This window comes from Streptomyces sp. NPDC107454 (genome assembly GCF_055582885.1).
In genome coordinates, this window is record NZ_JBVJPA010000014.1 from 222,391 (window position 1) to 279,470 (window position 57,080).

At 70.1% G+C, this 57,080-nt stretch carries 48 protein-coding genes and 4 pseudogenes (1 of these 52 running past the window's edge); 35 read left to right on the forward strand and 17 right to left on the reverse strand.

Features of this window, described 5'->3' with window-relative positions:
• Positions 1–251: 251 nt before the first annotated feature.
• Positions 252–1,436, forward strand: a complete 1,185-nt coding sequence (locus ACZ69M_RS33940; RefSeq protein ID WP_470055920.1) for a thiolase family protein — start codon at positions 252–254, stop codon at positions 1,434–1,436.
• Positions 1,437–1,483: 47 nt separating this feature from the next.
• On the opposite strand, the pseudogene ACZ69M_RS33945 reads toward ACZ69M_RS33940, so the two are convergent.
• From ACZ69M_RS33945 to ACZ69M_RS33975, 7 genes and pseudogenes are all read right to left on the reverse strand, one after another.
• Positions 1,484–2,020 (reverse strand): annotated as a pseudogene (locus ACZ69M_RS33945) (3-hydroxyacyl-CoA dehydrogenase family protein).
• A gap of 268 nt (positions 2,021–2,288) precedes the next feature.
• On the reverse strand, positions 2,289–4,577 hold the full coding sequence (locus ACZ69M_RS33950; protein ID WP_470055922.1) for a glycoside hydrolase family 3 N-terminal domain-containing protein: 2,289 nt from the start codon (positions 4,575–4,577) through the stop codon (positions 2,289–2,291).
• Positions 4,578–4,614: 37 nt separating this feature from the next.
• Positions 4,615–6,378, reverse strand: a complete 1,764-nt coding sequence (locus tag ACZ69M_RS33955; protein ID WP_470055924.1) for a sulfatase — start codon at positions 6,376–6,378, stop codon at positions 4,615–4,617.
• 45 nt (positions 6,379–6,423) lie between these two features.
• Positions 6,424–7,383, reverse strand: a complete 960-nt coding sequence (locus tag ACZ69M_RS33960) for a formylglycine-generating enzyme family protein (protein WP_470055926.1) — start codon at positions 7,381–7,383, stop codon at positions 6,424–6,426.
• A gap of 39 nt (positions 7,384–7,422) precedes the next feature.
• Positions 7,423–8,937: a glycoside hydrolase family 43 protein gene (locus ACZ69M_RS33965; protein WP_470055928.1), complete on the reverse strand. Its 1,515-nt coding sequence runs from the start codon at positions 8,935–8,937 to the stop codon at positions 7,423–7,425.
• Positions 8,938–9,116: 179 nt separating this feature from the next.
• The gene (locus ACZ69M_RS33970) at positions 9,117–10,088 is read right to left on the reverse strand and encodes an EamA family transporter (protein ID WP_470055930.1); all 972 of its coding nucleotides are present in this window, start codon (positions 10,086–10,088) and stop codon (positions 9,117–9,119) included.
• 44 nt (positions 10,089–10,132) lie between these two features.
• On the reverse strand, positions 10,133–11,110 hold the full coding sequence (locus ACZ69M_RS33975; protein ID WP_470055932.1) for a quinone oxidoreductase family protein: 978 nt from the start codon (positions 11,108–11,110) through the stop codon (positions 10,133–10,135).
• A gap of 134 nt (positions 11,111–11,244) precedes the next feature.
• Here ACZ69M_RS33975 and ACZ69M_RS33980 point away from each other — a divergent pair, with 134 nt between their 5' ends.
• Positions 11,245–11,589, forward strand: a complete 345-nt coding sequence (locus tag ACZ69M_RS33980) for an ArsR/SmtB family transcription factor (protein ID WP_470055934.1) — start codon at positions 11,245–11,247, stop codon at positions 11,587–11,589.
• 420 nt (positions 11,590–12,009) lie between these two features.
• Positions 12,010–12,373: pseudogene (locus ACZ69M_RS33985) on the forward strand (IS5/IS1182 family transposase); the annotation flags it as partial.
• Here ACZ69M_RS33985 and ACZ69M_RS33990 read toward each other — a convergent pair.
• Positions 12,341–12,577, reverse strand: coding sequence for a hypothetical protein (locus ACZ69M_RS33990; protein WP_470055936.1), 237 nt, complete (start codon positions 12,575–12,577; stop codon positions 12,341–12,343). The pseudogene ACZ69M_RS33985 and the gene ACZ69M_RS33990 sit on opposite strands and share 33 nt — an antisense overlap.
• Before the next feature lie 74 nt (positions 12,578–12,651).
• On the opposite strand from ACZ69M_RS33990, the gene ACZ69M_RS33995 reads away from it, so the two are divergent.
• From ACZ69M_RS33995 to ACZ69M_RS34010, 4 genes are all read left to right on the forward strand, one after another.
• The gene (locus ACZ69M_RS33995) at positions 12,652–13,263 is read left to right on the forward strand and encodes a TetR/AcrR family transcriptional regulator (protein ID WP_470055938.1); all 612 of its coding nucleotides are present in this window, start codon (positions 12,652–12,654) and stop codon (positions 13,261–13,263) included.
• A 20-nt stretch (positions 13,264–13,283) separates the two neighbouring features.
• Positions 13,284–14,297 carry an alpha/beta hydrolase gene (locus tag ACZ69M_RS34000; RefSeq protein ID WP_470055940.1) on the forward strand — a complete coding sequence of 338 codons (1,014 nt, stop codon included), beginning with the start codon at positions 13,284–13,286 and terminating at the stop codon, positions 14,295–14,297.
• A gap of 188 nt (positions 14,298–14,485) precedes the next feature.
• A complete protein-coding gene (locus ACZ69M_RS34005) occupies positions 14,486–14,812 on the forward strand; it encodes a hypothetical protein (RefSeq protein WP_470055942.1) in 327 nt (108 codons plus the stop codon).
• Positions 14,813–14,988: 176 nt separating this feature from the next.
• Positions 14,989–15,411: a hypothetical protein gene (locus tag ACZ69M_RS34010; RefSeq protein WP_470055944.1), complete on the forward strand. Its 423-nt coding sequence runs from the start codon at positions 14,989–14,991 to the stop codon at positions 15,409–15,411.
• Here ACZ69M_RS34010 and ACZ69M_RS34015 read toward each other — a convergent pair.
• Entirely contained in the window at positions 15,392–15,589 is a 198-nt protein-coding gene (locus ACZ69M_RS34015; protein WP_470055946.1) for a hypothetical protein, read from the reverse strand. The two genes, ACZ69M_RS34010 and ACZ69M_RS34015, sit on opposite strands and share 20 nt — an antisense overlap.
• Positions 15,590–15,846: 257 nt before the next feature.
• On the opposite strand from ACZ69M_RS34015, the gene ACZ69M_RS34020 reads away from it, so the two are divergent.
• The 5 genes from ACZ69M_RS34020 to ACZ69M_RS34040 all read left to right on the forward strand — a co-directional run bounded on the left by ACZ69M_RS34020 (position 15,847) and on the right by ACZ69M_RS34040 (position 24,649).
• Positions 15,847–18,291: a glycoside hydrolase family 2 TIM barrel-domain containing protein gene (locus tag ACZ69M_RS34020; protein WP_470055948.1), complete on the forward strand. Its 2,445-nt coding sequence runs from the start codon at positions 15,847–15,849 to the stop codon at positions 18,289–18,291.
• Positions 18,292–18,326: 35 nt separating this feature from the next.
• On the forward strand, positions 18,327–20,435 hold the full coding sequence (locus ACZ69M_RS34025) for a hypothetical protein (RefSeq protein WP_470055949.1): 2,109 nt from the start codon (positions 18,327–18,329) through the stop codon (positions 20,433–20,435).
• Between the two features lie 41 nt (positions 20,436–20,476).
• Positions 20,477–22,828 carry a glycoside hydrolase family 3 N-terminal domain-containing protein gene (locus tag ACZ69M_RS34030; protein WP_470055951.1) on the forward strand — a complete coding sequence of 784 codons (2,352 nt, stop codon included), beginning with the start codon at positions 20,477–20,479 and terminating at the stop codon, positions 22,826–22,828.
• A gap of 221 nt (positions 22,829–23,049) precedes the next feature.
• Positions 23,050–23,667 carry a TetR/AcrR family transcriptional regulator gene (locus ACZ69M_RS34035; RefSeq protein ID WP_470055953.1) on the forward strand — a complete coding sequence of 206 codons (618 nt, stop codon included), beginning with the start codon at positions 23,050–23,052 and terminating at the stop codon, positions 23,665–23,667.
• 55 nt (positions 23,668–23,722) lie between these two features.
• The gene (locus tag ACZ69M_RS34040) at positions 23,723–24,649 is read left to right on the forward strand and encodes an alpha/beta hydrolase fold domain-containing protein (protein WP_470055955.1); all 927 of its coding nucleotides are present in this window, start codon (positions 23,723–23,725) and stop codon (positions 24,647–24,649) included.
• Between the two features lie 514 nt (positions 24,650–25,163).
• On the opposite strand, the gene ACZ69M_RS34045 is transcribed toward ACZ69M_RS34040, so the two are convergent.
• Entirely contained in the window at positions 25,164–26,645 is a 1,482-nt protein-coding gene (locus ACZ69M_RS34045) for an MFS transporter (RefSeq protein ID WP_470055957.1), read from the reverse strand.
• A 124-nt stretch (positions 26,646–26,769) separates the two neighbouring features.
• On the opposite strand from ACZ69M_RS34045, the gene ACZ69M_RS34050 reads away from it, so the two are divergent.
• Both ACZ69M_RS34050 and ACZ69M_RS34055 read left to right on the forward strand, forming a co-directional pair.
• Positions 26,770–28,986: a glycoside hydrolase family 3 C-terminal domain-containing protein gene (locus ACZ69M_RS34050; RefSeq protein ID WP_470055959.1), complete on the forward strand. Its 2,217-nt coding sequence runs from the start codon at positions 26,770–26,772 to the stop codon at positions 28,984–28,986.
• The gene (locus tag ACZ69M_RS34055) at positions 28,983–30,182 is read left to right on the forward strand and encodes a glycoside hydrolase family 1 protein (protein WP_470055961.1); all 1,200 of its coding nucleotides are present in this window, start codon (positions 28,983–28,985) and stop codon (positions 30,180–30,182) included. Before ACZ69M_RS34050 ends, ACZ69M_RS34055 begins: the two co-directional genes overlap by 4 nt.
• 66 nt (positions 30,183–30,248) lie before the next feature.
• On the opposite strand, the gene ACZ69M_RS34060 is transcribed toward ACZ69M_RS34055, so the two are convergent.
• Together ACZ69M_RS34060 and ACZ69M_RS34065 are read right to left on the reverse strand one after the other, a co-directional pair.
• Complete coding sequence (locus ACZ69M_RS34060) at positions 30,249–30,446, reverse strand: ferredoxin (RefSeq protein ID WP_470055963.1); 198 nt, start codon at positions 30,444–30,446, stop codon at positions 30,249–30,251.
• A 46-nt stretch (positions 30,447–30,492) separates the two neighbouring features.
• On the reverse strand, positions 30,493–31,743 hold the full coding sequence (locus tag ACZ69M_RS34065; RefSeq protein WP_470055965.1) for a cytochrome P450: 1,251 nt from the start codon (positions 31,741–31,743) through the stop codon (positions 30,493–30,495).
• 219 nt (positions 31,744–31,962) lie between these two features.
• On the opposite strand from ACZ69M_RS34065, the gene ACZ69M_RS34070 reads away from it, so the two are divergent.
• Positions 31,963–32,616, forward strand: coding sequence for a TetR/AcrR family transcriptional regulator (locus ACZ69M_RS34070; RefSeq protein ID WP_470055967.1), 654 nt, complete (start codon positions 31,963–31,965; stop codon positions 32,614–32,616).
• Positions 32,617–32,731: 115 nt separating this feature from the next.
• Here the strand turns inward: ACZ69M_RS34070 and ACZ69M_RS34075 are convergent.
• A pseudogene (locus ACZ69M_RS34075) lies at positions 32,732–33,265 on the reverse strand (TetR/AcrR family transcriptional regulator); the annotation flags it as partial.
• A gap of 118 nt (positions 33,266–33,383) precedes the next feature.
• Here ACZ69M_RS34075 and ACZ69M_RS34080 point away from each other — a divergent pair.
• The 3 genes and pseudogenes from ACZ69M_RS34080 (at position 33,384) to ACZ69M_RS34090 (ending at position 35,736) form a co-directional block, all read left to right on the forward strand.
• On the forward strand, positions 33,384–34,586 hold the full coding sequence (locus ACZ69M_RS34080; protein WP_470055969.1) for an NAD(P)/FAD-dependent oxidoreductase: 1,203 nt from the start codon (positions 33,384–33,386) through the stop codon (positions 34,584–34,586).
• 113 nt (positions 34,587–34,699) lie between these two features.
• Positions 34,700–34,948: pseudogene (locus ACZ69M_RS34085) on the forward strand (CocE/NonD family hydrolase); the annotation flags it as partial.
• Positions 34,949–35,268: 320 nt separating this feature from the next.
• Positions 35,269–35,736 (forward strand): CocE/NonD family hydrolase, encoded by a 468-nt coding sequence (locus ACZ69M_RS34090; RefSeq protein WP_470055971.1) that lies wholly within the window; start codon positions 35,269–35,271, stop codon positions 35,734–35,736.
• Positions 35,737–35,743: 7 nt separating this feature from the next.
• Here ACZ69M_RS34090 and ACZ69M_RS34095 read toward each other — a convergent pair whose 3' ends face one another.
• Positions 35,744–36,706 (reverse strand): SDR family NAD(P)-dependent oxidoreductase, encoded by a 963-nt coding sequence (locus tag ACZ69M_RS34095; protein ID WP_470055973.1) that lies wholly within the window; start codon positions 36,704–36,706, stop codon positions 35,744–35,746.
• 107 nt (positions 36,707–36,813) lie between these two features.
• Between ACZ69M_RS34095 and ACZ69M_RS34100 the strand changes: the two genes are divergently transcribed.
• From ACZ69M_RS34100 to ACZ69M_RS34180, 17 genes are all read left to right on the forward strand, one after another.
• Positions 36,814–37,689 carry a helix-turn-helix transcriptional regulator gene (locus tag ACZ69M_RS34100; RefSeq protein ID WP_470055975.1) on the forward strand — a complete coding sequence of 292 codons (876 nt, stop codon included), beginning with the start codon at positions 36,814–36,816 and terminating at the stop codon, positions 37,687–37,689.
• Entirely contained in the window at positions 37,683–39,191 is a 1,509-nt protein-coding gene (locus ACZ69M_RS34105) for an alpha/beta hydrolase domain-containing protein (protein WP_470055977.1), read from the forward strand. Before ACZ69M_RS34100 ends, ACZ69M_RS34105 begins: the two co-directional genes overlap by 7 nt.
• Before the next feature lie 144 nt (positions 39,192–39,335).
• Positions 39,336–40,781 carry a carboxylesterase/lipase family protein gene (locus ACZ69M_RS34110; protein ID WP_470055979.1) on the forward strand — a complete coding sequence of 482 codons (1,446 nt, stop codon included), beginning with the start codon at positions 39,336–39,338 and terminating at the stop codon, positions 40,779–40,781.
• A 64-nt stretch (positions 40,782–40,845) separates the two neighbouring features.
• Entirely contained in the window at positions 40,846–41,898 is a 1,053-nt protein-coding gene (locus ACZ69M_RS34115; RefSeq protein WP_470055981.1) for a CE1 family esterase, read from the forward strand.
• Between the two features lie 89 nt (positions 41,899–41,987).
• Positions 41,988–42,638 (forward strand): TetR/AcrR family transcriptional regulator, encoded by a 651-nt coding sequence (locus tag ACZ69M_RS34120; protein WP_470055983.1) that lies wholly within the window; start codon positions 41,988–41,990, stop codon positions 42,636–42,638.
• Between the two features lie 192 nt (positions 42,639–42,830).
• Positions 42,831–43,025: a ferredoxin gene (locus ACZ69M_RS34125; protein ID WP_470055985.1), complete on the forward strand. Its 195-nt coding sequence runs from the start codon at positions 42,831–42,833 to the stop codon at positions 43,023–43,025.
• A 27-nt stretch (positions 43,026–43,052) separates the two neighbouring features.
• Positions 43,053–44,297, forward strand: coding sequence for a cytochrome P450 (locus tag ACZ69M_RS34130; RefSeq protein ID WP_470055987.1), 1,245 nt, complete (start codon positions 43,053–43,055; stop codon positions 44,295–44,297).
• A 106-nt stretch (positions 44,298–44,403) separates the two neighbouring features.
• Positions 44,404–45,222, forward strand: a complete 819-nt coding sequence (locus ACZ69M_RS34135; RefSeq protein ID WP_470055989.1) for an SDR family NAD(P)-dependent oxidoreductase — start codon at positions 44,404–44,406, stop codon at positions 45,220–45,222.
• A gap of 28 nt (positions 45,223–45,250) precedes the next feature.
• Positions 45,251–46,297 (forward strand): LLM class F420-dependent oxidoreductase, encoded by a 1,047-nt coding sequence (locus ACZ69M_RS34140; protein ID WP_470055991.1) that lies wholly within the window; start codon positions 45,251–45,253, stop codon positions 46,295–46,297.
• 201 nt (positions 46,298–46,498) lie between these two features.
• Positions 46,499–47,662: an amidohydrolase family protein gene (locus ACZ69M_RS34145; RefSeq protein WP_470055993.1), complete on the forward strand. Its 1,164-nt coding sequence runs from the start codon at positions 46,499–46,501 to the stop codon at positions 47,660–47,662.
• 58 nt (positions 47,663–47,720) lie between these two features.
• A complete protein-coding gene (locus tag ACZ69M_RS34150) occupies positions 47,721–48,935 on the forward strand; it encodes a M24 family metallopeptidase (RefSeq protein WP_470055995.1) in 1,215 nt (404 codons plus the stop codon).
• Entirely contained in the window at positions 48,925–50,049 is a 1,125-nt protein-coding gene (locus ACZ69M_RS34155; protein ID WP_470055997.1) for a M24 family metallopeptidase, read from the forward strand. The genes ACZ69M_RS34150 and ACZ69M_RS34155 overlap by 11 nt, the downstream gene beginning before the upstream one ends.
• A gap of 91 nt (positions 50,050–50,140) precedes the next feature.
• Positions 50,141–51,106: an enoyl-CoA hydratase/isomerase family protein gene (locus ACZ69M_RS34160; protein ID WP_470055999.1), complete on the forward strand. Its 966-nt coding sequence runs from the start codon at positions 50,141–50,143 to the stop codon at positions 51,104–51,106.
• A 33-nt stretch (positions 51,107–51,139) separates the two neighbouring features.
• A complete protein-coding gene (locus ACZ69M_RS34165; RefSeq protein ID WP_470056001.1) occupies positions 51,140–53,557 on the forward strand; it encodes a CaiB/BaiF CoA transferase family protein in 2,418 nt (805 codons plus the stop codon).
• A 22-nt stretch (positions 53,558–53,579) separates the two neighbouring features.
• Entirely contained in the window at positions 53,580–53,891 is a 312-nt protein-coding gene (locus ACZ69M_RS34170; protein ID WP_470056002.1) for a hypothetical protein, read from the forward strand.
• Positions 53,892–53,919: 28 nt separating this feature from the next.
• Positions 53,920–55,428: a class I adenylate-forming enzyme family protein gene (locus ACZ69M_RS34175; protein WP_470056004.1), complete on the forward strand. Its 1,509-nt coding sequence runs from the start codon at positions 53,920–53,922 to the stop codon at positions 55,426–55,428.
• A 30-nt stretch (positions 55,429–55,458) separates the two neighbouring features.
• Complete coding sequence (locus ACZ69M_RS34180; RefSeq protein WP_470056006.1) at positions 55,459–55,959, forward strand: flavin reductase family protein; 501 nt, start codon at positions 55,459–55,461, stop codon at positions 55,957–55,959.
• 27 nt (positions 55,960–55,986) lie between these two features.
• On the opposite strand, the gene ACZ69M_RS34185 is transcribed toward ACZ69M_RS34180, so the two are convergent.
• The 3 genes in view from ACZ69M_RS34185 to ACZ69M_RS34195 are tightly spaced (at most 32 nt apart) and all read right to left on the reverse strand, a layout consistent with a single transcriptional unit that may run on beyond the window.
• Positions 55,987–56,214: an ATP-binding protein gene (locus ACZ69M_RS34185; protein ID WP_470056008.1), complete on the reverse strand. Its 228-nt coding sequence runs from the start codon at positions 56,212–56,214 to the stop codon at positions 55,987–55,989.
• The gene (locus ACZ69M_RS34190; RefSeq protein ID WP_470056010.1) at positions 56,178–56,930 is read right to left on the reverse strand and encodes a sensor histidine kinase; all 753 of its coding nucleotides are present in this window, start codon (positions 56,928–56,930) and stop codon (positions 56,178–56,180) included. The genes ACZ69M_RS34185 and ACZ69M_RS34190 overlap by 37 nt, the downstream gene beginning before the upstream one ends.
• 32 nt (positions 56,931–56,962) lie before the next feature.
• On the reverse strand, positions 56,963–57,080 hold the final stretch of the coding sequence (locus ACZ69M_RS34195) for a hypothetical protein (RefSeq protein WP_470056012.1). Its footprint extends 173 nt past the window's final position; the window shows 118 of its 291 coding nt (coding positions 174–291); its start codon lies beyond the right edge, outside the window; its stop codon occupies positions 56,963–56,965.

Consider the following 57,080-nt stretch of genomic DNA (forward strand, 5'->3'; position numbering starts at 1 on the left):
ACAAACGCTGCGACTGTTGCCTAGCCTCCGCCAAGCCACCTCGCCCCCGGGTGTGTGTCCCCTTTTCCTCGTTGTTTTCCCCCCCCTCTCCGTTGCCCCGCGTCCCCCCCCCCCCGACACACATCTTCTCTGTGACGTATCCCCCGTGGCGAGCGGATAGTAGGTCGTCCTACTATCCACGTGGGTCCCGCGCGGAGGTGCTCGGTTCCCTCGATGGTCGTTGTCGTACTGCGAGTCGGAGGTATGCGCGCATGGCCGAGGCCGAGAAGATCGTCATGCTGGACGGAGCCCGCACCCCGGTCGGCAGTTTCGGCGGGGTGTTCAGGGACGTACCCGGCTTCGAACTCGGCGCGGCGGCCTCACGGGAGGCGCTGAAGCGCGCCGATGTCGCCGCCGAGGACATCGGCGAGGTCGTGATGGGGTGCATCGGCCAGGTCGGCCCCGACGCCTACAACGCCCGCCGGGTGGCGGTGACCGCCGGTCTGCCCCAGAGTGTGCCCGCGTACACGGTCAACCGGCTGTGCGGCAGCGGACTGCAGGCGATCTGGTCCGCGGCGATGCAGATGCGCTGGGGCGGCCTGGACTTCGCCCTGGCCGGCGGGAACGAGTCGATGTCCCGGATGCCGTTCTACGACTTCGGGGCCCGCGCGGGCTACAAACTCGGCGACCGCACGCTCACCGACGGCACCGTGATGATGCTGACCGACCCGTTCCACGGCGTCCACATGGGCATCACCGCGGAGAACGTGGCCGCCAAGTACGACGTCACGCGCGAGCAGCAGGACGAGTTCGCGGTGGAGTCCCAGCGCCGCGCCGCCACCGACGCGGCGCGGGCGGCGTTCGCCGAGGAGATCGTGCCGGTGGAGACGGGCGGCCGCAAGCCGGTCACGGTGCACGAGGACGAGCACCCCAAGCCCGGCACCACCGCGGAGACACTGGCCAAGCTGCGCCCGGCGTTCACCAAGGACGGCACCGTCACTGCCGGCAACGCCTCGGGCATCAACGACGGAGGCGCGGCGGTGGTGCTGGCGCGGGAGTCCGCGGCCAGGGAACGCGGCCTGACCGGCCTGGTGTCTATCGAGTCCGTGGCGACCGCGGCGATGGAGCCCGAACTCATGGGCTACGCACCGGTGTTGGCGCTGCAGAAGCTGTTCGCCCAGACTGGTACGGCCCCTTCGGACATCGACACCGTCGAACTCAACGAGGCCTTCGCCTCCCAGGCGGTGGCCGTGATCCGTGACGCCGGACTGGACCCGGAGAGGACCAATCCGTACGGCGGTGCCATCGCCCTGGGCCACCCGGTGGGTGCGACCGGGGCGATCCTGTCCCTGCGGGTGGCCAAGGACCTGGTCCGCAGGGACCTCGAACTCGGCATCGTCACCATGTGCATCGGTGGGGGACAGGCACTCGCAGCGCTGTTCCGCCGGATCCGCTGAGTCCGGATACGCGAATACGCCGAGTCCGGCCCTTGTTGAGGCCGGCCTCACGGCTGCCCGGTCACCCGCGGGCCGCTCAGGCGTTCGTACTGGTAGAAGCCCCGTCCGCTCTTGCGGCCGAGGTGCCCGGCGGCGACCATGCGGCGCAGCAGCGCGGGGGGCGCGTACAGGGGCTCCTTGAACTCCGAGTACATGGACTCGGCGACCGCCTGGGCGGTGTCAGAGGCCGATCAGGTCGAGCAGGCGCAGCGGCCCGTGGGGTGGGCGCAGCCGAGTTCCATGCCCTGGTCGATGTCCTCGGGGCGTGCCCCGCCGGATTCCACCATGCGGACCGCGCTGAGCAGGTAGGAAACCAGCAGGGCGTTCACGACGAACCCCGAGCGGTCCGGTGCCTGGACGGCCTGCTTGCCCAGTTGGGGGGCGAACGCGCGGGTGCGCTGCACCGTCTCCTCGCTGGTGGTCAGGGCCGGGATGAGCTCGACGAGCTGCTGTACCGGTACGGGATCGTCGAAGGGTTCGGAGCCTGCTTCAGCGGCCAGGGTGGGAAGACCCTGACCGCTCGTCACGATCACGGGCGCGTACACCGTGAACGGCTACCCTTTTCACTTTCGAAAAGCCGGACAGCAGCTTCGTGGTCGTAGTCGACGACGACCTCTTCCATGACGACGAGATCAACGTGATCATCGGTGACTGCTGCGGGCCGGTCTGCCGGCCGAGTCGTTCAGGAATTTCGTCGTCCCGTCGGCCGACTGACCGGACGCGTTCCACTCCTCAACAAGCGGACCCGGCCGCCATGATGTGCGGCCGGGGCCCGATGCACGCCGATAGGTGATCTCGACGGGCGATCTGAGGTCAGCCGGTCACGTCCAGATCGGTGCTGAGCTCGGCTGCGGAACTGCCCCCGACCCAGATGTCCAGCGTGGTGGCGTCCTGGACGAAGTCGCCCGTGGCGGCGGACCAGTAGCGCAGCTGGTCCGGACCGACCTCGAACGTCACGGTGGTCGTCTCGCCCGCGTCGAGCGTCACCCGCTCGAAGCCCTTGAGTTCGCGCACCGGGCGGGACGAGGTGCCGTACCGCTGGTGCGTGTAGAGCTGGACGACCTCGTCGGCCGTGCGCGCCGAGGCGTTCGTGACCTCCACGGAGACCTTCGCGGTCCCACCCACCGGGATCGACGCGCTGTCGACGCGCAGGTTCGCGTACGCGAACTCGCCATAGGACAGGCCGTGCCCGAACGGGTAGAGCGGCGTGCTCTCCTCCTCGTAGTACCGCGTGCCCTGCTGGTCGGGCTCGAACGTCCGGTAGTGCCCGTACACCAGGGGCAGCTGGCCGACGTGGCGGGGCCAGGTGAACGGCAGGCGTCCCGCGGGGGAGACGTCCCCGAGAAGCAGGGCGGCGACGGCCTCGCCGCCGCGGGTCCCCGGGTACCAGGCCTGCACGATCGCCGGGACGTTCGCGTCCGCCCAGCGCAGGTCCACCGGACGGCCGGACATCACGACAAGGACGACCGGGGTGCCGGTGGCGGTGATCCGCTGGAGCTGTTCGAGCTGGCGGCCGGGGAGGTCGAGGGTGGAGGTGGACGCCTTCTCGCCGATCTGGTTCTGGCGCTGGCCGACCACCACGACGGCCACGTCCGCACCGGCGGCGAGGGTGACGGCCCGCTCGATCTCGGCGTCGTCGTCCCAGTCCTCGGGCGTCTTCTGCACCGTCTCGTCCATCTGGTCGAACGGCGTCGGGAAGATCCGCTCGACGATGCCGGCGCCGGGGGCGTGCTCGACGCGGACGCCGTCGCCGAGGCGCTCGCGCAGTCCTTCCAGGACGGTCACGGTCTCCGCGGTGTCGTGGGCGAAGACCCACGGGCCCAGCGTGTCGCGCTTGCTGTCGGCGAGCTGGCCGACGACGGCGACCGATGACAGCTTCCCCGCCTCCAGGGGCAGCGTCCCCTCGTCGTTCTTGAGGAGGACGAACGACTGCTCCGCCGCCGAACGCGCCTGGTCCCGGTGCGCGGTCGAGGCGAGGATCGCGGGGGTGGCGTCCTCGTCGGCGAACGCCTTCTCGAAAAGGCCCATACGGAACTTGGCCGTGAGCACGCGGCGCACCGCCTGGTCCAGGTCCTCGGTGCTGACCTTGCCCTCGGCGAGTGCCTGCGCCAGGTTGTCGTACGCCGGGTCGAACGCGGCCATCTCCATGTCCAGACCGGCGTGCAGCGCCCGCGCGGCGGCGTCCTTCTGGTCTCGCGCGAAGTGCTGGGTCTCCAGCGACCGCACGGCGTTGGCGTCCGACACCACCCAGCCGTCGAAGCCCAGTTCGCCGCGGAGTACGTCCGTCAGCAGACGGCGGTTGCCGGAGGCAGGGACGCCGTTGAGGTCCATGTAGGCGCTCATGATGTTGCCGGCCCCGGCGTCGATGGCCGCCTTGAACGGCGGGAGGTAGACGTTCCACAGCTCGGAGTCGGAGATGTCCGCGTCGTCGTAGTCGCGGCCGCCGCGGGCCGCGCCGTATCCGGCGAAGTGCTTCGGCCCGGCCATCACACGGTCCGGGCCGAGGTCCCCCTGGAATCCCCGGACCTGTGCGGCGGCGACGGCCGCGGTGAGCACCGGGTCCTCGCCGGAGCCCTCGATCATGCGGCCCCAGCGCGCGTCACGCGCGATGTCGATCATCGGCGCGAAGGTCCAGTGGATGCCGGACGCGCGGGCCTCCCGCGCGGCGACGGTCTGGGCGGCCTCGACGGTGCCGGGCGACCAGGTCGCGCTGAGCGCGATCGGCACCGGGAAGATCGTACGCAGGCCGTGGATCACGTCGTAGCCGAACAGCAGCGGGATCCCGAGGCGGCTGTCCTTCACCGCGCCGCGCTGCAGCCGGTTGGCCAGCTTCGGGTCCTTCACGAAGAGCAGCCCGCCCACACCGCCGCGGGCCACCGCGGCTTCCACCGTGCGGGGCTGGTCGATGTAGACGCGATGCTCGGGCGGCAGGGACTCGATGTCGAAGTCCTCCGGCACGGGCTCGCCGGTGCCGAAGTAGAAGTACATCGTGAGCTGTCCGGCCTTCTCCTCGGGAGTCATACGGGACAGCAGGTCCTCGACACGCTCCTCGACGGGCAGGCCGGCGTCGCGGTAGGGCAGATCGGTCATGGCTTCCTTCATTTTCGGATGGTTTCGTGAGCAGTCGCGACGCCGTCGCTCACAGCGCGGCGAGCTCCTCCGCGAGCGTTCGGAGCGTCTCCTTCGGGAACGAGCCGCCCGACATGGCCGCGATGGAGATCAGCGAGGTCGTACCGATCATCTGGAGGATCTCGGTGTCGACGAGGCTGGGCACGTGGGTGCGCAGCACCTCGACGGCCACCGGGTCCGAGACGAGGGCGGCGAGCGGGGTGCGCAGGCCGAAGCGGCCGGAGGGGTAGTCCTCGGGGCGGGGCAGGGGCTCCGCCGCCTGCTCGGCCTGTCCGCGCTGCGCCTCGGCCAGGAGGTGTTCCTTCCCGGCCGGTCCCTCGGCGGGCAGACCGAGGCGTTCGTACTGGCTGGGCGGGGCGTCGCTCGCACGCAGCAGGCCCAGGAGCAGGTTCGCCATACGCAGCTCCACCTCGTCGTCGACGATCGGGGTGAGCTGTTCCGGGTCGGTGTGCAGGTCGTACAGGAGCGTGCCGAACCGGTAGGGGTTGAACATCGTCCGCCCGGCCACCCGGATCGTCCGCACTCCCTTGGTGAAGGGGAACGGCTCGGCGAGCTCGATGTCGGACAGTTCGTCGGGCGTGAAGCGTCCCTTCATGTGCGTGGGCATCAGAGTGTGCTCGAAGAGCGGCGCGTTGGCCTCCGACACCGGCGCGCGCATGTAGACGTAACGTCCGTCGGTGACGTTGACGTGCCCGCCGTGGATGCCGAACAGCCCCGCCTCGCGCACCGGCTCGTCGGCGGCCACCGGCAGTGGGACGCCCTGCATGTCCGCGGGCCGCTCCACGCCGAAGAACTCCAGCAGGGTGGGCGCGAGGTCGATGGTCTGCACGAGCGATGCGCGGCGCTCGTCGGCCACACCCGCTCTGGGGTCCCAGACGAACAGGGGGAGGTGGACGAGTTCGTTGTACCAGGGCTGCACGGACTTGCCCCACCAGTTCTTCTCGCCCAGCAGCAGCCCGTGGTCGGTGTTGACGATCAGCAGGGTGTCCTGCCACAGGTCCAGCTCGTCCATCAGGTCCAGGACGCGGCCGAGCGACCTGTCGCACATGGACAGCAGCGCCGCGTACTCCAGCCGGGCGTGGTCGACCTGCTCGTCCGTCTCGGTGACCTGGCGGTAGTCGGGCCAGTCGAAGTGCGGGCCGTCGTAGTCGTGCGGGTACAGGTCCTTGTACCGCTGGTGGCTGAAGAACGGCTCGTGCGGGTCGAAGGTCTCGATCTGCAGGAACCAGCGGTCCTCGGTGTGGTTGGTCCGCAGGAACTCCAGACCGGCGTCGAAGGTGAGGGTCTGCGGATGGCGGTCCTCGGTCTGCATGTACTGCCGGTTGACCCAGTCCTGGCGGTAGCCGTCCGACCGGACCTCCTTGAGGTCCTCGGGCATCGGCGGAGCGGCGACGTGCCCCTTCCACTGGTCGCCCTCCTGGCCGCGGGAGAACTCCCAGGTGTTGTACCGGCCGTGGTAGGTGGCTCCGCCGTCCTCCCAGTAGTGCGGATGGTCGCTGGAGAGGTGGGTGTAGACCCCGCTGCGCTTGAGCAGCTCGGGCATCGAGTCGTCGAACGGCTCCAGCGGGCCCCAACTGCGGTGCAGGAAGTTGTGGCGCCCGGTGTGGATCTCGCGCCGTGCGGGCATGCACGGCATCGACCCGGCGTAGCAGTTGTCGAAGGTGGCGGTGCGCTCGGCCAGCCGCGCGAAGTTGGGGGCGTGGGTCCAGTCGCAGCCGTAGGGCGGCAGCATGTGCCGGTTGAGGCTGTCGAACATGACCATGATGGCTTTCATGCCGTGGTACTCCTTATGCGGCCGGCCGCGGTGATGACTGGCTGGTCATACGGGGATGTCGGCGTCCCGGGCACACCGGAACCCGGTGTGCCCGCTGGCTCCGTCGGGTGTGTTCGCGGTGCGCGCGGCGACGCGGTAGCGGTTGCAGTACGACTTGTGGCACAGGTGGGAGCCGCCGCGGATGACCTTGTCCGTGCCGGTGGCCGGGCCCTTGGGGTCGCGGGTTCCGGGCGCCGGGTGGGCGGTGGACCACCAGTCGGCACACCACTCCCAGACGTTCCCGGACGTGTTGTGCAGGCCGAAGCCGTTGGGCTCGAAGGCTTCGACCGGCGCGGTGCCGCGGTATCCGTCGGCGGCGCTGTTCTTGGTGGGGAAGGTGCCTCGCCAGATGTTGCAGCGGAACCGCCCGTCCGGATCCAGCTCGTCGCCCCACGGATAGCGTTTCTGCTCCAGACCACCGCGCGCCGCGTACTCCCACTCCGCCTCGGTGGGCAGGCGTTTGCCCGCCCACGCCGCGTAGGTGACGGCGTCGTTCCAGGAGATGTGCACCGCCGGATGGTCTCCGCGGCCGTCGAGCGTGCTGCCGGGACCCTCGGGCTGGTTCCAGCGCGCCCCGGTCACCCCGCACCACCAGGGTGTACGGCGGGGCCGGGGGGCTCCGCGGTGCAGCGCGGCGGGGAGGAAACCGGCGAACACGTAGGACCAGCCGATGTGTTCGGCTTCGGTGATATACCCGGTGGCGTCGACGAACTCCGCGAACCTGTCGTTGCTGACGGCGTGCACGTCGATGTGGAAGGCGCTCAGACGCACCGGCCGGATCGGCCCCTCGCCGTCATCCGCGAAGCCTTCGGAGTCGTCCGTGCCCATCAGGAACTCACCGCCGGGCAGGAGCACCATGCCGTCCAGAGAGCCCTGGCCGGCAGGTGTCGGAATCTCCGTGGCGAAGCCGGGCCGGCCGGTCGGCGGAGCGCAGCAGGCGGGGCGTGCGGACGAGTGATGGCTCATGGTGCTGGGTTCCTGGTCGGGGCGGACGAGTGGGGACCTTCAGGGTGCGGCGGGGGGAGCGGCGGCGGGAACGGGCCGCGGCTCGTAGGTGAAGCGGGTCAGCAGGGCCTCGCCGCCGAGGGCCTCCACGCCGACCACACGGCCGGTGAAGCCTCCGGCGACCTCGGTCGAGATGTAGCGCCCGTCGATCGTGGCGAGGGTGTGGAACCCGTCGTCGTCGGCGAGGTAGCCGAGGTGAAGGTCGTCCGGTCCCTTGGCGAAGCTGTACAACTCGGTGTTGGCGGTCGCGCGGATGGCCAGGGGACGGTCCGCCGCGACGCCGTGCGCAGTGCCGAGCACCTGGTCGAGCGGGCCGATCACCACGCGTGCCGAGAGGGTGCCGTCGCAGCGCTCGACCGCGGCCCAGTGGGCGTCGTCGATGCGTACGACCAGAGCCGCGTCGCCTTCGGGCAGTGTGGCGGTCACCTCCCAGGCGGCGTCGCGGGGCCGCGCCGCCAGAAGTCGTTCCGCGTCCCTTGCGGCGGCCTGCCGGCCGGCGAGCAGGCGCAGTCCCACGCCGGGGGCCGGGACCGCGAAGGAGCGGGGGTCGGTCCCCGGCGCGATCCATCGGGGGTGCAGTCGCGGTGTGCCGAAGTGGTCGGTGAAGGCGGTGGGCGCCTCGGGAACGGTGTACCGGTCCTCGACGATCACGGGCCAGTCGTCCACCCAGTCCACGCCGACCAGGAAGGACTCGCGCCCGTTGACGTGGGACTCGGGGAAGGACCCGCGCGGCCGCACCCCGAGGTGCACCATCGCCCAGGAGCCGTCCGGCAGCTCGACCAGGTCACCGTGGCCGGCGTTCTGGACGGGGTGCTCGATGCTGCGATGGGAGAGGATCGGGTTCCCCGGATGCGGCTCCCACGGGCCGGCAGGGGAGTGCGACCGTGCGACGCACACGCCGTGTCCCGGTCCGGTGCCGCCTTCGGCGACCAGGAGGTACCAGAAGTCACCGCGCCGGACCAGATGCGGTGCCTCGGTGTGGGCCATGGCCGTGCCGCTCCAGACGAGACCGGGCTCGGAGAGCAGCTTGCCGGTCTCGGGGTCCACGACGGCCTGGTGGATGCCGCCGGGGAACGACCAGGTGAGGTAGCAGGTGCCGTCCTCGTCCCAGGCGAGGTCCGGGTCGATGCCGATGGCTCCGGTGGTGCGGACGGGGTCGCTCCAGGGACCGGCGGGGTCGCTCGCGCGGACGATGAGGTGCCCGTCCATCAGCGTTTCCCGGTTGGTGGTCACCATCCAGAACTCGCCGTCGTGGTAGCGGATGGTGGGCGCGTAGATGCCGGCGCTGGCCCCCTCCCGCCCCCGCCGTACGTCGAACTGGCTCGGCCGGTCGAGGACGTTGCCGATCTGCTCCCAGCGCACCAGGTCGCGGCTGTGGAAGACGGGGACGCCCGGGAAGTACTCGAAGCTCGACGTCACCAGATAGTAGTCCGCACCGACCCGGCAGATGGAGGGGTCCGGGTGGAAGCCCGGAACGATCGGGTTGACGTTGTTGGCCATGTACGGACCTTCCATGGGTGCTCGCCTTGCACGCTCGGGCCCGCGCGATCGGGGCCCTGGAGCCACCCTAGTCGCTAATTTTTTTAAACGGTAGATTTTCGTGGCGGAAACATTCCGGTCACGCAGGCCGAGGTCACGACGTGTACGCGGGAGAGTCCGCGCTCTCGACGCGGGCGCGCCCGTTGCTGCGCGCTTTACTCGGAACGTACCGCCGCGAGGCTCCCGTCCGCCCTGGTCGTGGCGACGCCTCCGGCCTGCCCGCGTCGCGCGTTCGCCCCCGCTTTTCTGGACTGCCTGGCCCCCAGCAGGGTGGCCGCGACGGAGGCGCTGGCGACCGTCGCGATGCCGAGCCACTGCGGCCAGGCGAGGTGCTGGCTGAGGACGAGCAGCCCGAACAGGGCGCCGGCGGCCGGCTCCAGGCTGGTGAGCACGCTGAACACGCGCGGGGGGATCCGCCGCAGGGCCTCCAGGTTGAGCGAGTACGGCAGCACGCTCGACGTCACCGCCACCACAGCGGCCACCCACAGTACGTGCGGGTCCAGCAGCGCGCTCCCGGCGTGCGCGATGCCGTACGGGGCACTCAGCAGCGCTGCCCACAGCATCGCGAGGGCCAGGCCCTGACCGCCGCTGAGGCGCCGCGCCATCCGGGAGGAGACGAGGATGTACCCCGCCCAGCAGCAGGCCGCCGCACCGGCCAGGGCGAGACCGACCGCGGACAGCGGAACCCCGCCACCGCTCAGCAGCACCACGCCGCCGGCCGCCACACACGCGGGCAGCAGGTCCACCGCGCGCCGAGATCCGGTGAGGGCGATGAAGAACGGGCCGAGGAACTCGATCGTCGCCACAGCGCCCAGGGGGATGTGCTTCACCGCCTCGTAGAACGCGAGATGGTGACCCGCCAGCAGCGCCCCCGCCGCGACGACCGTCCCCCAGGCGCCCTTCACCGAGGCCAGCGCCTGCCGTCGCGGTCGCCACAGCAGGCACAGCAGTACGCCGGCGATGAGCAGCCGGAGGAACACGACACCCGCGGCCCCCACCTGTGGGTAGACCCGGGGCGCGAAGGCCGCGCCGAACTGGATTCCGCAGACGCCCCCCAGGACCAGTCCGGGCGCGGGGATCTTCCCGAAGGCCGCGCCCGGCCCTGGGGCCGTGCTGTTCTCATGCATGTGTGGCTGAATTCCCGATGTGTCGTGTGAGGGTCCGGTGGTGCTCAGTCGGCCACGCGCAGCAGCAGCTTGCCGGTCGAGGTGCGTCCGCCCATCAGCCGGTGGGCCTCGGCCACGTCCTCGAGGGCGAACTCGGCGGTGACGGGAAGGTTCACCGTGCCGTCGGTGACGGTGCGGAAGGCGCGCTCGGCCAGGGAGCGCAACGCCTCGGGCGCCGACTGTGCCAGGGCCAGGATGGAGAAGCCCCCCACGGAGAGGCCGCGTGCGTACAGTTCGGGCTGGCCCGCCTGCCAGGGCTCGGCTCCGCTCGCGTTGCCGAACGACACGAGGCGTCCGTAGACGGCGAGGGTATCGAGACCACGGCGCAGGGTGTCCCCGCCTACCGGGTCGAGGACCAGGTCGACGCCCCGGCCCGCGGTCACGCGGCGTACCTCCGTGTCGAACGTGTCGGCGGTGAACACCTCGTCGTAGCCGTGCTTGAGCGCGTGTCCGGCCTTGGCGGACGAGGAGACCACGCCGTACACGGCCGCGGCACCGGCCCCCCGGGCGAGTTGGCCGGCCACCGAGCCGATGCCCCCCGCCGCGCCGTGCACGAGGACGGTCTGTCCCGTACGCAACCCGCCCACCTCGTGCAGCAGGGCGTACGCGGTCGGTACCACGGTGGGGAGGGTGGCAGCGGTGCGCAGGTCCAGGTCCTGGGGGAGGGGGAAGACGGTGGTGGTGTCGGCGACGACCACCTCGGCGTAGGCCCCGCCGCCCACGAGTGCGGCGACCTCCTGGCCGGGGCGCAGGTCCGCTACGCCGTCACCGACGGCCCGGATCCGCCCCGAGACCTCCAGACCGGGGCGGTAGGGCAGCGAGGGCACCCGGTAGCCTTCGGCCCGTGCCTTGAGGTCCGCGAAGTTCACCCCCACGTACGCCGCGTCGATGGTCACCTGGCCCGGCCCCGGCTCGGGGACCTCGGCCCGCACGACCCGCAGCACCTCGGGGTCGCCGTACTCCTGGAACTCGATTGCGCGCATGAGCGGAACGCACCTTTCGCCAGAGTGTTCAATGGGAAGCGAACAGGGCGACAGTAAGATATTCGTCGAACACCATGCAAGCGCGCGCTTTAATTCACGACATCACAGTAGATGCGCTCGGCGAAAGGAAGGGCATGTCGAACCAGGCTGCAAGCGGCAGTCACCGAACGGCGCCGGTCCACACGGATCCGCAGGACGTGACCGTCCTCACCGCGCTGTCCGCGGTAGCCGATCCCGTGCGCATCCAGTTGATCCGCGAACTGGCCGGCTCCGCCGACTGGACCCGCAGCTGCGGCAGCTTCGACGTGCCCGTCGGCAAGGCCGCGCTCAGCCACCACTTCTCGGTCCTGCGCGGCGCAGGTCTCGTCGAGCAGCGTGACGAGGGGATCAGACGGGTCAACCGGCTGCGTCGCGAGGAGTTCGAGGCGCGCTTTCCGGGGCTCCTCGACCTCCTGCTCGGCGGCGACAGCCCCGAATGAGCGCCCTGCCGGGTCTGCGCCGCCCATGAGTCGAAGCCGGCCCGCCCGCCCGGGTTGATCGCCGCGAGTCGGCCGTTCGCGAGGGGCACGGAGCCGCTGGTGAACAGCCACCGAGAGGTGAGAGGCATGGCTGCCCCTGCGACCTCGGCGGGTCTGCCCAGCGGGCGGCTCGTGCTGCGGAGGGGCTTCGATGCCTCCCGGCCGCACCCGGTCATGAGGCCGACGATTCCGGTCCGCTGCTGAATGGTCCGCCGGGCCGGAGACGGCCGGGGCGAGCCCTCGGTCGGCGCCCCCGAACTCCCTGCAGGCGGCAAGGGGTCGCGCGCATAGGCGCGGTGGTGGCAGCCCGACAGCGAGACAGGCGCACATCCTGGCGATCACGGGGTTGCGACGGTCTGCGCTCACTGGGGAGACCTGTGCCTGGGCTGCCGCCGCCCACGCGTCAGCGACCGGATCGTCTTCGACAAGGTGCTGCGGCTCCTGCGCTTCGGCTGCTCCCACCAGGCGATCGCCGATACGACCTGCTCCGCCACCACGATCCGTACGCCCGCCACGAGTGGAGCCGTCCGGACGTCTTCGCCGGGTTCAAGCGATCGCGCTGGAGTCCTACGACCGGATCGTCCGCCTCGTTCTCGACCAGATCGCCGTCGACGGCTCGATCACCAAGGCCCCCGGCGGTGGCGCGGCGGCCCTGCGTGCCACGGTCGACCGCGGCACGCAGGGCCTGAAACGCTCAGGCGACCGCGGCCCGTCACCCGATGACATCACCGTCCATCTCGTCGCGGTGTCCCCACGGCCGGAGGAGCGGGAGCGGGAGGTCGCCGCGCAGGCCGGGACGACGCGGGAGCAGATCACGCAGCGGACCGCTCAGCTCGACGAACTCGGCCGGCTTGCCGAAGGAGTCCGGATCACCCGCAACACACTGCCGGGGCTGCCCGGCCCGCGGCAGCTCGTAGCCGCCGGACCATCCGGCTTTCCGGCGGATCATGGCGAAGTTTGCCGCGATCAGCCATCTGTTAACACACACTTGTATGTTTTCGCACTACTGTCTATGTTGGCTACGTGGAGACCGAATCACAGCAGGAAGTCCGAGTCCCGGATCGCAGGGTGGCGCGCTCGCGCGCGGTCCTGATGGCGGCGGCGGTGCGCCTGGTGTCCCAGCGAGGTACGACGGAGGTCTCGGTCACCGAACTCGCCGAGGCGGCGAACGTGGGCCGGCAGCTGGTCTACGTGCAGTTCGGTGATCGCGACTCGCTCCTTGTGGAGGCCGCGGTCGAACTGGCCGGGCGCGAGTTCACATCACGGGCCGAGAACCGTCATGCCGATGTGCGCTTGGAGACGCTGCGGGTGGCACGGCATTTCGCGGAGCACCGTTCGTTCTACCGCGCGATGCTGACCGGCTCGTGTGCGTTCGCCATGACCAGGGCGTTGAGCAGTGTGTTCGTCCCGGTCAACAAAGAGGTCGCGCAGGAGTGGTTCGGTGACCTGGACCCCGCCCTGTCGGAGGACCTGGCCACGTTTTTCACGGCCGGGGTGACCGGGATCGTCAACCAGTGGTTGATCGACGGTGACGACCCCCTCGATCCCGAGGAACTGGCGGGCCGTCTGCTCGCGCTCCTGCCGGCAGTCACGGGCGGCAGGCGTCTGCGGGCAGACGGACGTATCGATAGATGACCTCGACATCGGAGGACGAAATGCAGCAGGACACCGACATCGCGAATAACCACGGCACGGACGAGGCCGACGGCATCCTGGTTCCGGAACGCTTTATTCCGACGCCGACGACCGTCAGTCCCGAGGCGCAGAAGTTTCTGCGCATGAAGATGCCGGTAGGCGCCCACGTGCTTCCGGCAGTGGACGACCTGGAGGGCTGGAAGGCCTTCCGGGCAGGGGCGGATGCCCGGATCGAGAAGATGACCGAGGTCTACTTCGCGCGCTACCCCGGCAAGTCGGTCACCCACAAGCTGTCGGAGTCCGAGATCTACGAAGTGACGCCCGACGACCTCGCGCCGGAGAACATCGAGCGCGCCATCTACTACATCCACGGCGGCGGATTCACCGGTGGCGGCGGCAAGGCGGCCATCGCTCTGGCGTTGCAGATCGCCGGGCTGGCCAAGTGCAAGGTCTATTCCATCGACTATAGGCTGGCACCGGAGCACCCGTATCCGGCACCGCTGGACGACACCCTCGAGGGATACCGCTTCGTCCTGGACCGTCACGAACCGCAGAAGGTGGCGCTGTTCGGACCGTCCGCGGGCGCGAACCTCAGCGCCGCGGTGATCCTGAAGGCGCGCGACCTGGGCATGCCGGTGCCGGCGGCGTGCGCGATGCACTCCTGCCCGTCCGACCTGAGCACCTTCGGCGACTCCGGCTACACCAATGACACGATCGACATCGTCATCCCGCACGCGATGCCCGAGCTGCACGACAGTTACCGCGGCGGCCACGATCTCAAGGAGCCCTACATTTCGCCGTGCTACGGCGACTACTCCCGGGGCTTCCCGCCGAGCATCCTCACCACCGGCACCCGCGACCTTCTTCTTTCGGGCACGGTCAGGCTGCATCGCGCGATGGTGCGCGCAGGAGTGAAGGCAGACCTGCATGTGTGGGAGGCAATGACCCACGCTCCTTTCCTCAACGCCCCCGAGGAAGAAGAGCTCTACATGCAGCACGTCGACTTCATGCTCGAGCACATGGCGAAGGACTGACCCCTCCCGCGATCGGCCGCGTACGGCAGAGAAGGCGACTTGGCCCAGCGGCCGCATGTCCAGAGGACGACTGTGGCCCGGCGCACGGCTCATGGGACTGTTCAGGCGGGCGCACCCCTCTTCTGCATCACCCCACGGAAGGAAACGCCTTCACGAAACCCCCGCACGCGCCGGTCGCTCTCTGGGTCATGTTCCTGGTCGGTACGGTGGAGGGCCTCGGTTCCCCCGCGGTTCTCGAGGGCACGGCAAGGGGCATCACCACTTACCTCGGTATCGCCGCCTCGTTGGTGTCGGGCGCACTCATCGTCCGGAGGGAACCGGCCAGATCGATCCTCGCCCTGTGGCGGGTACGGTTGTTCGCGTTCCTGTTCAACGCCGCCCTCACCGTGTGTTGTGTCATCTTGATCGGCGGCCTGCAGGGATTCATGGCTGCGGCCGGCTTGGGCGCCGTCTCGCTGGGCGCGGGATTCAGTCTCGTCCAGAAGCGTTCGAAGCCACAGGTTGACTCGGCCTGAAAACGGCGCGTTCGGCCTCATCGCTATCACGCCGTATGTGCCTGGTCTGTCGTAGCAGCGGAAGGGGTCGCTCGGCGAGGTGGTGCCCGTGGGGCCGCAGCGGTGGCCTGCACGGGGACGAGTGCCTGGGTCAGGGCGGTGACCGCATCGAGCGCGCAGACCGTGCGACGGCTCGGATGATTGCCACTCAAGGCAAGCAACGCCACCCGTCGGCCTGCGTGATCGGCGCCCTGCGCGTCAGGACCTCCACCTGTGCGGCCTCCAGGGCGCAGGGCGAAGACCGCAGGCGCAGCATCATCACCGACACCCTCGGCCTGCTGTGGCCGGAGCTGGTCACCGCGGCCGGCGTCCAGGACTCCACCGCCGGTCGCGCCCTGCGCGAGGAGGCCGCCACCGAGCACCCCGTCCTGCGCAAGGTCCGGGTCGACGGCGGCTACCGCAAGCACTTCGTCGAGCACGCCGCAATGCTGGGCCATGGACCGGACGCATGGCTGGTTCATGCTGCACCGTCGCCTGGTCCGCGACTACGAAACCGACCCGGCGAGACCACATCTCCTGGCACACCCCGACAGCACCGGATCACATCCGCATTCCGGTAGGCAGCGCCCCCGGGGCGACCAGGGTGCAGGCGCCCGTGCCCATGCTCACGCCGTCAGCGGAGGCGGCGTCGGGAAGGTGTGGTCGTGGCCACAGGTGCGGGGAGGTCTCCTCGACGTAAGGGGTGGTGGCCTGCTCGACGTCGAAGGCTACGTCGTCGGCCGTCGTTGAATCATTCAATTGACTTGACATGCGGGCGGCTGCGGAACGCGCGGCTGGTGAGGCGGTCCCGGCTCGAACCGTCCCGGGCCGGCGATGGCGGAGAAGTGCAGCTGGTGCGAGTCCGGGCGGACTCTGGTCGCCAATTTTTTTGAATGGTAGATTTTCGGATGCCGAAACACTGCGGTCACTCCGGGCGGGGTCACCGCGGCGTTTCGGCTCCTGCCGCGCTGCGCGCACGGCCCCGCGTCGGTGAGCCGCCAACACCTGGAGTCCATATGTTCCGCACGTCCTTCAACGACGGCTGGGAGGTCAGGCCCAAGGTCAACCCCTTCGCCGAACTCTCCGGTCACGTGGTCCCCTTCCAGCCGGTCACCTTGCCCCACGACGCGCTGATCGAGCAGCAGCGGACCTCTCCGGACGGCGAGGTCGCGATGGAGAACGCCGCGAGCGCCTACTTCCCGGGCGGGGTCTTCGAGTACCGCAAGACCTTCGCCGTGCCGGAGGAGTACCGGGGCAAGCGGATCTTCCTCGAGTTCGAGGGCGTCTACCGCGACGCCACCGTCTTCATCAACGGCGACTACGCGGGCCAACGCCCGTACGGCTACTCACACTTCCGGATCGACGCCGACCGTTTCCTGCGCTTCGGCGAGGACAACCAGATCCGGGTCGAGGCCCGGGCTCACCGCGACTCCCGCTGGTACACCGGCGCGGGCATCTACCGGGACACCTGGCTGCTCGTCGGCGATGTGGTCCGCATCGAGCCCGACGGCCTCCGGGTCACGACCCCCGACATCGACGCCTCGCGCGCGGTCGTCGAGGTCGCGACGGTCGTCGCCAACGACTCGATCGAGGTACGCACGGTCCCCGTGGTCACGGAGGTGCGCGACGCGTCAGGCGCCGTCGTCGCGAGCGACACGTCGAAGGTGACGGTGCTCCCCGGCGAGCCGGCGACAGTCCGGCAGCGGCTGTACGTTCCCTTCCCGGCACTGTGGCGCCCGGAGTCCCCCACCCTCTACGACTGCCGGGTGGTCCTCGGCGACGTCGACGAGGAGACGGTCTCCTTCGGTGTCCGTTCGCTCCAGCTCGACCCCGAGCACGGGCTGCGGATCAACGGCGAGACCGTGAAGCTGCGCGGTGCCTGCATCCATCACGACAACGGGGTCCTCGGCGCGGCCACCTACGCACGTGCCGAGGAGCGCCGCGTGCGGATCCTCAAGGACGCCGGGTTCAACGCGATCCGCATCTCCCACCAGCCGATGAGCAAGGCCATGCTGGACGCCTGTGACCGGGTCGGGATGTTCGTCGTGGACGAGTCGTTCGACATGTGGACGGCGGGCAAGACCGAGTTCGACTACAGCCTGAACTTCCCCGAGTGGTGGGAGCGCGACATCGAGGCGATGGTCGCCAAGGACGTGAACCATCCCAGCGTCATCATGTACTCGATCGGCAACGAGATTCCCGAGACCGGCTCCCCCTTCGGCGCCGCCTGGGGACGCAGGCTCGCCGAGAAGGTTCGCTCCCTGGACCCCACGCGCTACGTCACCAATGCCGTCAACGGCATGCTCGCCGTGATGTCCGAGCTGGGCGCCCTGCAGCAGCAGTGGATGGAGAAGGCCGCGGAGGAAGGCGCCGGCATCAACACCCTGATGGCCGACGCGGGCGACGCGATGAACACGGTCAGCTCCTCGGAGCTGGTCTCCGAGCGCACGGCGGAGTCCTTCGCCGTGCTCGACGTTGCCGGCATGAACTACGCCGAGGCCCGTTACGCCTTGGACCGCGAGCTGTTCCCCAACCGGATCATCCTCGGCACCGAGACCTTCCCCACCCACATCGCGGGCAACTGGAAGCTGGTCGAGCAGTACGGGCACGTCCTCGGCGACTTCACCTGGACGGGCTGGGACTACCTCGGCGAGGTCGGCATCGGACGGCCCCAGTACCTCCGCGAGGGCGACGGGCCACTGCAGGCCCACAATGCCCCGTACCCGTACCTGGTAGCCGGCTGCGGCGACATCGACATCACCGGCCACCGCAGGCCCGCCTCGTACTACCGTGAGATCGTCTTCGGCCTGCGCAAGGAGCCGTACATCGCGGTCCGCCGCCCCGAGCACCACGGCGAGACGTGGGCCGGTTCGCCCTGGGCCTGGAGCGACACCGTCGCCAGCTGGACCTGGCCCGGGTTCGAGGGCAATCCCGTCACCGTCGAGATCTACAGCGACGCGGACGAGGTCGAGCTCATCGGCAACGGCAACTCCTTCGGACGCCGGCCCGCGGGTGCCGAGCACCGGTTCCGCACCGAGTTCGAGATCGTCTACGTCCCCGGCGAACTGGTCGCCGTCGCCTATCGGGACGGCGCGGAGGCGGAGCGCACCGTCCTGCAGTGGGCCAACGGCCCGGTGCGGCTGACCGCCGAGGCCGAACGCGAGATCGTGCGGGCCACCGGCGGCGACCTGGCCTATGTGGCCCTGACGCTGACCGACGGGCAGGGTACCTGCCACACCGCCGGCGACCGTCCGGTGAGCATCGAGGTCTCGGGACCCGCGGAGCTGGTCGGCTTCGGCAGCGGCGACCCGTCGACCGAGGAGCGCTTCGGCGCCACCGAGCGCCGCACGTACGAAGGACGAGCGCTGGCCGTGCTGCGCCCCACCGGCGTGGGCAAGATCCGACTCACCGCGACCGCGCCGGACTGTGACCCGGTGGACCTCGTGGTCACGGCTGAGTAGCCGCCGCAGAGCCGCCACTACCAGGAACGGTACCCATGATCGACCGTGAATCCCTCGTCCGCCGGCACAGCGTCGAGATCACCCGGCCCGACCCCGCCCACGTCCTGACGGTCGGCAACGGAGACTTCGGCTACACCGCCGACATCACCGGCATGCAGACCTTCACCTCCTACCACGACCAGGCCGCGGCCTTCGCCGAGCAGCGGCTCGCCGTGTACAACGCGACCATGTCCAACTGGGGCTGGCACTCCATGCCCAACCCCGACGGCTTCGTCCTCGACGACGCGATGACGACGTACGAGACGGCCCGTGGACCGGTGCAGTACCCGGACAAGTTCGACATGACCGCGATGATGGGCGGCGAGCCCGCCGAGGAGTTCCGCGCCGGGGCCTGGCTGAACGCCAACCCGCAGCGACTCGACCTCGGACGCGTCGGACTGCAGTTGCGCACAGCCCCCGAGGCGGAGCCGGAGACGTACCCCGAGGCGCTCGCCAACCCCCGTCAGCGGCTCGACCTCTGGACGGGCACGCTCACCAGCAGCTTCGAGTACGCGGGCCACGAGGTGCGCGTCACCACGGTCGCCGACCCGCATCACGCGCGGGTCGCGTTCCGCATCGAGTCGGAACTGGTGGCGGGCGGCCTCGCCGGCGTCGTCCTGAAGTTCCCCTATGCCAGCGACGGCTTCTTCCAGACCTCCGACTGGACCGCGCCCGAGCGGCACACCTCGACCCTGGAGGCGCTGGGGGAGCGGGCGGCCCGCATCCGCCGTGTGCTCGACGACACGCACTACGCCGTACGGCTGGACTGGACCGAGGGAACGCTGTCGGCGGCCGGGGAGCCGCACGAGTTCGTGCTGACCGGCTCGGCGAACACACTGGAGCTGGTGGCCGGCTTCTCACCGGACCCGGACGACGACCTCGGCGCCGTTTCCTTCGCGGCGGTGGCGGAGGCGGCCGCCACCTGGTGGCGCGAGTTCTGGACCTCGGGCGCGGCCATCGACTTCACGGGCAGCACCGACCCGCGGGCCACGGAACTGGAGCGCCGGGTGGTGCTCTCGCAGTACCTCACCGCCGTGCACAGCTCCGGCAAGCTCCCGCCGCAGGAGTCGGGACTGGTCGCCAACTCCTGGGGCGGCAAGTTCCACCTGGAGATGCACTGGTGGCACGCGGCCCACTTCGCCACCTGGGGCCGCCCCGAACTGCTCGAACGCAGCATGGACTGGTACCTGTCCATCCTCGACTCCGCCCGCGCCACGGCCCGGCGGCAGAGCTACGAGGGCGCCCGCTGGCCCAAGCACGTGGGCCCCGACGGCCGGGAGAGCCCCTCGGACATCGGGGCACTGCTCATCTGGCAGCAGCCCCACCCGCTGTACCTGCTCGAACTGCTGCACCGCGGCCTGCCGCAGGACAAGCGCCCCGACCTGGTCGCCCGCTTCGCCGAACTCGTCCACGAGACGGCGCGATTCATGGCCTCGTTCGTGGAGGAGCGCGACGGGACGTTCCATCTGCCGGCGCCCGTCATGCCCGCGCAGGAGTTCTACGACGCGAGGACGACCGAGGACCCCACCTTCGAACTCGCCTACTGGTGGTGGGGACTGGAGATCGCGCAGTCGTGGCGCGAACGCCTCGGACAGGAACGTGACAAGCGGTGGCAGCGGATCCAGGACAACCTGACCGCACCGCACCAGAGGGACGGCCGCTACGCCGCCGTGGCGACCGAGCCCTACCTGCGCCGTGACGACCACCCCTCTCTGCTGTGCGCCCTCGGCGTCGTGCCGGCCGGCCCGGTCGTCGCCGCCGACGTCATGGAGGCGACCCTCCTCGACGTCCTCGCCGACTGGAAGTGGGACTCTGCCTGGGGCTGGGACTTCCCGGTGCTGGCGATGACCGCCACCCGCGTCGGCCGTCCCGACCTCGCGGTGGACGCGCTGCTCATGGACACCCCGAAGAACTTCTACTCGGCGGTCGGGCACAACCCGCAGTTGGGTGCTCTGCTGCCGCTCTACAACCCCGCCAACGGGGGCCTGCTGGCCGCCGTGTCCCTGATGGCGGCCGGCTGGGAATCAGCGGACACCGACTGTCCCGGGTTCCCGCGCGACGGCGGCTGGCAGGTCCGGCACGAGGGCTTCACCGTCTGGCCCTGACCCCCCGCTTCCACCCCCCACCCGCGAACGAAAGTCCCGCCATGGCCAGTGACACCTGGGGACCCGACGACATCTGGCGTCTGGTATCCCGACTCACGCTGGAGCAGAAGGTCGCTCAGCTCACCGGATTCGCCATGCCCGAACTGTTCGGGCCGCCGGACAACGACAACTCCGGCTTCCCGGGCATCGACACAAGCCGTGTGAGGAGGCTGCGTCCCCATGGGGTGGGGCATCTTTCGATGGTCTCGTTCCTCGGCGGTGGCGCGGATCTCCTGCGGGACCGGCTGGCCAGCATCCAGAACGCGGTGCGTGAGGTCTCCCCGTTCGGCATCGGTGCCCTCATCCACAACGAAGGCATCAACGGCTTCCTGCACGACTCCGGCTCCCAGTTCCCCACGGCCTGGGCACAGGCGGCGACCTGGGAGCCCGAGCTGGTCCGGCGCGCGGCGACGGTGACGGCCGCGCACATGCTGGACACCGGGATGCAGCTGATGTTCGGCCCGGTGACGGACATCAACCGTGACTCCCGCTGGGGCCGCGTCCACGAGACGTACGGCGAGGATCCGGAGCTGTCCGCCCAGATGTCCGTCGCCTTCGTGCGGGCCATGCAGGAACGGCCCGGCGTCCTCGCCGCCGGCAAGCACTTCCTCGGCTACGGCAGCTCGGAGGGCGCGCTGAACCAGGCGGCGACCCAGCTCGGACGCCGCGCGCTGGTCGACGAGTACGCCGAGCCTTTCCGCCGGGCGATCGGCGAGGCGGGACTGTCGGGAGTGATGAACTCCTACAACGAGATCGACGGAGTCCCGGTGGCCGCGAACCGCTGGCTGCTCACCGAGTTCCTCAGGGAGACGCTCGGATTCGACGGCATGGTGGTCAGCGACTACGACGCGGTCAACATGCTGCGCACCCATCACCGCACCGCCCGCACGACGGGCGAGGCGGCGACGCAGGCCCTGTCCGCCGGCCTTGACGTCGAGCTGCCCGGCGACGTCAACTTCGCGTCCCTGGTCGAGGAGGTCGCCGAGGGACGGCTCGACGAGAAGGTCGTGGACCTGGCCGTGGCCCGGGTGCTGACGTTCAAGGCCCGCGTCGGGCTGGTCCCCGGCATCGGGCCGGCCCCTGAGCCGGCGCCGGCGCCGGACCGTGAGGAGGCCGCCGAGGTACGCCGCGCCATCGCCGCCCGCGCCACGGTGCTGCTCCAGAACGACGGCATCCTGCCACTGGCACCGGGCCGGAGCCGGATCGTCGTGGTAGGCCCCGCCGCCGACGAACTGCGTGTCCACTTCGGCGCGTACACCTCCGTCGCGAACGTGGAGACGCCCCTGGGCATGACGGCGGTCATGGAGGGCAGGGTTCCCGGCGTCGACCCGGCGACCTTCAACTTCACCGACCTCTTCCAGACCCGTATGCCCGGAATGGACACGACCTTCGAGCAGGTGGCTCGCGACCTGCATCCTGAGGCCGTCACGGTGCTGAAAGCCGTGCGCGCACTGAACGCCGGGACGGAGTTCGTGTCGCTGGGCTCGTTCGAGAAGGACGGCTCGCTCGACGCCGAGTGCGTGCGGGTCGCGGTGGCCGAGGCCGACGTGGTTCTCGCGGTCGTCGGCGAACGCACCGGCTGGGTCGGCAACAACACCACCGGCGAGGGGCAGACGACGGCCTCACCCGTCCTGCCCGGCGATCAGGAGGAGCTTCTGGAACAGCTCGCCGCCACCGGCAAGCCGCTGGTGACCGTGGTCGTCTCCGGCCGGCCTCTGCTGCTGGAGAAGGCGGCGCGCATCTCCCGCGCGGTGCTGCTCGCTCCGCTGCTCGGAGAAGAGGCAGGCACCACGATCGCGCACACCCTGTTCGGCCTGATCAACCCCAGCGGCAGGCTGCCCGGCACCTTCCCGCGGCACCTGGGCCAGCTGCCCCTGTACCACGGCCATCACCACGGCAGCGGCTACGACCACCCGACGGGCACCCGCCACGGCTACGGCGACCTGGACGCGCAGGGCCCGCTCTACGCCTTCGGCCACGGACTGTCGTACACCACCTTCAGCGTCGAACTCGACGAACGGCACGGAGCGGCGGCGGTCGAACTCGTCGACGGCGTGATCCGGGCCCGGCTGACGGTGGCGAACACCGGCGACTCGGACGGCGAGACGGTGGTGCAGCTCTACGCGCGCGACGAGTTCGCGTCCGTCGTGCGCCCGGTGCGGCAGCTGATCGCGTTCGCGCGCGTGAACCTCGCCGCCGGGGAGAGCCGTGGCGTGCTCCTCGAAGCCCCTGTCCAGCGGCTCCACCACACCCTCCTCGATGGGCGCCGGGGCATCGAGCCGGGCGAGATCACCATCCTGGCCGGCTTCGCCTCCGACACGCTGACCTGCGCCGCGACGGTGACGGTCGGATAGACCGACGGACCGGGGGCCGCCGACCTGACACGCCGGCACCCGGTCCGTCCTGTGCGGGCGGGCGCGCGCCACCGATCCAGGTGGCGCGCCCCGTCGTACGTTCATACCGGTGCCACGAGCCCGTCGCGGCCCACAGCGCCGGATACACACCAACTCGTCGACATCCGACGTGAAGTACGGTCTGACGAGTGACGGACCAGCGAAAGCCACGAGGCCCCCGAGTGACCAACCAGCGAAAGCCACGAGGCCCCTACAAGAAGAGTGCGGCGCGCCGGGAGCAGATCCTGCAGGCCGCCTACGAGGCCGTCGACGAGCACGGAGAGAGAGCGTCGCTGCAGGACATCGCCGACCGGGTCGGCGTGACCCAGCCCGCGCTCACGTACTACTTCCCCACCAGGGACGACCTGCTGCTCGCTGTGCTGCAGCGACGGGACGTGGTGGGAAAGCAACTCGCCGACAAGGGCCGCCCCGAGGCGAACATGGTGGCCAACATGGTGGCGAGCACACGCCACACCACCGACCACCCCGCACTCGCCAAGCTGTACGTCACTCTGTCCGCGGCGGCCACCGATCCGGAGAGCCCCGCGCACAGCTACTTTCGCGACCGCTACCGCGACCTGGCCGTCGAGGCCACACACGACCTCGAGACACAGCAGCGAAACGGTGTGATCCGGGACGACGAGCCGGCCGCTCATCTGGCCAGGGCGCTTCTCGCGGTGCTGGACGGCCTGCAGATCCAGTGGATGCACGATCCGACGGTCGACATCGCAGCCGTCGCCGAGTCGTTCGCGCGGCTGCTCATGCCCGGAGCGGCGCAGGAGACGAAGCCCGTCGACTGACTCGTCAAATTCTTATTGTGTTAAATTTTCGGGGAGCCGACTTCTGGGAGCGCCCATGCCACTCGACCCGTTTCTCGCCGAGAAGCTGCCTCTCCTCCAGGGCCTGAGCTGGGAGGACGCCCAGTCCGACCCGCAGGCCATGGAACGGTTCGCCGAGTACTGCCGCGACCCCGCTGAGTGGAGCGCGCCGGATATCTCCATCGAGAACCGTACGATCCCGGGCCCGCACGGGGAGATTCCGGTCCGGATCTACGCCCCACGGACCGAACCACGCCGCGCACTGCTGTGGCTGCACGGCGGCGGGTTCATGGGCGGCGACCTGGAGATGCCGGAGGCGCACGTCGTGTCCGCCGAACTCGCCGCTCGCGCCCAGGCGGTGGTCGTCTCCGTGGACTACCGGCTGGCGGTCGACGGTGTGCGTTACCCGGTCCCCGTCGACGACGCGCACGCCGCATGGCTGTGGCTCACCGAGAGGGTGTCGGTGGCGTCCGGCCCCGTCGCCCTCGGGGGTGCGAGCGCGGGTGCCGCTCTCGCCCTGTCCACGGCGATCCGGGTCCGCGAGCAGGGCGAACCCTGCCCGGACGCCCTGCTGCTCGCGTATCCCTTCGTCCACTTCCCCAATCCGGCCCTGGACGACGAGACGGCGGCCGGTATGCGCAAGCTGCCGTCCCTGATGCGGTTCACCACGGTCGGCATCGAGTACATGGTGCGCAACTACGTGGGCCGGCTGACGGATCTGCCCCCGACGGCGATGCCCGGCGCCGCGAACCTCGACGGCCTTCCCACGACCGGCATCGTCCTCGCCGAGTACGACGACCTGCGGCCCTCGGGCGACCTGCTGGCCCGGCAGCTGGAGGACTCGCGGGTTCCCGTGCGGACGTATCTCGCGGCGGGTATGACGCACGGCCACCTGAACCGCGGTCCCTCCCTCAAGGAGGTCGACCGCTCGCTCGACTTCTTCGCGTCGGTGCTCATGGGCTGACCTGCCACGGGCGACGAGAAGGGTCCCGGCGCGCAAGGCGCCGGGACCCTTTCTTGCGTGCGCTCGGGGGGCCCTCGGAGATGCGGCGATACTCCGGCGATCGGTTATGTGCGGGTGGGGTGACCGAAGCGACTCCGGTCGCGCGGTGAGGACTCCGTGGTGCGGGTCGAGGAACTTGTACGGCGAACAGACGAGAAGTCGGCGCCGCGCGACTCCGGGTCCACCGGGAGGTGGAGGTGAGCGGTACGTAGGACAACGCACTGGCCTCGTGCGCGGGGGATCACGGGACGGGTGCCCGTGAGATGGGAGGCGGCGGTGACGGCGGCCGGCCGGGTTGCCCGGACGGTGTCGGGAGGCTTTCGGTCGTGCGGCGACAGCCTTCCCCATGGCCAGGACCCGAACACTCCGCCGAGGCGGCCATGGACAACCGTCATGACATGGCCACGCAGCCGACTCCGACGGACATGGAGTCGGCCACGTGGCCTCATGGGGAAGCGGATTGGAAAGGGCTCGGTCAGACCGCTGCCGTCGCCGAAGCGGACTGGCCGATCTCGGCCTCATCGAGGGTCTTGGCCTTGGGGATGAGCGCGATGAGCAGGGTGCCGGCCGCGATCACGCCGGCGAACAGCAGGTATCCCTTGGTGAAGCTGTCGTCGACGTAGAAGGCGGTGCCCTTCATGACGTGGCTGTTCTGTGCGACGACCACGAAGGCGATCTGGGTGAGCACACCCTGCAGAACGCCGCTCATCATGTTCTGCGCGCCGTTGCCCAGGGCCTGTTCCTCCGGACTCACCGACTCGATGACCATGATCGGGACCAGGGCGACGACCATGCCCATACCCACACCGCTGAACACGCCGATCGCGATGAACTGGGCGGGGGTGTGGTGGAACTGCGAGACGAGCACGACGCCCACCGCCACCAGGGCACTGCCGATCGCGAGCAGCAGACGCGAGTCGTAACGGCGCACGAGCACACCGGTCAGCACGGAGACCGCGATGAGGATCACGCTGCTCGGCGCGCCGACCCAGGCGTTCTTGGTGGCGGTCCAGCCCAGGCCGTCGGACAGGCCTGGGATGTGCGGCATCAGGACGAGCAGGTTCTGCACAGTGCCCTGGGCGTAGATCGCGCCCATGATGAGGCCGGTGACCAGGAAGGTGGACCAGACCCGGCGGCGCCCCAGCAGGGTGATGGGGAACATCGGGTGGGCGACCTTGCGCTCGACCAGGATGAAGAGGATCACGGCGACGAGACCACCGCCGATGAAGCTGACCGTGTTGGTGCTGGTCCAGCCCCAGCCCTCGCCCTTGCCGACGCCGTAGACGATGGACGCCAGGCCGCCGCCGAGCAGGATGCCGCCGACCCAGTCGACCGGGGTGCGGGGCTCGCGGACGGTGCTCTCGGGGACGACGAAGAGCAGCGCGAGGAGGCTGATGGCGGTGGCGATGACCATGAACCACAGGACGCCGCGATAGCCGTAGTCGTCCAGGATCCAGCCGGACAGGAAGGGTCCGCCGAGCGCCAGCACGCCCATGCCGCCGCCGAGGAAACCGCTGGCGGGTCCCACCAGCTTGGGCGGGAACACGTCGCGGGTCAGCGCGTAGATGAGCGCGAGCGAGGGACCGTAGAAGCCCGCGACGGCACGGCCGATGAGCAACGTCTCGAAGTTCGTCGAGAAGGCGGCGATCAGGTCACCGGCGAAGCCCAGCGCGGTGATGATGACCAGCAGTCGCTTCTTGCCGAACATGCCGGCGGACTTGACGATGAACGGCGTCGCGAAGACGCCGACGAGCAGGCCGATCTGGCTGAACCAGGCGATCTGGGTGGTGTGGTAGTGGATCGCGATCTGGGACTGGGCGTTCGAACCCATCAGGCCGACGAGGCCGTTCAGCTGGGACGCCCACAGCAGTGCGATAAGGATGAGTGCGAACCGCGCGCCGAAGCCTGCCTTGCCGGCCTGCTCTTCCTCGTGCGGTGACTCGACGTTGAGTGTCATGCGGCACCCCGGGCCTTTCGTACGGGTGGAGCCCTTGTGCTCCCAGCGCGCAGGCTAGCTCTGAATTTTTTTGAATGGTAGATTTTCAACGCCGAAACATTTCTGTGACTTTTAGGTGGCGTGCATGCGGCAGCTCGATCCCGCCAGTCTCCCCCTGGAGGAGAAGGCGGCCCTGCTCTCGGGTGGGGACTTCTGGTCCCCCCAGCCGCTCGCCGGGGCGGGGCTCGACGCGATGGTGCTGACGGACGGCCCGCACGGCGTTCGCCGACAGAAGCAGAGCGGCGACAACGTGGGCTTCCACGCGAGTGAGCCCGCCACCTGCTTCCCGCCCGCCGTGGCCGTCGGCTCGAGCTGGGACGCCGAGCTGGCCGCACGCGTGGGAGCGGCCATCGGCCGGGAGGCCCGCGCGCTGGGTGTCGGCGTAGTCCTGGGGCCGGGTGTGAACATCAAGCGGTCGCCGCTGTGCGGGCGCAACTTCGAGTACTACTCCGAGGACCCGCTGGTGTCCGGCGTCCTGGGAGCCGCCTTCGTGCGCGGCCTGCAGAGCCAGGGCGTGGGAGCGACCGTCAAGCACTTCGCGGCGAACAACCAGGAGACCGACCGGATGCGCGTCAGCGCCGACGTCGACGAGCGCACCCTGCGCGAGATCTACCTCGCGGCCTTCGAGCACATCGTCACCGAGGCCTGCCCCGCCGCCGTCATGGCCGCCTGCAACCGGCTCAACGGTGTCCCGGCCACCGAGAACAGGTGGCTGCTGACCGACGTCCTGCGCACGGAGTGGGGCTTCGAGGGCGCGGTGGTCTCGGACTGGGGTGCCGTCGGGGACCGGGTCGCCGCGCTCGCCGCGGGCGTCGACCTCCAGATGCCCGGTCCGGACGCCGCGAACGACGCGGCGGTCGAGTGGGCGGTGCGTGCGGGCGTCCTGGAGGAGTCCGTCGTCGACGCGAGCGCGCGCAGGGTTGTCGCGCTCACCGAACCGGCCTCCTTGTCCCGGGTCGGCGAGGTTCCTGCCGAACACCACTCCCTGGCACGGGAGCTGGCCGCCGACTGCGTCGTCCTGCTGAAGAATGAGAAGTACACGCTGCCACTCGCGGAGGGGGTACGGCTCACCGTCATCGGCGAGTTCGCCGCCCGCCCGCAGTTCCAGGGCGGAGGCAGCTCCCAGATCAACGCCACCCGCGTCGACACCCCACTGGAGGCGATCAAGGCCCTCGGCCACCCCGTGACGTACGCGTCCGGTTTCACGACCGACGGTGCGGGCGACACCGAGGCGTTGCGCGAAGAAGCCGTCCGGGCCACCTATGGGACCGAGGTCGCGGTGGTCTTCGTGGGCCTGCGCGGGGACACCGAGGGCAGTGACCGTGAGCATCTCGACCTGCCCGCCGACCAGGTGGAACTGGTGCGTGCGGTGGCCGCCGTCGCTCCCCGCACGGTGGTCGTGCTCTCCTCCGGAGGTGTGGTGTCCCTGGAGGGCTGGCACGACGAGGTCGACGTGGTCGTGGCGGGCTGGCTGCTCGGCCAGGCCACCGGCGGCGCCCTCGCGGACGTGCTGTCCGGTGCGGTCAACCCCTCGGGCCGACTGGCCGAGAGCATCCCGCTGCGCGTGGAGGACAACCCCAGCTACCTCACCTTCCCCGGCGAGGCGGGCCACGCCCGCTACGGCGAGGGCGTGATGGTCGGCTACCGCCACTACGAGAGCGTCGGCCGCACCGTCCGCTATCCCTTCGGCCACGGTCTGAGCTACACCACCTTCCAGATGGGCGACCTGTCCGTCGACGTCACCGGGGACGACACCGCCGTCGTGCGGGTGCGGGTGACCAACACCGGTGAGCGGGCCGGCAAGCACGTCGTCCAGGTGTACGTGGCCACCGGTGCCGGTCGGGTGCGCCGCCCGGTGCGCGAACTGCGCGCGTTCACCAAGGTCGCGCTGGCGCCCGGGGAGTCCCGTACGGTCGAGCTCCCGTTGGGACGGCGGGCGTTCGCCCACTACGACATCGAGGGCGAGGGCTGGACCGTGGCCCCGGGCGCGTACACCGTGCAGCTCGGCGAGAGTGCCGCGCACATCGTCGCCGAGCAGACCGTCATCCTCGCCGGCGACACCGAGACCACCGCGCTGTCCCTCGACTCCGCCATCGGCGACTGGTTCGCTCACCCGGTCGCCGGTCCGCTGCTCACGGAGGCCTTGATGGCGGGGGCGACCCCGGAGCAGCGGGCACAGTCCGAGGCGGACGGCGACCTCGCGTTCATGGTCGCGTCCATCCCTGCACGTCAGTACCTGCACTTCCCCGGCGTCGCCGTGACCGCCGACGACCTGACCACGATCCTTAAGGCGATCCGATGACCTACACGTCCACCCTCCGACCCGACTTCCTGTGGGGTGCCTCCACCTCACCGCACCAGATCGAGGGCAACAACACCAACAGCGACTGGTGGCGGACGGAGCACCAGAGCCAGGGCGGCCTGGAACTCAGCGGCGACGCGCTGGACAGTTACCACCGCTACGAGGAGGACATGCGGCTCTTGGCCGAGGCGGGGCTGAACGCCTACAGGTTCGGCGTCGAGTGGGCGCGGATCGAGCCGGAGCCCGGCGAATTCTCCAAGGCGGAGCTCGCCCACTACCGGCGGATGATCGACACGGCCCGGCGGCTCGGCCTCGAACCGGTCATCACCCTGCACCACTTCAGCAGTCCCCGCTGGTTCGTCGACGAGGGCGGCTGGACGAGCCCCACCGCCGTCGAGCGGTTCACCCGGTACGTGGAGCACGCATGCACGATCCTCGACGGCGTGAACTGGGTCGTGACCATCAACGAACCGAACATCCTGGCCATGATGATCGGCTTCGCGAAGGCCATCGCCGAGGGCTACGAGATGAATCTCGGCGCCGATGTGCGGATGCCCGCTCCCGACACGCGGATCGGTGAGGCGCTCGTGACGGCGCACCGCGCGGCCGTCGCCGTCGTGCGCGAGCGCACCTCGGCGAAGGTGGGCTGGTCGGTCGCGCAGCAGTCGCTGGTGCCCGCCCCCGGCGGTGAGGAGAAGATCGCCGAGCTGCGCTACGCGTGGGAGGACCTGTACCACCAGGGGGCTCGTGGTGACGACTTCCTGGGCATCCAGTCCTACACCAGCCAGACCGTGGACGAGCGCGGGGTCATAGCCCACCCGGACCACCCCGACAACACGCTGACCGGCTGGGCGTACCGGCCCGACGCCCTCGGTGTCGCGCTGCGGCAGGCATGGGAGGCCACGGAGGGGAAGATACCCCTGCTGGTCACGGAGAACGGCATCGCCACCGCGGACGACAAGCGCCGTATCGCGTACACGACGGAGGCCCTCGGTCACCTCTACGACGCCGTCGCCGACGGCGTCGACGTCCGCGGGTACCTGCACTGGTCGGCGCTGGACAACTTCGAGTGGGGGCACTGGGCACCGACGTTCGGGCTCATCGCCGTCGACCGGGAGACGTTCGAGCGCACCCCCAAGCCGAGCCTGGCCTGGCTCGGCGGCGTTGCACGCAAGGGCGGCGCGCTGGACGCGTGACGGCCGCTGTCAACGCTGTCGCCTTCCCCCGCGCGCGCGGGGGAAGGCGACAGCGTTTCCGAGGTGCTATCCGTCCGTCAGCCGGATCGCCGCCGCGGGACAGATCGCGGCCGCGTCCCGGACGCCGTCGAGGAGCTCGTCGCCGGGGCTGTCGGTGAGGAGGAACGCGATGCCGTCCTCGTCCCGCTGGTCGAACACCTCGGGGGCGGCGACGACGCACTGTCCTGCCGCGACGCACTTCGGCTCGTCGAGTTCCACACGCATGACGGTCTCCTTGATTCGTTGGTGCGGTTGAGGTCGTACAGGGGTGCTACCAGGTCACCGGCAGCTCGTAGAGGCCGTAGACGAGGCCGTCCTCCTTGAAGGGCAGCCGGTCCACCTCGGTCGCCAGACGCAGGGCCGGAACCCGGCGGAACAGAGTCTGGAGAGCGACCTCGAGTTCCAGTCGGGCCACGGGCTGGCCGAGGCACTGGTGGATCCCGAAGCCGAAGGCCTGGTGGCGGCGCGCGTCACGGGTCAGGTCGAGCCGCTCGGGCTCGGGGAAGTGGCCTTCCTCCCAGTTGGCCGTGATGCTGGGCAGGACCACACCCTCTCCGGCACGGATGGTCAGACCACCGATCTCGATGTCCTCAAGGGCGATCCGGCGGTTGCCGAGGTGGATGATGGTCAGATACCGCAGCAGCTCGTCAACGGCCCTCGTCAGGGCCTTCGGGTCCTCGACGTCGCGGATGATCGCGAGTTGTCCGGGGTGCTGCAGCAGCAGCGCGATGCTCAGGCCGATCATGTTGGCCGTGGTCTCGTGGCCGGCGCCGAGCAGCAGCAGCCCCATCGAGGCGGCCTGGCCTCGGTCGAGCTCGCCGTCCCGGTACCGGTTCGCGAGCTCCGTGAGCAGGTCGTCGGCGGGGTGGGCGAGCCGGTCCTCGATCTGGCCGTCGAGGTACTCCAGCAGCGCGCGTTGACCGGCCGCGACTTCCTCCTGATCGGCGTCGTGACGCATGCCCACCGCGCTCCTGGTCTGGAAGAACTCGTGGTCTTCGTAGGGGATGCCGAGCAGCTCGCAGACGACGAGGGAGGGTAGCGGCAGGGCCAGCGCCTGGATCAGGTCGGCGGGCTTCGGGCCGGCCAGCATGGCGTCGATGAAGTCGTCCGTCATGCGCTGCACGGCGGGCCGCATGGCCTCGACCCGCTTGGCGGTGAAGGCGCCGGTGATCATCCGGCGGACGCGGGCGTGCTCGGGGTCGTCCATCTTGAGGAAGGACGGTACCGCGCCGCGTGCGGCGACCTCCCGGAACGACCGGTTCATGTACGGGAAGTCGGGATTGCGCTGGTCGACACTGCAACGCTGGTCCGCGAGCAGGGCACGCTGGTCCTCGTACCGCGTGACGATCCAGGGCGTGGTGCCGTTCCAGATCCGGACCTTCGTCAGCGGCCGGTCATCGAGCACCTGCGCGGCGTGCAACGCTCGCAGCTCGGGCGGCGGGGCGAAGGGGCAGCCGGTCTGCCTCGGCATCGGGAAGTCGGGGATCACCGCGTTCTGCTCGTCGGTGGGCGCGTGGGTCATGTCACTCCTCAGGGTGGGGGGAGGTGCTTCGTGCGAGGGAGTAAGCACCACGAATTTAAATCAATCGATTCACTTAAGCAATGCCGGTCCGGCGCTCAAGCGGAATCGAGCAGTCCGGTGGCGTGGATTGTGGAGAAAAAGTGATGGGGTGGCGAGGGGCGGTGGTGAGGGCGCGGTTTGTGCTGCTGCGAAGCCTTGGGCGCTTCTGTGGTGGTGGGGATGGCGAGCAGCACGTGGCGGACAGAACAGGTGGGGGCCACGCGGGAAGCGTTGCTCAGGGCGGCGGAGCGGCTGTTCGCCGAGTACGGAGTGCACGCCGTCTCACTGAGACGGATCGTCGAGGCGGCGGGGCAGGGCAACAACGCCGCGATCGCCTACCACTTCGGTACGAAGGTCGACCTGATCCGGGCGATTGCCGGCAGGCACGCCGAACCCGTGGAGGGCATACGTGCCCGCATGCTGACCGAACTGGGGGACTCCACGGACCTGCGGGGGTGGATCGCATGCCTGGTGCGACCGTCCATCGAGCATCTCGACGTTCTGGGCAGTCCCAGTTGGTACGCCCGGTTCTCCGCCCAGGTGCGCACCGATCCGGCCCTGCACGCGGTCGTGATCGAGGAGTCCTGTGCCGTGGCTCCCGCGCTGGAGCGGTTCCACGGCGGTGTGGCTCGGTGTCTGCCCGACCTGCCCGCGAGGGTGCACGCGGAACGCGCCGTCATGGCACGCCATCTGGTCGCCCGGACGTCCGTCGAGCGTGAACGCGCGCTCGCAGAGAACGCCCCCACCTTCCACGCCACCTGGGACGAGGCCGCGTCGAGCCTGATCGACGTGATCGTCGCGCTGTGGCAGGCGCCGGCACCGCGCTCCGGGTGAGGGGGCACCCGTCCCCGGAGGTTCGGCCGGTCAGAACCGGAAGCCGTCCGGGCGGGCCGACGTGACGAGTTCGGCTGCGGAGGGCAGTGGTGGAGGCCACCGCGTCCAGGACGAGGCCGAGATAGCGGCGCCAGCCATCGCTGCGCGCGGGCATCGTCCGCAGCACGCTGAAGAGCATGAGCATGATCCGTGGCAGGTCCTCGGGGGCGAGGTCGCCGCGGACTGATCCGGACTGTTGTGAGCGGCGGAGCGACTCGGCGAGCGCCTCGTGGAACTCCGTGGAGACGTCGGCGGTGAGCGCGTCGGCCATGCGGGCGGCAGCCGGCGTGCCGTGCTCTCGGGCGCCCAGGGTCAGCGCCGCCTCGATCAGCGTCGTGAGGCCGTGCCGCGGGTCGTCTTCCCCCAGCGCTCGTGTCTGGGCGGGGGACAGGTCCTCGGCCAGACACTGTTCCAGCGCGGCGCGGGCGAGCACGGCCTTGTCCGGGAAGCGCCGGTACAGCGTCGGGATCCCCATCCCCGCCTGCCGGGCGATCTCCTCGAGCGGGGCGTCGGGGCCCTGCTCCGCCCAGACCTTCCGCGCGGCGCGCTGGATTCGCTCGGCGTTGCGCACGGCGTCGGTGCGCAGATGTCGGGAGGCGTCCATCGTCATCGCTCCGGTCTATAACTGGGAGCTTACTTCCAATTATGCTTCACTGGAGCCAGTAGGAGTGCCCTTCCAGTTGTGCGAGAGCAGTCGAGCGACAGTCGTCATTGCAGGAGGCCGTGTCATGAACCGTGTGGTGATCGTCGGCGCGTCGGCGGGCGGGCTGGCCACGGCCGAAGCCCTGCGCCGGGCGAAGTACGAGGGTGAGATCGTGCTCGTCGGGGACGAACCGCACCACCCCTACGACCGCCCGCCGCTGTCCAAGCAGCTGCTGTGCGGGCAGTGGGAGGCCGATCGGCTCGCCCTGCGCCCCCTCGCGGACCTCGACGAACTCGGCCTGGACTGGCGGCTGGGCGTGCCGGCGACCGGCGTGGACACCGAACGGCGGGCGGTGACGCTGGCGGACGGTTCCGAGGTGGAGTACGACCGACTGGTCGTCGCGACCGGGGTGCGCCCCCGCAGGCTGCCGGGGCAGGACGCGCTGACCGGGCTGCACGTCCTGCGTACGCTCGCGGACGCGCTCGCCCTCAAGGAGGCGCTGCGTCCGGGAGGGCGGCTGGTGATCGTCGGTGCCGGGTTCGTCGGCGCGGAGGTGGCCGCCACGGCGCGCGGACTCGGGGTCGAGGTGACCATGCTGGAGTCGGCGGCCGTTCCCCTCGCGCTGGCCATCGGCGAGGAGGCGGGCGGGTTCCTCACCCGTCTGCACCGCGAGCAGGGTGTCGACGTGCGCACGAACGCCGCGGTCGCCCGGATCCTCGGCGGCGACGGGGTCGTCACCGGTGTGCAGTTGACGGACGGCACCATCCTCCCGGCCGACGACGTGCTGGTCGCCATCGGCTCGCTCCCCAACACCGAATGGCTCGCGGGCAGCGGGCTCACCGTGGACAACGGGCTGGTGTGCGACGAGTACTGCGCCGCCGCGCCGGGGGTGTACGGGGTGGGCGACGTGGCCCGCTGGCACAACCCGCTCTTCGAGACGGTGATGCGGGTCGAGCACCGCACGCACGCCGCCGAGCAGGGCATTGCCGTGGCCCGCGCCCTGCTCGACCCCGACGAGCGCAAGCCGTTCGCCCCGGTGCCCTACTTCTGGTCCGACCAGTACGGAACCAAGCTCCAGGCCTACGGCAATCTGCGCGACCACGACGAATCCGTCGTACTGGACAGCGACTTCGAGGCTCGGCGCCTGCTGGTCGCCTACCGCAAGGGCGACCGGCTGACCGGTGTGCTGGCGGCCGGGGTCTCGCCGAAGTCCCTGCGCGCCTGGCGCTCCCTCATCGTCGCCCGCACCGCGTGGAAGGACGCCCTCGCCGAGGCGTCCGCCGCGTGAGGGACGACGGGTGACGACCGATGAGACCGGTGAGCCGGCTCGCTCAGCGAGTCCTGAAGCTGGACCCGCCGATCACCCGGGACGTGACCGTCCGGCGTGATCTGCGGGTACCGATGCCCGACGGCACGACATTGCCGGCCCACCAGTGGGCGCCGAGGTCCGGGGGCGAGGGACTGCCGCTCGTGCTCGTGCGCTCCCCCTACGGCTGGCGGGGTCCCGTCGGCCTGCAACTGGGCCGCGTGCCCGCGGAGCGCGGATTCCAGGTCCTGATCCAGAGCGTGCGGGGCACGTCCGTCCCGGTCAGTTCGATCGGCGGCTGGTTCGACATCTTCCTGCCGGGCCAGATCCGCGACTTCCAGGCCCTGCAGGCGGCGGGACGCGAGGCGCGGCTGACCATCGGTCCGTGGACGCACGCCAACCTCGACAACACGCCCACACGCGAACTGCTCACCTTCGGACTCGCCCACGCCCGTGGCGAGCGGCCGCCCGAGCGTTCCTCCGTGCGCCTGTACGTCATGGGGGAGGAGAACTGGACCGACTTCCCGTCCTGGCCACCGCCCGGCAACCGGCCCCGGCGTTTCCACATCCAGCCCGGCGGCGGCCTGTCCACCGAGGTGCCCGCCGCATCGCCCGCCGACCGCTACCGCTACGACCCGGCGGACCCACTCCGGCCCTGGGCGGTGTGCGGGCCGCCGCGGGCGGTCGCAAGGACAACGGCAAGCTGGAGGCCCGGCCCGACGTGCTCACCTACACCACCGACATGCTGGCCGAGGACGTCGAGGTCGTGGGCGAGATCGGTGCCGAGATCTGGTTCCGCTCCAGCCTGCCGTTCGCCGACGCGTTCGTGCGCCTGTGCGACGTGGACGAACGCGGTCGCTCGGTCAACGTCTGCGACGGCCTGGTCTCACTGACGGGCGCGGACGAGCTGTCCTGTGCCACGGTCCGGCTGTGGCCCGCGGCGTACCGGTTCCGGCGCGGACACCGCCTGCGCGTGCAGGTCTCCAGCGGCGCGTTCCCCCGCTACGCCCGCAACACCGGCACCGGAGAGCCGGTCGCGGTCGCCACCGAACTCCGCGCAGCCCATCAGGAGGTGCATCACGGTCCCGACCGTCCCTCGGCCATCGTCCTGCCCGTACTCCGTCACCCCTGAGCCGGGGTCAACGGCCCAGCATCCGGGCGGACGCGGTCCACAAACGCTCGGCCGCCTCGGGATCCAGCGCGTGCGCGGCCACCCCGATCGGCTCCGGTCCGGCGTCGGCGTCGGGGTCGTACGGAAGGGCTTCGTCGCAGTTCGCGAAGTAGCGTCCGCCGACTCCCTCCACCAGCGGGGACGCCGCGAGCAGCACCGAAGTCGCCGCCCCCTGCTCGGCGGTGCGCCAGGGGAAGCGCGCCATGACCTCCTGCGCCTCGGGGTTCCCCTTGAGGATCTCCACCTGATGGCGCTGGATACGGGTCTGGATGCCGCCCGGGTGGAGGGCGTTGGCGATGATCCCGTCACCGGCCCAGCGCCGCGACGCCTCGACCGCGAAGAGCACGTTGGCGGTCTTGGACTGGCCGTAGGCGAGCCAGGGGTCGTAGGGGCGGTGGTCGAAGTGGATGTCGTCGAAGTCGACCGGCGCGTGCAGGTGGGTGAAGGAGCTGACGGCGACCACGCGCGCGCCGTCGGCGGCCAGGGCCGGATGCAGTCCGAGCGCGAGGTGGAGGTGGCCGAGATGGTTGGTGGCGAACTGGTACTCCCAGCCCTCGGGAGTACGGCGCAGTTCGGACACGGCCATGACACCGGCGTTGTTCACCAGGATGTGCAGCGGGCCGGACCAGCCCGCGGTGAAGGCGGCCACCGACTCCTGGTCCGCCAGGTCGAGCACGGCGACCGTTACCCGTTCGCCGCCCGTGGTGGCCCGGATGTCGGCGGCGGCCTTGTCGCCGTACGCCGTGTTGCGCACGGCGAGAGTGACCTCGGCGCCCGCGCGGGCCAGCGAGCGGGCGGTCTCGACGCCGAGTCCGGAGGACGCGCCGGTGACCACGGCGCGTCGGCCGGTCAGGTCGACGCCGGCCAGGACCTCGTCGGCAGTGCTGTCGCGGGTGAAGGGCGTGGTCAGGCGGGTGGTGCCGGCTGTCATGGCGTTCCTCCGGGAGGGATGTGTTGCGCAGCACTGTGTACCGCGGCGGCCCGTCCAGCCAGGACCCCGACAGGGACAGGTTTGCCGGTGGCCTTCGGGGCTGCGCCGTGAACGGCGGAAACGAACTCGGCGCCTTCCTGCGGGCCCGCCGCGACCGGGTCCGGCCCGAGGACGTCGGTCTGGCCGGCCACGGCCGACGGCGTGTACCGGGGCTGCGCCGGGAGGAGGTGGCACAGCTGGCCGGTCTGTCCGCGCAGTACTACCTGCGGCTGGAACAGGGCCGCGACCACCATCCCTCCGTCCAGGTCCTGGACGCCCTGGCCCGGGTGCTCGGCCTTGACGCCGAGGCGACCGCCTACCTGCACCGCCTCACCACGCCCGAACGCGCGGGTGCCGCCCCGCACCACGAGGACCACGTACCCGACGGCATACGGCAGTTCGTGATGTCCCGCACCGACATACCCGCGCTGGTGATGAACCGCTGCCAGGACGTCCTCGTCGCGAACGCCCTCGCGATCGCGCTCTCCCCGGCGAACGCACCGGGCGAGAACGCCCTGCGGTCGGTGTTCTTCGATCCCGGGGTGAGGGCCATGTACGGCGGAGGCGACCGGGACTGGGAGGACGTCGCGGCGGCCATGATCGCGGGTACCCGGGCGCTGGCCGGTCCCGAGAGCCGCGACCGGCGACTGGCTGAACTCGTCGGCGAACTGTCCACGCGCAGCGAGGAGTTCCGCCGGCTGTGGGGCCGTCAGGAGGTGTCGACCTGCACCAGCGGCACCGTGGTTCTCCGGCATCCCGAGGTCGGACGCCTGCGTCTGCGCTACGAGAAGCTCGCCATCCCCGGCACCCGCGGCCAGCAACTGGCCCTTTACCACGCCGAGCCGAACGGTGAATCAGCCCGCTCGCTGGTGCTGCTCGCCCGTCTCGCCCGCGATCCCCGTGGGTCGACTTTCGGCACCTCCTCCAGGGAGTCCCCGTGCTGAATCGCCGCTCACTTCTCTTACTCGGTCCGGCCCTCGCCCTGCCGGCCCTCGTGCCCGCCCCGGCCTCGGCGACCGGCGGCGGGTCGGGCGTCACCGGTGTCAGAGTGACCCGCAGGGAATCACTCGGCACGTTCATGGGCACCGGATACGAACGGCTGGCCGGCACCGTCTCGGGCACCGTGTCCCGGGAGGAACCCGTGGCGGGGCTCGACTCCGTCGGCGGGATCGGCGGCCTCTCCTACACGTCCGGCTTCGAGGTGATCCGACCCGTCGGCCGGGTCACGTACGACACGGTCGTGGTGGAGGCGGAGAACCGCGGAACCCCCTTGATGCTCCGCGACTTCAACGGGTTCGACGTGCCCGGCGGGGCGCCGCAGGACGTCTCGTACACGCCGGGGCTGGGCAACGGCTTCCTGTTCGACGGCGCACGCTCCTATGCGCGCGTGCAGTGGCAGACCGGATACTCGCCGGGTGTCCCGGAAACCGCGCAGGGCGTCGGTCAGGTCATCGTCCGGGACTTCGGCCGCCTGCTGCGCGACGGCCGGCTCGGCGACGCGGACTCGCCCCTCGGCCCCCACCGGTACCGGCTGTTGGTGGGCCTGAGTCAGGCCGCCTGGTTCGTCACGAGCTTCGTGGCCGAGGGATTCAACGACGCGCGCGGACAGGTCTTCCAGGGTGCCTACGCCCAGGACGGCGTGGGCAACCAGCTGGCCGTCAACGCCGTCGCCGCCGCGGACGGAGACCCGCAGACGGCCTATGTCAGGCCCTGCGGGGTGCCGCTGACTCCACGTCAGGTACTGCGCCGACCGGAGACCGACCCTGTCTTCGTGGACGTGGCCGCGTACACGGACTACTACCGGCTGCGGGCCAGTGTCTCCCGGCAGGCGCCCCCCGCGTCCGGCTACCACCGCTATGACTGGCCGGCCGCTCACAAGCCCGCCCTGACGCGGGCCGCGGTGGACGCGGCGTTCGCCCAGGGGTGCAACGACGGCGAGGCCATCCCGCTTAGCGCGATCGACAACAGGCCCTACGCCCGGGCGATGCTGGTGGCCCTGGAACGCCGGCTCGGCGTCGGCCGGACGCGGGTCCCGATGCCTCGGGAACGCCTGTTCAGGGCCGGAGCGAAGCCGGCCGATCCCGCCCTCCTGAACGGACTGCCCGGGCAGGAGGTGTCGGTGCCCCGGGTCGACGGAGACGGGTTTCCGCTCGGCGGAGTGCGGTTCCCGGCGGCCGACCTCCCGCTCGGCACTCCGGCGCCGCCCGCCCTGGCCCCGGTGTCCACCGCGAACGCGTCGGCCACCTGTGGGAACTACGGAGGCTGGCACCCGTACCCGGCGGGCGAGCTGCTCCGGCGCTACGGCTCACGCGACCGCTACCTCGCCGCCTACGACGCCCTGGCCGCACGCCTGGTGGCACAGCGTCTGCTCCTCGAGGGCGATCGGCCCGCGCTTGTGGAGGCCGCGACCGATGCGTGGGCGAAGGCGCCGGAACAGCTCGCGTGACCGCCCTGGTTCGCAAATTTGTTAACTGATAGATTTTGGGAGACGGTGCGGCCATGACTTGAGGGGGGCCGCAGCGTCACCCAGCCGCGCCAGGGGCCGAAAACGGTTCCCCCGGAACCTCGAGTGAACTGTCAGGAGCAGCCGATGAGCACGCCCCCACCGGTCACCACGACTCACGGCCCGGTGCTGGGCGAACGCCGTCCGGACGGGAGCCTGCGCTTCCTCGGCATCCCCTACGCCCAGCCGCCCGTCGGTGACCTGAGGTTCGCCGCCCCGGTCCCGCCCAAGCCGTGGACCGAGCCGCTCGCGGCCACTGCGTACGGGCCGACCGCGCAGCGCCGTCCCATCACCGAGGTCACCACCGTTCCCGAGCCGACCATCCCCGGCGACGGCGTCCTCAACCTGAACGTCTTCACCCCGGACGCCTCGACGGAGGCCGCCCTGCCGGTCCTCGTCTGGATCCACGGTGGCGGCTATGTGGCGGGCTCGGCCGCCAGCCCCTGGTACGACGGCTCCGCCTTCAACCGCGACGGCGTCGTCCTCGTCTCGGTCGGATACCGGCTCGGCGTCCAGGGCTTCCTGCGTCTCGACGACGCCCCGGACAACCGCGGCGTGCTCGACTGGATCGCCGCCCTCGAGTGGGTCCGGGACAACATCGCCGCGTTCGGCGGCGACCCGGCGAAGGTCACCCTCGCGGGCAACTCCGCGGGCGGCGGAGCCGTGTTCACGCTGCTGGCCGTACCGGCCGCACGGGGCCTGTTCCGCGCTGCCATCTCCGCCTCCGGCACTCTCATGCGCCCCGACGGTCCCGAAGTGGGCCGGGCCGCGGCACGGTTGTTCACCGCCCGCGCCGGCGTGCCCGCCACCGCCGCGGCGCTGGGCGGACTCCCGGACGAGGAACTGCTCGACCTCCAGCGCCGGCTCCTGGAGCCGGGGGCCGACCGCGAGGGCCTTCCCCCGATGCAGACCCTCGCGCCGTTCGCCGACGGCGAGTTGATCCCGCACCCGGTCCACACGGCCTTGGCCGAGGGCGGTTCCGGCGCCGAGGTACCGCTCCTGCTGGGGTGCACCACGCACGAGTTCAACGACCTTCCCGACCTCCCGGAGGCGCCGCCGCTGCCCCAACTCCTGGCGTTCCTGGGGGCGGAACCGGAGCGGGCGGAGGCCTTCCGGGCCGCGTACGAGAAGCAGGGCCCGCGGACGTTCTTCGGTCAGGCCCTCACCGACGCCACCTTCCGCGCCCCGGCGGTGGCCCTCGCCGATGCCCGCGCCGACCGTGAACCGGCCACCTGGCTCTACGAGTTCGCGTGGCCCTCGCCGGTCAAGGGCGCGGCCTTCCACTGCCTCGACCTGCCCTTCGCCTTCGACCTCCTGGACGCCGAGGGCGTGACGGCGGCCGCCGGGGACGCGCCGCCCCAGCCCCTCGCCGACGAGATGCACCGAGCCTGGGTGCGTTTCGTGCGCGATCTGGACCCGGGTCCGCAGTGGCCCCGCTACACCTCGGGTGGCCGGACCACCATGATCTGGTCCGCCGAGCCCCACACCGAGAGCGACCCGCTGCGACACGTCCGCGAGATCTGGACCGCCTGACCCGACCCACGGGGGAGCACCTCCGAGCCGCACGCCCACGCGTTCCTCCGCCGAAGGGATCCCAGTGACCCACCGCCTCGCAAGTGCCGTCCTCGCCTCGGCCGCTGCCGTCGCGCTCCCCGTAGCCGGCGCGGGACCGGCGGCCGCGGAGCCGACCCGGCCCGCGAACTCCCAGTGCGCACCCGCCCCCACCGGACTCACCACCGTCAACGTGACCTCGGCCGGTGTCAGTTACCCCGTGACGGTGTACGTGCCCCGCGGCTACACGGGACGGCGCGCCGTCCCGCTCGTCCTCAACCTGCACAGCAGCAACTCCAACGGGCCCAACCAGTTCATCGTCAGCGACATGCAACGAGCCGCCGACGAGCACGGGTTCCTGGTCGCGATGCCCAACGGCGGCGTACGGCAGCCCGACGTGCCGGACGGGTACACCTGGGTCCTGCCCGGCGTGCCCAACACGTCCGGCCAGTTCCCCGCTCCTGGCGACCGGGACGACGTCCGGTTCCTCTCCGACACCATCAGCACCGTCACGGACGCGCTCTGCGTCGACCCCCGGCGGGTGTACGCCACGGGTCTGTCGGGCGGCGCCCGGATGGCCTCCCTCCTCGCCTGCAGACTCTCCGACCGCATCGCGGCCATCGCCCCGGTAGCCGGCCTGCGCGCCGGCAACCCCGACTCCGACGACCCGGCCCTGCCCGACCCCGAGACCTGCACCCCCTCACGCCCGGTCCCGGTGCTGACCTTCCACGGTCAGCTGGACATGGTCAACCCCTACGACGGAGGCGGCTTCCCGTACTGGAAGTACTCCGTCCCCACCGCCGTCGGCCGGTGGGCGGAGCTCAACGGCTGCCGCGTCGCTCCGGCCGATCGCCGGATCACCGAGCATGTCACCGTCAAGACCTACCGCGCCTGCCGCGACGGCGCCGAGGTCTCGCTGTACGTGATCGCCGACGGCGGGCACACCTGGCCCGGTTCGCCTTATCCTGACGCCTTCATCGGTCTGGGCAAGGTCACCGACGAGGTCGACGCGACCGACGTCATGTGGCGGTTCTTCGAGCGTCACGCGCTGCCCGCGGAGCGCCCGGTCACTTCGTCCCGGATGGCCTCGTCGAATTAGCTGCCCGGTTGTGCCGACTTGGATGTACGGTACAGATCTCGGCAGACGCGTCAGGACGAGCGTAGGGCGAATTCCCGGAGGGACTGTGCATGGCGGGTAGGACCGTGAGGGCCGAGAACGTCAGGGCGACCCGGGAGCTCATCATGACCACGGCGGAGCGCCTGTACGCCGAGCAGGGTGTGTTCGCCGTCTCCAACCGTCAGATCAGCGAGGCCGCCGGCCAGGGCAACACGGCCGTGGTCGGTTACCACTTCGGCACCAAGGCGGAGCTGGTACGGGCCATCGCGCACAAGCACACCGAGCGGATAGAGCGGGTCGCCGCGCGCCTCCTCGCCGAGGTCGGCGACTCCAGCGACCTGCGGGACTGGGTGGGCTGTCTGGCACGCCCGCTGCCCGAGTACCTGGCGGACCTAGGCAGCCCCACCTGGTACGCCAGGTTCTGCGCCCAGTTGATGGTCGACCCGGCACTTCACGAGATCCTGGTCGACGAGACCTTGACGCCCCCCACGCTGCGCCGGATTCTCGACGGTGTGCATCGCTGCCTCCCGGACCTTCCGGTCGAGGTGCGTGCCGAGCGAACCGCGATGACCCGGCAGGTGAGCCTGCACATGTGCGCCGAGCGCGAGCGCGAGTTGGCGGACGGCCTGGCCACCGCCAGGTCCAGCTGGCACGCCGCCGCCACCGGCCTGGTCGACGCGATCGTCGGGCTGTGGCAGGCGCCGGTCACGGGAGCGGCGTAGAAGCCGCGTGGAGATATTTTCAATCAATCGATTGACTTAACTTCCGGGCGAGAGTTCACTCAGGAGTGCAGAGAAGCCCGGTCGACGTGACCGCTCAGGCCTGCACTCCTGCCGGAGTGCAGGCCAGTCACCGGCCGATTTCCCACCGCTCCATGAGGCACCCCATGCCTCGAGGCCGTGAGGAGCCTCCCCGTGAAGATCAGTATCGAGCCGGACAAATGCGTCGCTGCCGGACAGTGTGTCGCCAGCGCCCCGGACGTTTTCGACCAGCGTGACGAGGACGGTGTCGTCGTCCTGCTCACCGCGGAGCCGCCCGCCGAACATGCCGAGGACGCCCGTTACGCGGCTGCCGTCTGCCCGGCCCTGGCCATCCACATCGAGGAATGACGCCCGCTCCCGACCGCAAGGATGGACATGTCCCACGCAACGACCAGCAGTGCAGGCGGTAGCACCACCGAAATGCCCGAGTGGCCGATGCCCAGGGCGGAGGGCTGCCCCTTCGATCCCCCGCCCGGCCTCAGGCCGCTGACGGCCGGCAAGGGCCTGGCGAAGATCCGCATCTGGGACGGCAGCACGCCCTGGATCATCACCGGCCACGCGGAGCAGCGCACGCTGCTCAACGACCCGCGGGTCAGCGCCGACGAGCGACTGCCCGGATTCCCCCACTGGCACGAGGGGATGGCCTCCGGGGTGTCGCACCGGCCCCGGTCGGTCTTCAACTCGGACGCCCCCGAGCACACCCGCTACCGGCGGATCATGACGAGCCCGTTCACCTTCAAGCGTGTGGACGCGCTACGGCCCGTCATCCAGCGGATCACCGACGACCTCATCGACAAGATCCTGGCCGGACCGAAGCCGTCCGACCTTGTCGAGACACTGGCGCTGCCTCTGCCGACGTACATGATCAGTGAGATCCTGGGCGTGCCCCACGAGGACCACGACTTCGTGCACCGCAGCGCCTCCGAGGGGATCAGGCGCAACGCCACGGTCGAACAGGCGATGGGGGCCTTCCGCACGCTGATCGACTATCTCAGCGAGCTCATCGAGAAGAAGACCGCCGAACCCGGCGACGACGTGCTCTCCGACATCGCCGCACGCGTCACAGCCGGTGAGATCACCAAGCTCGAGGCCGGCATGATGGGCGTTGGGCTGCTCAGCGCGGGACACGAGACCAGCGCGAACATGATCGGCCTCGCCGTCGTCGCGCTGCTCGAGAAGCCGGACCAGCTGGCCATCCTCCGTGACACCGAGGACCCGAAGGTCGTCGCCGGAGCGGTCGAGGAGCTCCTGCGCTACCTGACCATCGTCCATGGTGGCCAGCGTCGGGTCGCCAAGGAGGACATCGAGATCAACGGCGAGGTGATCCGCGCCGGCGAGGGCATCATCATCGAGCTCCTCAGCGCCAACCGGGACGCGAACTTCTTCCCCGAGCCCGACAAGCTGGACCTGGGCCGCGAAAACGCCCGGCACCACAACGCCTTCGGTTTCGGCATCCACCAGTGCATCGGCCAGCAGCTGGCCCGCGTTGAGCTCCAGGTCGTCTACGGCACGCTCTTCCGCCGCATTCCCACCCTGGCCCTCGCCAAGCCGGTCGACGAGGTCGAGTTCAAGCACGACCGACTCGCCTACGGCGTCTACTCGCTGCCCGTCACCTGGTAGCCGACAACGACCCCACTGCCGGGCACCGAACCTTCTCGTCCGGTGCCCGGTGATCCGGATCCGCGGTGCGGATCCATCACAGCAGGACGAAGGGACATCAAGGACGATGGCCAAAGAACTGTCCGACAAAGTCGCCGTGGTCACCGGTGGGACCGGCGGCCTGGGCCGCGCCACTGTGGAGAAACTCCTGGAGGAGGGCGCGCGGGTCGTCATCGCCGACGTCAACGAGGACGCGGGCCAGACCCTGGCGGCCGACCTCGGCCCCGACACCCGCTTCCAGCGGACGGACGTGTCCGACCAGGCGCAGATCGAGGCGCTCGTCTCGTTCGCCGTCGAGACGTTCGGCGGACTCCACATCATGGTCAACAACGCCGGAGTCGCGGGCAGCATGCGCGAGAGCTTCCTCGACGAGGACCTCGGCGACTTCCACCGCATCATGTCGATCAACCTTTTCGGCGTGATGGCCGGCACCCAGGTCGCCGCCCGGCAGATGGCGGTGAACGGCGGCGGATCCATTATCAACATCAGCTCCATTGGCGGCACCATGGGCAACCCCGGCGTGCCGGTGTACGCCGCGTCGAAGGCGGGTGTCGTCCATTTCAGCAAGGGCGTCGCCATCGACCTCGCGGAGTACGACATCCGTGTGAACTGCATCGCTCCGGGCGGTATCCCCACGGGACTGCTCGCCTCGGCCACCGCGTCCGAGGAGGTGACCAGGAAGATCCGCGCCGTGATGGCGGCCATCCAGCCGCTGAAGCGGCAGGGGCAGGCCAGAGACGTGGCGGAGGCCGTGGCCTACCTGGCCGGCGACCGGTCGCTGCACGTCACCGGAACCCTGTTGACGGTCGACGGCGGTACGTCGGCGGGCAAGATGCGCCTGAAGTCTTCCGCCCCCGCGGCGCCGGCCGCCCCTTCCGCCTCCTGAATTCCGCGTTTTCGCAGGGAGGACCCCGATGAAGGTCGACGGCACACTCAATGTCTGGGGCGCCGCGGAGATCGTGGGAGAGGCAAGGCGCCACGAGAAAACGGGATATGACGGCCTGTGGACTTCCGAGGCCGCCCACGACCCGTTCCTGCCGCTGCTCCTCGCGGCCGAGCACACCGAACATCTGGAGGTCGGGACGGCCATCGCGGTCGCCTTCGCCCGCTCTCCGATGCAACTCGCCTACACCGCACACGACTTGCAGAACTACTCAGGTGGGCGCTTTACCCTCGGCCTGGGCAGTCAGATCAAGCCGCACATCGAGCGCCGTTTCTCGATGCCGTGGAGTCGTCCGGCCGCCCGCATGCGGGAGTACGTGGCCGCACTGCACGCGATCTGGGAAGCCTGGAACCAGGGAGCCAAGCTCGATTTCCGCGGTGATTTCTACACGCACACCCTGATGGCACCTTTCTTCTCCCCGCCTCCGACCCTCTCTGGAAAGCCCCCCAAAGTGTTCGTGGCCGCCGTTGGCGAGGCCATGACCACGGTCGCGGGGGAGGTGGCGGACGGAATGCTGGCCCACGCCTTCACCACCGAGCGCTATCTGCGCGAGGTCACTCTGCCCACGGCCGAGCGCGGGCTCGCGTCGTCGGCGCGGAGCCGGGAGGACTTCGAGGTGAGTCTGCTGTTGCTCACCGCGACCGGTCGCACCGAGGAGGAGATGGCCCGCGCCGTGGAGAGCACGCGACGTCAGATCGCCTTCTATGGCAGTACACCGGCCTATCGAGGTGTGCTGGAACTGCACGGCTGGGGCGAACTGGGCGACGAGCTCAACGCGTTGTCCAAGTCGTCCCGTGAGGACAAGTGGCAGGCGATGGGCCAACTCGTCGACGACGACGTGCTGCACACCTTCTCCGTGGTCGCGGAGCCGGAGGCGCTCGCCGGCGAGATCCGGCGGCGGTACGGGGCGCTGGTGGACCGCGTGACATTCTACACCACCTACGAGATCGCCCCCGAAGTGTGGGAGCCGGTGATCCGGAAGCTGAATTCTTCCGACGATTTTAAATCAAGCGATTGACAAAATGCTTCGCCGGGTGTTGACTCGAAAATGCGGGTAGCGGTTCCTCTTTCAGATCCGCATTTTCGGTGACGCCTCTGTCCAGCCGAATTCGCCGACGAATTTTCCGGCAAGGTCTTTTCTTCGACCTGCCCCGGGTAATAGTCCGTGATTTCGTCCGGAGCCTCTCCGTACTGCCGCACCTTCGATCGGAGGACAATGATGTCCAGTCAGACAGACACCCTGTACCCGCCCGAGGGGCTCGGCGCGCCCAAGGACCGGCGCGGCCACACGGGCACCACCCTGAACCTTCCGCCGGGTACCGAGATCTTCTCGGCCGACGACCACATCTCGCTCGCGGACGACATCTTCTACGAGAAGTTCCCCGAGCGGCTGAAGAACAAGGCCCCCCGTATCTGGTACGAGGACGGCGCGTTCGAGATCGGCGTCGGCGGCAAGTCCTTCCTGCCGCCCGAGTTCAGCCGGGTCCTCATGCAGTACGACCCGCTGACCGGCTCCAACAGCGGCAATATCCAGGGCCGTCTGGAAGAGCTGCGCTCCGACGGCATCGAGAGGGAACTGGCCTTCCCGAACGCGCTGCTGGCGCTCTTCCACTACCCCGATCCCGAGGTGCGCGAGCTGTGTTTCCGCACTTACAACGAGCACATCGCCGGCCTCCAGGAGGAGTCCGGCGGCCGCTTCTACGGCGTCGGCCTCATCAACTGGTGGGAGCCGAAGGGCGCCCGTCGCACCCTCGCGGAGCTCAAGAGCCTCGGCATCAGGACCTTCCTCATGCCGCTCTCGCCGGGCAAGGACGCGGAAGGCAACCCCATCGACTACGGCAGCTCCGCGATGGATCCCGTCTGGGCGGAGGTCGAGGAGGCGGGACTCCCGGTCTCCCACCACATCGGGGAGACCGGCCTGAAGTCCCCCTGCGAGTTCAACGCCTACTGCGTCGGCATGGTGAACAACGTCACCGGCTTCCACGAGGTCTGGGGCCGGTACGTCTTCAGCGGCATCCTCGACCGTCACCCGGGCCTGCAGGTCGGCTGGTTCGAGGGCGGCGCGAGCTGGGTCGCCTCCGTCCTCCAGGACGCCGAGCACATCCTCGCCTCCTACCGGCACATGCTGAACCGGCCCGTGGAGCACGACGTCCGCCACTACTGGGACAACCACATGTACGCGTCTTTCATGGTCGACCCGCTCGGCATGGAACTGCTCAAGTACATCGGAGTGGACAGGGTCATGTGGGCCGCCGACTACCCGCACAACGAGAGCACCTTCGGCTACTCGGAGAAGTCGATCAACATGATCGCGGACGCCGTCGGCCCCGAGGACGCCGCCAAGATCGTCAGCGGCAACGTCAAGCGATTCCTCGGCCTGTAGCCCGACCCGACCACAGAAAGCGACGGCGAAGCTCCATGACATCGTGTGGGAGGCGGGAATGACCGTCATCGACATCCCGGACACACCGGACCTGGCGCGCATGCGCCGCGAACGTGGCGCCCGTCTCAAGGCGGCCATGGCCCAGCAGGGCATCGACGCTCTCGTACTCCTCGGCAACAGCGCGGTGGCGTACGCGACCGGGGCGGTCTGGCCGCTGAGCGACGACGGCATGTCGTACGTGGAGCGTCCGGTGGCGGTGGTCACCGCGGACGACGAGTGGCCGCATCTGTTCATGCCGTTCCGTGAAGGCGCCTCGCCCGCCGAGTCTCTGCTCCCGGCCGACCACGTGCATCCGCCGGTCTACCTTGAGTTCGACGAGAGCGTACGGAACTTCGCCGCCGCACTCGCCGACATCGTGCCGGCCGGAGCGGTGGTCGCGGTCGACGAGCTGACCGGGGCCATGCGCCGGGCCGAGAAGGACCTGTTCCCCGGCGGCAGCCCCAAGGACAGCGGACAGGTCCTGGCGGCGGCGAAGCTCGTCAAGACGCCCGACGAGATTTCATGCTTCCGCGAGGGGCTGAGGATCACCGAGCGGGCCTTGGCCGAGGCTCAGAAGATGCTGGCCCCGGGCGTGCGCCAGATCGACCTGTCGGCCCGCTTCCTGCGCAAGGCCTACGAGTTCGGCGCCACGGCCAACGTACTCGACCCCATCTGGCAGATCATGCCGGAGACCAAGTCCGACGGCGTGTGGACCACCCACGGCGACCTCGCCCTGCCGCTGCTGACGACCGAGCGGGAGCTGCAGAAGGGCGACGTCCTGTGGACCGACGCCGGCATCTACTACCAGGGGTTCCACACCGACTGGGGCCGGACCTGGATCGTCGGCCAGGACCCGACCCCGCGCCAGCAGGCGCAGTTCGACAAGTGGTTCGAGATCCTGACCGCCGTGAAGTCGGTGATCAAGGCCGGTGTCAGGACGTCCGAACTGACCAAGGCGGCCACCGAGGTGACCGGCGGCCCGAAGCCCTGGCTGCCCCACTTCTACATCGGCCACGGCATCGGCACCGACTCCGCCGAGATGCCTCTGGTCGGCACCGACCTGGGTGACGAGTTCGACGAGAGTCAGGTGCTGCAGGCCGGCACGCTGCTCGTGCTGGAGCCCGTGGTCTGGGAGGACGGCACCGGTGGGTACCGAAGCGAGGAGATCATCGTGATCGAGGAAGAGGGCTGGACAGCCCTGACCGACTACACCTACGCGCCTTATGGCGACTGAGGTCCTGCCGGACGAGAGCGTTCTCCGCATTGGGCGGCGGGAGCGTGCGCTGGCACAGATGGAAGCCCACGACCTTGATGTCCTCGTCCTCGGCCGAGGCGCCAACGTCCGTTATGTGTCCGGAGCCCCGAGGCTGTGGAACGCGGGGACGCACCCCTTCTTCCCCGCGTGCGTCCTGGTCCGCGCCACCGGAGCCGTGCACCTGCTCAGCACCTGGGACGAGGGAATCCCCGACGACATCCCGCACGAGCAGCTGTACCCCCTCAGCTGGAACCCGGGGAACTACGTCGGGGTGATCCGCGGCATCGAGGGCACGGCGACGGCCCGCCGGGTCGGTACGGATGCCATCAATCCGACCATCGCCCAGCTGCTGGGCGCCTGCTTCCCGGCCGCCGAACTCGTCGACGGTGAACTCGCCCTGCGAGCCGCCCGGCGGGTGAAGACGGACGAGGAAGTGGTGGTCCTGCGCAACTCCCTCGCCGTGGCCGAGTCCGCGCTCGCCAAGGCGGTCACCGGACTGCGGCCCGGAGCGACCGAGGGCGAGCTGTCCGGCGTCCTCCTGGAGGCCGCCGCGGCCGGCGGCGTCAGCACACCCTCCAGCCAGGAGGTTGTGTGGCGGACATCCCGCGACCACCGATGGCGCCTGGTCAACGGTGACGGGCGGGTCGGCGCGGGTGACCTCGTGGCCTTCACCGCCGGCGTCCTGGCCGACGGCTACGTCGGCGAGGTCGGGCGCACCTACCCCGTCGAGGGTGGGGACGCCGCGGCCACCCGTGCCCTGTACCAGCGGTGGGACGACCTGTGGGCTCTGCTGTCCGACGCCTGCCGGCCGGGAGCGCAGGCCAGCGACCTGCTCGCCGCCTACGACACCGCCGGTGAGCCGCTGCCGCCGATGCCGGTGGCGCGGGGCCTCGGCCTCGGCTTCGACCCGCCGGTGGTCGTGGGGGGGCTGCCGGCGACCGCGGCCGAGGAGCGCCTCGAACCCGGGATGGTGCTGTCGGTGACCGGCTACGTCTGGCAGGAGGGCGTGGGGGCCGTGCTCGGCCGCGAGGTGGTCCTCATCACGCCGGACGGGCCCGAGGTGCTCACCTCGAGTCCCTTCTGGAGGCCATAACCCCCGTCGGGCCTGCACATCCCGAAGGCCAGGGCCGACCGCTCCGGCCCTGGCCGCCCACCCCTCCCACAGGTGAAAGGACTCCCAGCACATGTCCGAAACCAAGCGCCCCTCGCCCGAGGAGGCCCTTCTCTACGAGAAGGACCCCAAGACCCGCATCGCCACCATCACCCTCAACCGGCCCGAGTTCCTCAACGCGCCCACCGCGGGGATGCGCCTGCGCTACTCCGATCTGATCTACCAGGCCAACGTGGACGACGACGTGAAGGTCCTCGTCATCAGGGGCGCCGGCAACAACCTCGGCACGGGCGCGGACATCGCCGAGGTCATGGAAATGCACAATGCCCCCACGGCCGGGCCGCGGCTGAGCGAACTCCGGCTCACCGAGGACGACGTGCGCCACCCCCCGAAGGGCTCCTACCGGTACGCCGGCACCCTCGCCCAGTACTACGCGAACCCGCAGGGTGGCTGCCGCAGCCTCCAGGACTTCAAGAAGATCAGCATCCTCGAGGTCAAGGGTTACTGCTACGGCTGGCACTTCTACCAGGCCGCGGACGCCGACATCGTGATCTCCTCGGACGACGCCCTCTTCGGCCACCCCGCCTTCCGCTACATCGGCTGGGCCCCCCGGATGTGGACCTGGATCCAGACCATGGGCCTCAGGAAGTTCCAGGAGATGGTCTTCACCGGTCGGCCCTTCTCCGCCCAGGAGATGTTCGACTGCAACTTCCTCAACAGCGTCGTGCCCCGGGACGGGCTCGAGGCCGAGGTCGAGAAGTACGCGCTGGCCTGCGCGCGGAACCAGCCCACCGACACGGTCTTCATGCAGAAGGTCTTCTTCGAGATGTACAAGCAGCACCAGGGCGAGTACATGGGCTCGATGCTGACCGGCCTCTACGAGTCGATCGGCAACCTCGCCCGGCCCGACGAGGGGGACGGAATGGTCCTCACCGAGGACAACATCGCCTCCGGCATCCCCGGCGCGGTGCGCGACAACGACGACCGGTTCCCCCCCGAGTGGCGGCTGAGCCGCCGGGGCCGCAACAAGACTCAGTAGTCGAGTAGCCGTATCCACCGATGGGAGCCGCTGATGTCCCCCGTTGAACCGCCGCTCAGCGGCTGTGTCGTCGTCGACCTGTCCACTGGGATAGCCGGCGCCTACTGCACCAAACTCCTTGCCGACGGCGGAGCGGAGGTCGTCAAGGTCGAACCTCCCTCGGGCGATCCTCTGCGCGGGTGGTCGGCATCCGGTGCCCCCGTCGACGCCAGGCGCGGCGGAGCCCTGTTCAGCTTCCTGGCCTCCTCCAAACGCAGCGTCGCCGCCGATGCCGGCAGCCCCGAGGACCTGGAACTCGTGCGTGAACTCCTGGCGGCGGCCGACCTGGTGGTGTGGTCCCCGGGGCCGGGGGTCGCCGGGCTCGAGGAGTTCTCCCCGCAGGAGATCCATCGCCGTCATCCGCACCTGACGGTGACATCGATCAGCCCGTTCGGGCTGGACGGACCCTGGCGGGACCGTCCGGCCACCGAGTTCACCCTCCAGGCGTGGTCCGGTGGGGTTTTCGGGACCGGCCGCGGCGCACCGGACCGGGCACCCGTGTCCATCGGCGGCCGGCCGGGGGACTGGTTGTCCGGTGCCTACGCGGCCATAGGGGCTCTGACCGCGCGGCTGCGCGGACTGGACAGCGGCCGAGGCGAGCTCGTCGACCTCTCGATGCTCGAGGCGCACGTCCTGTCGCTCACCTACTACTCGGTCACCTGGAGCGACATTCTGGGCGGCCCGCGCCGCACCATGCGCGCGCTCAACCTGCCCGGGGTGGCCCAGGCCAAGGACGGCATGGTCGCCATGGGCTGCGCGACCCCCCAGCAGTTCTTCGACCTGTGCGTGATGGTCGGCCACCCCGAGTGGATCGACGAGGAGAACCCGTTCTCGATCACCCAGCGCACCAACGAGGTGGCCCCGGTGATCCAGGAGTGGATCGGCAGCCGGACCGTCGCCGAGGTCCGCGAGCTGGCGACGGCGTTCAGGATCCCCAGCGCCCTGGTCGCCAACGGCGCCAACGCCCCGACCCTGGACCACTACGAGGAGCGCGGGACGTTCCAGCGCAACCCCCGCGACGGATTCCTCCAGCCCGGCCACCCTTACCGCCTCCAGCCGGCGCGGCTGCGCCCCATGGAGGCGGCGCCGGATCTCGGCGAGCACACCGAGACCGTCCGCGCCGCGTCACGGACGCCGAAACCGGCGCCCGCGGTGGGCTCCGGTGAGGACCGGCTGCCGTTCAGCGGTCTGCGGGTCCTGGACATGACGGCGTTCTGGGCGGGTCCGTCCTGCACCCACGTCCTCGCCCTGCTGGGCGCGGAGGTGATCCACCTGGAGTCCACCACCCGGCCCGACGGAACCCGGCTGATGGCGGGCGTCAAGGCCACCGTGGACCAGTGGTGGGAGATGTCGCCGATCTTCTCCGGCCTCAACACCAACAAGAAGAGCCTGACCCTCAACTTCCAGACCGAACGCGGGCGGGAACTCCTGCGCAAACTGATCGCGACCTGTGACGTGATCGTCGAGAACTACACCCCGCGGGTGCTGGACCAGGTCGGCCTGGACTACCAGGCGGTGAGGGAGATCAGGCGCGACGCGATCATGGTGCGCATGCCCGGCTTCGGGCTCGACGGACCGTGGCGCGACAACGCCGCCTTCGCGTACGTCATTGAGGACGCATCCGGTCTGACGTGGCTGACGGGTCACCCCGACCAGTACCCGGTCGAGCCCTACTCGATCGGTGACCCGAACGCCGGCGTGCACGCTCTGAGCGGCCTGCTGCTGGCCCTGGAGCACCGGCGCCGCACCGGCGAGGGAGGCCTGGTGGAGGCCGCGATGGCGGACGCCGCCCTCAACGTGGCCGCCGAACAGGTCATCGAGTACTCCGCCTACGGCGCCCTGCTCCAGCGAGACGGCAACCGCGGACCGACCGCGGCGCCCCAGAACCTGTATCTGACCGCCGACATCGACGAGTACGGCCGCGAGGACGTCTGGCTCGCGGTCGCGGTCGCCACCGACGAGCAGTGGGCCGCGCTGCGCGAAGCGATCGGAAGGCCCGCTTGGGCGACGGACCCGGAGCTGGACTCCGCCGAAGGACGCCACCGGCTGCACGACCGTATCGACGAGCAGCTCGCCGCCTGGTGCCGGAAACGGGGAGCCGACAACATCGTCGAACTCCTGTGGAACGCCGGAGTCCCGGTGGCCAAGGCGATGCCGCCGCACCGCCAGGGCGAGTTGGAACAGCTGCAGTTCCGCGGGTTCTTCGAAGAGGTCGAGCATCCCGTGAACGGCATTGCCCGGCACAGCACCCTGCCGGTGAAGTTCTCCCGGGGCCCGGGTCGGCTGCACCGTCATCACGCCCCGCTGCTGGGGCAGCACAACGAAGAGCTACTGGCCCAACTGGGCCTGACCGCACAGGAGATCGCCGCCCTGGAGGCGGACGGAGTCATCGGTCGGGCACCGGCCCGGTGACCGTGAGACAGCTAGGAGCGACATGCAGCCGCAGATCGGAATGATGCTCGCGAGCACGGTGGACAGCACCACGGTCGTCGTCGTCCGCTGGGCGGCGGGCGACCAGGCGGTGACGTGCGGAGGCCGGCCGATGGTCGAGCAGGCGCAACAGCCCGCCGTACCCCAGTACCCCCTCGACCCGGAGCACGCGAGCGGAACCCTGCTCGGCAAACGCTATGCCACCGAGGACGGCAGCGTGGAACTGCTGTGCACCAAACCCGGGCGGGGCACCCTCGCTCTGGCCGGCGCACCGCTGGCCGTCAAGAGCGCGAAACCACTGCCCGCGTCGGACTGACACCGAACGGACGTCGATGGACCTCACGATGCTTCTCGACATGGCGGCGGACGGATTCGCCGAGCGCACGCTCGTCGGCACACGCGGCGCCGGACTCTCCGCCCACGCACTGCGCCGCGCCGCCTCCCAGGGCGCCGAGCTCGTCGCCGCGTCGGGCGCCACCTCCGTCGTCTACCTGGCGGCGAACGGACCGGCCTTCCCCGTCGCCCTGTTCGCCGCCGCACGGGCGGGAGTGCCCTTCGTCCCCGTCAACTACCGTCTGGGAGCGGAACAGTTGGGGTCACTGCTGGCCAACCACACCGGCGCCCTCGTCATCGCCGACGAGCAGCACGCACCGCTGCTCCCGAAGGGCACCGCCCATTCCTGCACCCCAGGGACATGGCTTGAGGCGACGGCCGGCGACACAGGAGCGGAGCCCGGCGCCCAGCCGCCGCTCGGATCGGGCACCCCCGCCGCGGTCATCATCTACACCAGCGGCACGACGTCGGCGCCCAAGGGTGTCGTGCTGCGGCACGACAACCTGGTCTCGTACGTCATCGGAAGCGTCGAGTTCGGCGGTGCCGAACCGGACGACGCGGCCCTGATGTGCGTCCCCCCGTATCACATCGCCGCCGTCTCCAACGTCCTGACCAACGTCTACGCGGGCCGGAGACTGGTCGTCCTCGACACGTTCTCGCCGCGGCACTGGCTGGAACTGGTGCGCGCGGAGCGCATCACCAACGCCATGGTCGTGCCGACGATGCTGGCCCGGCTGATGGACGAGGAGACGGACCGCTCGGTGCCGACCCTGCGCACCCTCGCATACGGCGGCGCGTCGATGCCGCCCCGGGTGATCGAACGGGCGCTCGGGGAATGGCCGCACGTCGGATTCGTCAACGCCTACGGGCTGACGGAGACCAGCTCCACCATCTCCGTCCTCGGCCCCGACGAGCATCGCCTCGCCCTCACCGCCGAGGAGCCCGGGGCGCGGGCGCGGCTGCACTCGGCCGGCCGTCCGATCCCCGGGGTCGAGATCGAGATCCGCGACCAGGACGGCGCACGACTGCCGGCCGGCACCTCCGGCCGGGTCTGGGTACGCGGCGCGCAGGTGTCCGGCAAGTACGCCGGTATCGCCTCCGGGGCCACTGGGGGCACCTCCCAGCTCCCTGGGGCTGGGGGAGGCTGGTTCGACACCCGCGACCTCGGCCGGCTCGACGCGGCGGGCTTCCTCTTCATCGAGGGCCGTCAGGACGACACCATCATCCGGGGTGCCGAGAACATCGCCCCGGCGGAGATCGAGGACGTCCTGCTGCGCCGTCCGGGAGTGGCCGACGCGGTCGTCGTCGGCGTACCGGACGAGGAATGGGGCCAGCGCATCGAGGCGGTGGTGGTCCCCGCCCGGGGCGTCTCGCTCGACGGTGAGGAACTGCGAACCGACGTGCGGCGACAGTTGCGCAGTTCGAAAACTCCGGACCGGATCGTCGTGTGGGACGAGATCCCGCGCACCGCCACCGGGAAGGTCCTGCGTCATGAAGTCCGTTCAGAGCTGAGCCGCTGACCCGGGCTCGCAATACCCAGGAGACCGGAAATGATCACACTCGACGCTCTGCCCGCCGACGCCGCTGTCCTGCGGCGGGCCTACGGATGCTTTCCCTCCGGCGTGACCGCCGTCTGCGCTCTGCTCGACGGTCACCCGCTGGGGATGGCGGCCAGTTCGTTCACCTCGGTGTCCCTGAGCCCCCCACTGGTGTCGTTGTGCGTGCAGCACTCGTCGAGGACCTGGCCCAGACTGCGGGACCGCCCCAGGCTCGGCGTGAGCGTGCTCGCCGCCGACCACGATGTGGCATGCCTGAACCTGTCCCGCAAGGAGGGCGACCGCTTCGCCGGAGTGGAGTGGGAACCGACCGCCGAGGGCGCCGTGTTCGTGCAGGGGGCGAGCGCTTGGCTCGACTGCTCGGTCGAGGCGGAGATCCCGGCCGGCGACCACGACATCGCTCTGCTGCGCATTCACGCGCTGCGTGCGGAACCCGAGACGACGCCGCTGGTCTTCCACGCGAGCCGGTTCCGCACCCTGGCCGCGATCGACTGACCCGGAGGACCCTGTCGGCCGCGGCTGTCAGGATGCCGCTGACTTCTGCAGGAAGAACGGGCGCAGTGGCAGTTCGGTGACCACTTGGAACCCGCCCTGGTCACGCGGTCCCACGCGGAGCAGGCCGCCGACCAAGTGGGCGCGCTCCCGCATCCCGATCAGCCCGTTACCGCTGCCGGGGGAGAAGGGCTTGACCGGCATGGCCGGCCCTTCGTTCGTCACGGCGATGCGTACGCGATCGTCGGAGTAGACCACCCGGACCTCGGCGGACGGGTGGTGGAATGCTTGGTGACGTTGGTCAGCGCCCCCTGCACGATGCGATAGGCGCTCAGGTCCGCCCCGGCCGGCAGTGAGCGTGGTTCGCCTTCGGTGACGACGGTGACCGCGAGGCCCGCGCTACGGAACGAGGCCGTGAGGTCGGAGAGCTGTGCGAGCCCGGGTGCCGGCTGTCCGGCGCCGTCGGTCCGGCGAAGCACGCCGACGGTCGCCTTGAGCTCGGTCAGGGCAGCGGACGCCGTCCCGGTGAGATCGCCGGCCATCCGCTCCGCATCGGCCGGCCAGGTGGAGATCAGGCGGGCCACGGTGTCGGATTGGAGCTTGGTCAGGACCAGGTGATGGGCCACGACGTCATGCAGGTCCCGGGCGATGCGCGGCCGCTTGTCGGAGACGCGGCGACGTGACTCCTCCTCGAGATAGGCCGTGTACAGCCGGCTCGCGCTGCCGAGCACGGTGGCCAGCATGAGCCAGGCGGTGGGGCCGAGGAACCGGAACAGCAGAGGCTCGTCGGAGGGGCCGTCGATCAGCCCGGTCGCCACGAGCAGGACGATGCAGGAGACGGCGTAGGCGTTCGCGACCCGGCGCGGGCTGCGGGCGGCCAGGGAGAAGAGCCCCGTCATGAGGGGGCCGAGCAGCAGCGGGGTCACGACGTAGCCGACCGCGACCACGGCCGTGCAGCAGACGCTGACCAGCATGACCGTGACCCGGGGATGGGTGCGCCGCCAGATCAGGATGACCAGGAGACACCGGTGAGCAGGACGTCGGGCCAGCACGGGATGTCCAGCTCGCGTCCGGGGATGGTGACGGAGCTGCCGATGCAGGAACAGGTCAGGAGAGCGGCGGAC

Excerpts from the sequence above, each read along its gene's own strand:
- ACZ69M_RS34080 (WP_470055969.1), top strand. The coding sequence starts at position 33,384 with ATGAACCGTGTGGTGATCGTCGGCGCGTCGGCGGGCGGGCTGGCCACG.
- ACZ69M_RS34120 (WP_470055983.1), top strand. The coding sequence starts at position 41,988 with ATGGCGGGTAGGACCGTGAGGGCCGAGAACGTCAGGGCGACCCGGGAG.
- ACZ69M_RS34055 (WP_470055961.1), top strand. The coding sequence starts at position 28,983 with ATGACCTACACGTCCACCCTCCGACCCGACTTCCTGTGGGGTGCCTCC.
- ACZ69M_RS34175 (WP_470056004.1), top strand. The coding sequence starts at position 53,920 with ATGCTTCTCGACATGGCGGCGGACGGATTCGCCGAGCGCACGCTCGTC.
- ACZ69M_RS34145 (WP_470055993.1), top strand. The coding sequence starts at position 46,499 with ATGTCCAGTCAGACAGACACCCTGTACCCGCCCGAGGGGCTCGGCGCG.
- ACZ69M_RS34165 (WP_470056001.1), top strand. The coding sequence starts at position 51,140 with ATGTCCCCCGTTGAACCGCCGCTCAGCGGCTGTGTCGTCGTCGACCTG.
- ACZ69M_RS34180 (WP_470056006.1), top strand. The coding sequence starts at position 55,459 with ATGATCACACTCGACGCTCTGCCCGCCGACGCCGCTGTCCTGCGGCGG.
- ACZ69M_RS34005 (WP_470055942.1), top strand. The coding sequence starts at position 14,486 with ATGTTCCTGGTCGGTACGGTGGAGGGCCTCGGTTCCCCCGCGGTTCTC.
- ACZ69M_RS34170 (WP_470056002.1), top strand. The coding sequence starts at position 53,580 with ATGCAGCCGCAGATCGGAATGATGCTCGCGAGCACGGTGGACAGCACC.
- ACZ69M_RS34140 (WP_470055991.1), top strand. The coding sequence starts at position 45,251 with ATGAAGGTCGACGGCACACTCAATGTCTGGGGCGCCGCGGAGATCGTG.
- ACZ69M_RS34150 (WP_470055995.1), top strand. The coding sequence starts at position 47,721 with ATGACCGTCATCGACATCCCGGACACACCGGACCTGGCGCGCATGCGC.
- ACZ69M_RS34110 (WP_470055979.1), top strand. The coding sequence starts at position 39,336 with ATGAGCACGCCCCCACCGGTCACCACGACTCACGGCCCGGTGCTGGGC.
- ACZ69M_RS34040 (WP_470055955.1), top strand. The coding sequence starts at position 23,723 with ATGCCACTCGACCCGTTTCTCGCCGAGAAGCTGCCTCTCCTCCAGGGC.
- ACZ69M_RS34025 (WP_470055949.1), top strand. The coding sequence starts at position 18,327 with ATGATCGACCGTGAATCCCTCGTCCGCCGGCACAGCGTCGAGATCACC.
- ACZ69M_RS33980 (WP_470055934.1), top strand. The coding sequence starts at position 11,245 with ATGTCGAACCAGGCTGCAAGCGGCAGTCACCGAACGGCGCCGGTCCAC.
- ACZ69M_RS33970 (WP_470055930.1), bottom strand. The coding sequence starts at position 10,088 with ATGCATGAGAACAGCACGGCCCCAGGGCCGGGCGCGGCCTTCGGGAAG.
- ACZ69M_RS34095 (WP_470055973.1), bottom strand. The coding sequence starts at position 36,706 with ATGACAGCCGGCACCACCCGCCTGACCACGCCCTTCACCCGCGACAGC.
- ACZ69M_RS34010 (WP_470055944.1), top strand. The coding sequence starts at position 14,989 with ATGATTGCCACTCAAGGCAAGCAACGCCACCCGTCGGCCTGCGTGATC.
- ACZ69M_RS34020 (WP_470055948.1), top strand. The coding sequence starts at position 15,847 with ATGTTCCGCACGTCCTTCAACGACGGCTGGGAGGTCAGGCCCAAGGTC.
- ACZ69M_RS33990 (WP_470055936.1), bottom strand. The coding sequence starts at position 12,577 with ATGATCCGCCGGAAAGCCGGATGGTCCGGCGGCTACGAGCTGCCGCGG.
- ACZ69M_RS34155 (WP_470055997.1), top strand. The coding sequence starts at position 48,925 with ATGGCGACTGAGGTCCTGCCGGACGAGAGCGTTCTCCGCATTGGGCGG.
- ACZ69M_RS34130 (WP_470055987.1), top strand. The coding sequence starts at position 43,053 with ATGTCCCACGCAACGACCAGCAGTGCAGGCGGTAGCACCACCGAAATG.
- ACZ69M_RS34065 (WP_470055965.1), bottom strand. The coding sequence starts at position 31,743 with ATGACCCACGCGCCCACCGACGAGCAGAACGCGGTGATCCCCGACTTC.
- ACZ69M_RS33960 (WP_470055926.1), bottom strand. The coding sequence starts at position 7,383 with ATGAGCCATCACTCGTCCGCACGCCCCGCCTGCTGCGCTCCGCCGACC.
- ACZ69M_RS34045 (WP_470055957.1), bottom strand. The coding sequence starts at position 26,645 with ATGACACTCAACGTCGAGTCACCGCACGAGGAAGAGCAGGCCGGCAAG.
- ACZ69M_RS34070 (WP_470055967.1), top strand. The coding sequence starts at position 31,963 with ATGGCGAGCAGCACGTGGCGGACAGAACAGGTGGGGGCCACGCGGGAA.
- ACZ69M_RS34135 (WP_470055989.1), top strand. The coding sequence starts at position 44,404 with ATGGCCAAAGAACTGTCCGACAAAGTCGCCGTGGTCACCGGTGGGACC.
- ACZ69M_RS33975 (WP_470055932.1), bottom strand. The coding sequence starts at position 11,110 with ATGCGCGCAATCGAGTTCCAGGAGTACGGCGACCCCGAGGTGCTGCGG.
- ACZ69M_RS33955 (WP_470055924.1), bottom strand. The coding sequence starts at position 6,378 with ATGAAAGCCATCATGGTCATGTTCGACAGCCTCAACCGGCACATGCTG.
- ACZ69M_RS33965 (WP_470055928.1), bottom strand. The coding sequence starts at position 8,937 with ATGGAAGGTCCGTACATGGCCAACAACGTCAACCCGATCGTTCCGGGC.
- ACZ69M_RS33950 (WP_470055922.1), bottom strand. The coding sequence starts at position 4,577 with ATGAAGGAAGCCATGACCGATCTGCCCTACCGCGACGCCGGCCTGCCC.
- ACZ69M_RS33940 (WP_470055920.1), top strand. The coding sequence starts at position 252 with ATGGCCGAGGCCGAGAAGATCGTCATGCTGGACGGAGCCCGCACCCCG.
- ACZ69M_RS34030 (WP_470055951.1), top strand. The coding sequence starts at position 20,477 with ATGGCCAGTGACACCTGGGGACCCGACGACATCTGGCGTCTGGTATCC.
- ACZ69M_RS34000 (WP_470055940.1), top strand. The coding sequence starts at position 13,284 with ATGCAGCAGGACACCGACATCGCGAATAACCACGGCACGGACGAGGCC.
- ACZ69M_RS34050 (WP_470055959.1), top strand. The coding sequence starts at position 26,770 with ATGCGGCAGCTCGATCCCGCCAGTCTCCCCCTGGAGGAGAAGGCGGCC.
- ACZ69M_RS34190 (WP_470056010.1), bottom strand. The coding sequence starts at position 56,930 with ATGCTGGTCAGCGTCTGCTGCACGGCCGTGGTCGCGGTCGGCTACGTC.
- ACZ69M_RS34160 (WP_470055999.1), top strand. The coding sequence starts at position 50,141 with ATGTCCGAAACCAAGCGCCCCTCGCCCGAGGAGGCCCTTCTCTACGAG.
- ACZ69M_RS34060 (WP_470055963.1), bottom strand. The coding sequence starts at position 30,446 with ATGCGTGTGGAACTCGACGAGCCGAAGTGCGTCGCGGCAGGACAGTGC.